At 71.5% G+C, this 57671-nt stretch carries 51 protein-coding genes and 1 pseudogene (1 of these 52 cut by a window edge); 27 read left to right on the forward strand and 25 right to left on the reverse strand.

The window, feature by feature from the left end; all coding sequences use genetic code 11:
• Positions 1-2: 2 nt before the first annotated feature.
• The 6 genes from ACH47Z_RS05995 to ACH47Z_RS06020 form a co-directional block, all read right to left on the reverse strand.
• Positions 3-329, reverse strand: coding sequence for a plasmid stabilization protein (locus ACH47Z_RS05995; protein ID WP_399070964.1), 327 nt, complete (start codon positions 327-329; stop codon positions 3-5).
• Between the two features lie 58 nt (positions 330-387).
• Positions 388-2673, reverse strand: coding sequence for an FdhF/YdeP family oxidoreductase (locus ACH47Z_RS06000; RefSeq protein ID WP_399070966.1), 2286 nt, complete (start codon positions 2671-2673; stop codon positions 388-390).
• 78 nt (positions 2674-2751) lie between these two features.
• Positions 2752-3045 carry a hypothetical protein gene (locus ACH47Z_RS06005; RefSeq protein ID WP_399070968.1) on the reverse strand — a complete coding sequence of 98 codons (294 nt, stop codon included), beginning with the start codon at positions 3043-3045 and terminating at the stop codon, positions 2752-2754.
• A 119-nt stretch (positions 3046-3164) separates the two neighbouring features.
• The gene (locus ACH47Z_RS06010) at positions 3165-4256 is read right to left on the reverse strand and encodes an enolase C-terminal domain-like protein (RefSeq protein ID WP_399070970.1); all 1092 of its coding nucleotides are present in this window, start codon (positions 4254-4256) and stop codon (positions 3165-3167) included.
• 23 nt (positions 4257-4279) lie between these two features.
• The gene (locus ACH47Z_RS06015; protein WP_399070972.1) at positions 4280-5095 is read right to left on the reverse strand and encodes an LLM class flavin-dependent oxidoreductase; all 816 of its coding nucleotides are present in this window, start codon (positions 5093-5095) and stop codon (positions 4280-4282) included.
• A gap of 131 nt (positions 5096-5226) precedes the next feature.
• Positions 5227-5394, reverse strand: a complete 168-nt coding sequence (locus tag ACH47Z_RS06020) for a hydrophobic protein (protein WP_399070974.1) — start codon at positions 5392-5394, stop codon at positions 5227-5229.
• 211 nt (positions 5395-5605) lie between these two features.
• Between ACH47Z_RS06020 and ACH47Z_RS06025 the strand changes: the two genes are divergently transcribed.
• Entirely contained in the window at positions 5606-6400 is a 795-nt protein-coding gene (locus ACH47Z_RS06025; RefSeq protein WP_399070976.1) for an RNA polymerase sigma factor SigF, read from the forward strand.
• On the opposite strand, the gene ACH47Z_RS06030 is transcribed toward ACH47Z_RS06025, so the two are convergent.
• From ACH47Z_RS06030 to ACH47Z_RS06090, 13 genes are all read right to left on the reverse strand, one after another.
• Positions 6397-7455 carry an SDR family oxidoreductase gene (locus tag ACH47Z_RS06030; protein WP_399070979.1) on the reverse strand — a complete coding sequence of 353 codons (1059 nt, stop codon included), beginning with the start codon at positions 7453-7455 and terminating at the stop codon, positions 6397-6399. The genes ACH47Z_RS06025 and ACH47Z_RS06030 overlap by 4 nt on opposite strands.
• Before the next feature lie 24 nt (positions 7456-7479).
• Positions 7480-9345: a thiamine pyrophosphate-requiring protein gene (locus tag ACH47Z_RS06035; protein ID WP_399070981.1), complete on the reverse strand. Its 1866-nt coding sequence runs from the start codon at positions 9343-9345 to the stop codon at positions 7480-7482.
• Between the two features lie 120 nt (positions 9346-9465).
• Positions 9466-10398 (reverse strand): non-homologous end-joining DNA ligase, encoded by a 933-nt coding sequence (ligD, locus tag ACH47Z_RS06040; RefSeq protein WP_399070983.1) that lies wholly within the window; start codon positions 10396-10398, stop codon positions 9466-9468.
• On the reverse strand, positions 10395-11435 hold the full coding sequence (ligD, locus tag ACH47Z_RS06045) for a non-homologous end-joining DNA ligase (RefSeq protein WP_399070985.1): 1041 nt from the start codon (positions 11433-11435) through the stop codon (positions 10395-10397). Before ligD (ACH47Z_RS06045) ends, ligD (ACH47Z_RS06040) begins: the two co-directional genes overlap by 4 nt.
• Before the next feature lie 97 nt (positions 11436-11532).
• A complete protein-coding gene (locus ACH47Z_RS06050) occupies positions 11533-13383 on the reverse strand; it encodes a complex I subunit 5 family protein (protein WP_399070987.1) in 1851 nt (616 codons plus the stop codon).
• A gap of 10 nt (positions 13384-13393) precedes the next feature.
• Positions 13394-13738 (reverse strand): sodium:proton antiporter, encoded by a 345-nt coding sequence (locus tag ACH47Z_RS06055; protein WP_399070989.1) that lies wholly within the window; start codon positions 13736-13738, stop codon positions 13394-13396.
• Positions 13735-14490, reverse strand: a complete 756-nt coding sequence (locus tag ACH47Z_RS06060; protein WP_399070991.1) for an MnhB domain-containing protein — start codon at positions 14488-14490, stop codon at positions 13735-13737. The genes ACH47Z_RS06055 and ACH47Z_RS06060 overlap by 4 nt, the downstream gene beginning before the upstream one ends.
• Entirely contained in the window at positions 14480-14785 is a 306-nt protein-coding gene (locus tag ACH47Z_RS06065; RefSeq protein WP_399070993.1) for a Na(+)/H(+) antiporter subunit B, read from the reverse strand. The genes ACH47Z_RS06060 and ACH47Z_RS06065 overlap by 11 nt, the downstream gene beginning before the upstream one ends.
• The gene (locus ACH47Z_RS06070; protein ID WP_399070995.1) at positions 14782-15090 is read right to left on the reverse strand and encodes a cation:proton antiporter; all 309 of its coding nucleotides are present in this window, start codon (positions 15088-15090) and stop codon (positions 14782-14784) included. The genes ACH47Z_RS06065 and ACH47Z_RS06070 overlap by 4 nt, the downstream gene beginning before the upstream one ends.
• 1 nt (position 15091) lies before the next feature.
• Positions 15092-15382 carry an MrpF/PhaF family protein gene (locus tag ACH47Z_RS06075; RefSeq protein WP_399070996.1) on the reverse strand — a complete coding sequence of 97 codons (291 nt, stop codon included), beginning with the start codon at positions 15380-15382 and terminating at the stop codon, positions 15092-15094.
• A complete protein-coding gene (locus tag ACH47Z_RS06080) occupies positions 15379-15873 on the reverse strand; it encodes a hypothetical protein (RefSeq protein ID WP_399070998.1) in 495 nt (164 codons plus the stop codon). Before ACH47Z_RS06080 ends, ACH47Z_RS06075 begins: the two co-directional genes overlap by 4 nt.
• A 173-nt stretch (positions 15874-16046) precedes the next feature.
• Positions 16047-19133 carry an FAD-binding and (Fe-S)-binding domain-containing protein gene (locus tag ACH47Z_RS06085; protein ID WP_399071000.1) on the reverse strand — a complete coding sequence of 1029 codons (3087 nt, stop codon included), beginning with the start codon at positions 19131-19133 and terminating at the stop codon, positions 16047-16049.
• Between the two features lie 42 nt (positions 19134-19175).
• A complete protein-coding gene (locus ACH47Z_RS06090; RefSeq protein WP_399071002.1) occupies positions 19176-19817 on the reverse strand; it encodes a DNA polymerase ligase N-terminal domain-containing protein in 642 nt (213 codons plus the stop codon).
• A gap of 145 nt (positions 19818-19962) precedes the next feature.
• Between ACH47Z_RS06090 and ACH47Z_RS06095 the strand changes: the two genes are divergently transcribed.
• The 7 genes from ACH47Z_RS06095 to ACH47Z_RS06125 all read left to right on the forward strand — a co-directional run bounded on the left by ACH47Z_RS06095 (position 19963) and on the right by ACH47Z_RS06125 (position 27595).
• Positions 19963-20643, forward strand: coding sequence for an endonuclease (locus ACH47Z_RS06095; protein ID WP_399071004.1), 681 nt, complete (start codon positions 19963-19965; stop codon positions 20641-20643).
• A 151-nt stretch (positions 20644-20794) separates the two neighbouring features.
• Complete coding sequence (locus ACH47Z_RS06100; protein WP_399071006.1) at positions 20795-21136, forward strand: DUF3040 domain-containing protein; 342 nt, start codon at positions 20795-20797, stop codon at positions 21134-21136.
• 118 nt (positions 21137-21254) lie between these two features.
• A complete protein-coding gene (locus ACH47Z_RS06105; protein WP_399071008.1) occupies positions 21255-21608 on the forward strand; it encodes an ANTAR domain-containing protein in 354 nt (117 codons plus the stop codon).
• A gap of 62 nt (positions 21609-21670) precedes the next feature.
• Positions 21671-22768 (forward strand): alpha/beta hydrolase, encoded by a 1098-nt coding sequence (locus ACH47Z_RS06110; RefSeq protein ID WP_399071010.1) that lies wholly within the window; start codon positions 21671-21673, stop codon positions 22766-22768.
• The gene (locus ACH47Z_RS06115) at positions 22765-25167 is read left to right on the forward strand and encodes a GMC family oxidoreductase (RefSeq protein ID WP_399071012.1); all 2403 of its coding nucleotides are present in this window, start codon (positions 22765-22767) and stop codon (positions 25165-25167) included. The genes ACH47Z_RS06110 and ACH47Z_RS06115 overlap by 4 nt, the downstream gene beginning before the upstream one ends.
• 439 nt (positions 25168-25606) lie before the next feature.
• Complete coding sequence (locus ACH47Z_RS06120) at positions 25607-25831, forward strand: hypothetical protein (protein ID WP_399071014.1); 225 nt, start codon at positions 25607-25609, stop codon at positions 25829-25831.
• 180 nt (positions 25832-26011) lie between these two features.
• Complete coding sequence (locus tag ACH47Z_RS06125; protein WP_399071015.1) at positions 26012-27595, forward strand: alpha/beta fold hydrolase; 1584 nt, start codon at positions 26012-26014, stop codon at positions 27593-27595.
• A gap of 281 nt (positions 27596-27876) precedes the next feature.
• Here ACH47Z_RS06125 and ACH47Z_RS06130 read toward each other — a convergent pair whose 3' ends face one another.
• Positions 27877-29298 (reverse strand): M1 family metallopeptidase, encoded by a 1422-nt coding sequence (locus tag ACH47Z_RS06130; protein ID WP_399071017.1) that lies wholly within the window; start codon positions 29296-29298, stop codon positions 27877-27879.
• Positions 29295-33254: a Pls/PosA family non-ribosomal peptide synthetase gene (locus tag ACH47Z_RS06135; RefSeq protein ID WP_399071019.1), complete on the reverse strand. Its 3960-nt coding sequence runs from the start codon at positions 33252-33254 to the stop codon at positions 29295-29297. Before ACH47Z_RS06135 ends, ACH47Z_RS06130 begins: the two co-directional genes overlap by 4 nt.
• A gap of 306 nt (positions 33255-33560) precedes the next feature.
• Between ACH47Z_RS06135 and msrA the strand changes: the two genes are divergently transcribed.
• Positions 33561-34067, forward strand: a complete 507-nt coding sequence (gene msrA / locus ACH47Z_RS06140; protein WP_399071021.1) for a peptide-methionine (S)-S-oxide reductase MsrA — start codon at positions 33561-33563, stop codon at positions 34065-34067.
• Between the two features lie 53 nt (positions 34068-34120).
• Here the strand turns inward: msrA and ACH47Z_RS06145 are convergent, their stop codons facing one another.
• Entirely contained in the window at positions 34121-34429 is a 309-nt protein-coding gene (locus ACH47Z_RS06145) for a hypothetical protein (protein WP_399071023.1), read from the reverse strand.
• A 32-nt stretch (positions 34430-34461) separates the two neighbouring features.
• On the opposite strand from ACH47Z_RS06145, the gene ACH47Z_RS06150 reads away from it, so the two are divergent.
• Entirely contained in the window at positions 34462-34689 is a 228-nt protein-coding gene (locus ACH47Z_RS06150) for a hypothetical protein (RefSeq protein ID WP_399071025.1), read from the forward strand.
• Between the two features lie 98 nt (positions 34690-34787).
• Here ACH47Z_RS06150 and ACH47Z_RS06155 read toward each other — a convergent pair.
• Both ACH47Z_RS06155 and ACH47Z_RS06160 read right to left on the reverse strand, forming a co-directional pair.
• Positions 34788-35252, reverse strand: a pseudogene (locus tag ACH47Z_RS06155) (hypothetical protein); the annotation flags it as partial.
• A 376-nt stretch (positions 35253-35628) separates the two neighbouring features.
• Complete coding sequence (locus ACH47Z_RS06160; protein WP_399071027.1) at positions 35629-36216, reverse strand: TetR/AcrR family transcriptional regulator; 588 nt, start codon at positions 36214-36216, stop codon at positions 35629-35631.
• A 74-nt stretch (positions 36217-36290) separates the two neighbouring features.
• On the opposite strand from ACH47Z_RS06160, the gene ACH47Z_RS06165 reads away from it, so the two are divergent.
• The 6 genes from ACH47Z_RS06165 (at position 36291) to ACH47Z_RS06190 (ending at position 41999) form a co-directional block, all read left to right on the forward strand.
• Entirely contained in the window at positions 36291-37112 is an 822-nt protein-coding gene (locus ACH47Z_RS06165) for a class I SAM-dependent methyltransferase (RefSeq protein ID WP_399071029.1), read from the forward strand.
• A gap of 189 nt (positions 37113-37301) precedes the next feature.
• Entirely contained in the window at positions 37302-38387 is a 1086-nt protein-coding gene (locus ACH47Z_RS06170; RefSeq protein ID WP_399071031.1) for an S-(hydroxymethyl)mycothiol dehydrogenase, read from the forward strand.
• Positions 38387-39019, forward strand: coding sequence for an MBL fold metallo-hydrolase (locus ACH47Z_RS06175; RefSeq protein WP_399071033.1), 633 nt, complete (start codon positions 38387-38389; stop codon positions 39017-39019). The genes ACH47Z_RS06170 and ACH47Z_RS06175 overlap by 1 nt, the downstream gene beginning before the upstream one ends.
• A 257-nt stretch (positions 39020-39276) precedes the next feature.
• Positions 39277-39639 (forward strand): bifunctional 3-phenylpropionate/cinnamic acid dioxygenase ferredoxin subunit, encoded by a 363-nt coding sequence (locus tag ACH47Z_RS06180; protein ID WP_399071035.1) that lies wholly within the window; start codon positions 39277-39279, stop codon positions 39637-39639.
• Complete coding sequence (locus tag ACH47Z_RS06185; RefSeq protein ID WP_399071038.1) at positions 39636-40805, forward strand: NAD(P)/FAD-dependent oxidoreductase; 1170 nt, start codon at positions 39636-39638, stop codon at positions 40803-40805. The genes ACH47Z_RS06180 and ACH47Z_RS06185 overlap by 4 nt, the downstream gene beginning before the upstream one ends.
• 60 nt (positions 40806-40865) lie before the next feature.
• The gene (locus ACH47Z_RS06190) at positions 40866-41999 is read left to right on the forward strand and encodes an aromatic ring-hydroxylating dioxygenase subunit alpha (RefSeq protein WP_399071040.1); all 1134 of its coding nucleotides are present in this window, start codon (positions 40866-40868) and stop codon (positions 41997-41999) included.
• 63 nt (positions 42000-42062) lie between these two features.
• Here ACH47Z_RS06190 and ACH47Z_RS06195 read toward each other — a convergent pair whose 3' ends face one another.
• The gene (locus tag ACH47Z_RS06195) at positions 42063-42860 is read right to left on the reverse strand and encodes an IclR family transcriptional regulator (RefSeq protein WP_399071042.1); all 798 of its coding nucleotides are present in this window, start codon (positions 42858-42860) and stop codon (positions 42063-42065) included.
• A 153-nt stretch (positions 42861-43013) separates the two neighbouring features.
• On the opposite strand from ACH47Z_RS06195, the gene betA reads away from it, so the two are divergent.
• From betA to ACH47Z_RS06250, 11 genes are all read left to right on the forward strand, one after another.
• On the forward strand, positions 43014-44684 hold the full coding sequence (betA, locus tag ACH47Z_RS06200) for a choline dehydrogenase (RefSeq protein WP_399071044.1): 1671 nt from the start codon (positions 43014-43016) through the stop codon (positions 44682-44684).
• A gap of 3 nt (positions 44685-44687) precedes the next feature.
• A complete protein-coding gene (locus ACH47Z_RS06205; RefSeq protein ID WP_399071046.1) occupies positions 44688-45524 on the forward strand; it encodes a 5,10-methylenetetrahydrofolate reductase in 837 nt (278 codons plus the stop codon).
• A gap of 108 nt (positions 45525-45632) precedes the next feature.
• Positions 45633-47102 carry an aldehyde dehydrogenase family protein gene (locus tag ACH47Z_RS06210; protein ID WP_399071048.1) on the forward strand — a complete coding sequence of 490 codons (1470 nt, stop codon included), beginning with the start codon at positions 45633-45635 and terminating at the stop codon, positions 47100-47102.
• Between the two features lie 20 nt (positions 47103-47122).
• Positions 47123-48214, forward strand: coding sequence for a glycine betaine/L-proline ABC transporter ATP-binding protein (locus ACH47Z_RS06215; protein ID WP_399071049.1), 1092 nt, complete (start codon positions 47123-47125; stop codon positions 48212-48214).
• A complete protein-coding gene (locus ACH47Z_RS06220; protein WP_399071051.1) occupies positions 48214-50190 on the forward strand; it encodes an ABC transporter permease in 1977 nt (658 codons plus the stop codon). The genes ACH47Z_RS06215 and ACH47Z_RS06220 overlap by 1 nt, the downstream gene beginning before the upstream one ends.
• A gap of 13 nt (positions 50191-50203) precedes the next feature.
• Positions 50204-51169: an ABC transporter substrate-binding protein gene (locus ACH47Z_RS06225; protein WP_399071053.1), complete on the forward strand. Its 966-nt coding sequence runs from the start codon at positions 50204-50206 to the stop codon at positions 51167-51169.
• A gap of 211 nt (positions 51170-51380) precedes the next feature.
• Positions 51381-53819, forward strand: coding sequence for an FAD-dependent oxidoreductase (locus ACH47Z_RS06230; RefSeq protein ID WP_399071055.1), 2439 nt, complete (start codon positions 51381-51383; stop codon positions 53817-53819).
• Positions 53820-53841: 22 nt separating this feature from the next.
• Complete coding sequence (locus ACH47Z_RS06235) at positions 53842-54702, forward strand: bifunctional methylenetetrahydrofolate dehydrogenase/methenyltetrahydrofolate cyclohydrolase (RefSeq protein WP_399071057.1); 861 nt, start codon at positions 53842-53844, stop codon at positions 54700-54702.
• The gene (glyA, locus tag ACH47Z_RS06240) at positions 54699-55982 is read left to right on the forward strand and encodes a serine hydroxymethyltransferase (RefSeq protein ID WP_399071059.1); all 1284 of its coding nucleotides are present in this window, start codon (positions 54699-54701) and stop codon (positions 55980-55982) included. Before ACH47Z_RS06235 ends, glyA begins: the two co-directional genes overlap by 4 nt.
• Positions 55979-57211, forward strand: a complete 1233-nt coding sequence (locus ACH47Z_RS06245; RefSeq protein ID WP_399071061.1) for a sarcosine oxidase subunit beta family protein — start codon at positions 55979-55981, stop codon at positions 57209-57211. Before glyA ends, ACH47Z_RS06245 begins: the two co-directional genes overlap by 4 nt.
• 11 nt (positions 57212-57222) lie before the next feature.
• A protein-coding gene (locus ACH47Z_RS06250; RefSeq protein ID WP_399071063.1) for a sarcosine oxidase subunit delta family protein crosses the window boundary here: on the forward strand, positions 57223-57671 show its 5' end (the start). Its footprint extends 2803 nt past the window's final position; 449 of the gene's 3252 nt are visible here — the first part of the coding sequence; it begins with the start codon at positions 57223-57225; the stop codon falls past the right edge of the window.

Genomic DNA, 57671 nt, shown 5'->3' on the forward strand with positions numbered 1-57671 from the left:
GTTCAGCGGCCGAGCGCGTTCTTCAGCTCCTGCTTGGTCATCGAGGAGCGCCCGTGGATGTCACGCTTCCTGGCCTCCTCGTACAACTCGTCCTTCGTAGGGCCCTCCGCGCCGCTGTGCGAGCGCTGGCCGCCCCGCTCGTACGCCGACTTCGGGTCACGGGTGGATGTCCGGCCGGCCCGCTCGGACTCGCCCGACCTGGCCCGTTCCTTGTTCACGGTGCGTGCCGCGATCTCCTCGGCCCGCTCCGTGGACTCACCGCGCTCCAGCGCGCTCTTCTTGATGTGCTCGAACTGGCGCTCACGCTTCGCGCTCGATCCCGCAGGCATGACAGCCCCTTCCTGTCGGCCGCACGGGTACCCCGGCGGGAGGCGCATCACGCCGGCGTCAGCTCCCGCATGCGGGCTCGACGCGGATGACGATGGACTTCGTGGCGGGGGTGTTGCTGATCTCGGCCGTCGCATCCAGCGCGACCAGCGTGTTCGCCTCCGGGTAGTAAGCGGCGGCGCAGCCGCGGGGCGTGGGATAACGGACGGCGCGGAAGCCGGGCGCCCGGCGCTCGCCGTCGGGGTTGACGCTGACGAGGTCGACCAGGTCGCCGTCGTGGAGGTGGAGTTCGCGCAGGTCTTCCTGGTTGAGGAGGACGACCCGCCGCCCGCCGCTGATGCCGCGGTAGCGGTCGTCGAAGCCGTAGACGGTGGTGTTGAACTGGTCGTGCGAGCGCACCGTCGTCAGCAGCAGGTGTCCCTCGGGGACCTCGGCCGCGGTCGGCGGGTTGACCGTGAAGTGCGCCTTGCCGCTGTCCGTGGGGAAGGTACGGGAGTCGCGCGGGGCGCGGGGGAGCATGAAGCCGCCGGGCTGCCGGACGCGCTCCTCGAAGGCGTGGAATCCGGGGACGACGTGCTCGATGTGGCGGCGGATCACGGCGTAGTCGTCGCGCATGGCGCGCCAGCCGAGGCCGTCGCCGAACAGCGCGCGGCCGAGGCCGGCGACGATCGCGACCTCGCTGCGCAGGTGCGGTGACCCGGGAGGGAGCCGTCCGTGCGAGGCGTGCACCATCGCCATGGTGTCCTCGACGGTGACGAACTGCTCGCCGCATGCCTGCCGGTCGCGCTCCGTACGGCCGAGGCAGGGCAGCAGCAGGGCCTCGGTGCCGTGGCAGAGATGGGACCGGTTCAGTTTGGTCGCGACGTGGACGGTGAGCGCGCAGTTGGCCAGTGCGGCCTCGGTGACCTGTGTGTCGGGGGTGGCCGAGGCGAAGTTGCCGCCGAGGCCGATGAAGATGTCGACCTCGCCGTCACGCATGGCCCGGATCGAGTCGACGGTGTCCAGGCCGTGGGCGCGGGGCGGGTCGAAGCCGAACTCGTCGCGGAGCCGGTCGAGGAACGCGTCCGGCATCCGCTCCCAGATGCCCATGGTGCGGTCGCCCTGGACGTTGCTGTGGCCGCGGATCGGTGCGGGTCCGGTGCCGGGGCGTCCGATGTTTCCGCGCAGCAGCAGGAAGTCGACGATCTCGCGGAGGGTGGCGACCGCGTTGCGGTGCTGGGTGAGGCCCATCGCCCAGCAGACGACCACCCGGTCGGCGGCGATCACCTCGTCGGCGACCGCCTCGATACGGCGCCGGGACAGACCGCTCAGCGTCTCGATCCGCGACCAGGCCAGGGCCCGCCAGGCGGCCACGGCGGCCTCGAAGCCGTCGCAGTACCGGTCGATGAAGTCGTGGTCGAGGACGGAGCCCGGCCGGGCGTCCTCCCGGTCGATCAGAGCCCGGTTCAGGCCCGCGAACAGGGCCAGGTCGCCGTTGACGCGCACCGGGAGGTGGCGGTCGGCGAGCCGCGTGCCCGGGCCGATCAGTCCGCGTGCGGTCTGTGGGTTGTGGAAGCGGCCGAAACCGGCTTCGGGGAGCGGGTTGGCGGCGATGATCCGGGCGCCGCGCCGTTTCGCCCGTTCCAGCGCGGTGAGCATACGGGGGTGGCTGGTGCCGGGGTTCTGGCCCACGATGATGATCAGGTCGGCGTGCTCGGTGATGTCGTCGTACGAGATCAGGCCCTTTCCGGCGCCGAGGGTCTCGGTCAGGGCCGCGCCGCTCGACTCGTGGCACATGTTCGAGCAGTCCGGCAGGTTGTTGGTGCCGAAGCGGCGCGCGAGCAACTGGTAGAGGAAGGCCGCCTCGTTGCTCGTGCGGCCGCTGGTGTAGAAGGCGGCGCGGTTCGGATCGTTCAGGTCACGCAGTCGGGCGGCGGTGAGTTCGAACGCGTCGTCCCAGGTGATGGGCGTGTAGTGGGCGGCACCGGGGGCGAGGTGCATCGGCTGGGCGAGCCGGCCCTGGGACTCCAGCCAGTGACCGTCCCGTTCCCGCAGCTCGGCCACGGAGTGCTCGGCGAAGAAGGTGGCGTCGACCCGTTTGCGGGTGGCCTCCCAGGCGATGGCCTTCGCGCCGTTCTCGCAGAACTCCGCGGCCTTGCGGTGCTCCGGACCGGGCTCGCCCCACGCGCAGCTCGGGCAGTCGAATCCGTCGACGTGGTTCACCGACAGCAGCGTCAGCAGACTCCGTCTCGGCCCCATCTCCGCGAGGGAGTAGCGCACGGATTCGGCGATGCCGTGCACGCCGACGCTGGACCTCCGCGGGCCCGAGGCGCGTGTGCCGCTCGGATCGGTCGGTTGCTCAGCCATGGCTGCCTCCGTCGCCCATGCTGCCACGTCTGCCCGCGTGGGCCAGTGGAGCCGGAGGGGCCGCACGGCCGGGGTGCGTCAGGCCCGGGTGCCGGATCCGAGGGTCGGGCCGGCGGTGGTCCTGCCGTGCCTGCCGTGCGGACGGGCGTTCCTGCGGTGGTGTGCCGCTCCGCCGACCATCATGGCCATGCCCAGGCAGAAGATGAGCGCCAGGGCGAGGCCCGAGCAGAAGAGGGCGAGCGGGCTGAGGGTGGCGATGTCGTGGCCGAGCACCGACACGGTGTGGACCGGGCCGCCGGCCAGGTTGTCGCTGATCGCCAGGGCCGTGAAGGCGCCCGTCGCGACGATGAGGAGCAGTCCGAGGAACAGCATCCGATTCATCTCCTCAAGGAGTCGTCCTTGAGTACCGGGTACCTGATACACCGCGCCTTACACGGCGGTTACGGCGGTACGCCACGGCTGAGGGAGCCGTCGTGCCCGTGCCGCCGCCGCTAGGCGACCCGGAACTGTTCCGCCTCGGCCCTCCGCAGGGTCAGTCCGTGCCCGGGGCCCTGCTCCGGCTGGACCGTCCCGCCGGTGGGGTCCAACGCGCCGTCGAAGAACAGCGACTCGATCCGCACGTGGTCGTGGAACCACTCGATGTGCCGGAGGTTGGGCACGGCGGCGGCCGCGGCGGCATGGGCGTTCGGGGCACAGTGGGCGGACACCTCCAGACCGTGGGCGTGGGCGAGGGCGGCGATCCGGAGGAAGTCGGTGATGCCGCCGCAGCGCGTCGCGTCGATCTGGAGACAGTCCACGGCACCCGCCGTGATCATGCGCGCGAAGTAGGGAGGGTCGTAACCGTATTCACCGGCGGTCACCTCGCACGGCAGGGTGTCGCGGAGCAGCCGCAGACCGATGAGGTCGTCCGAGGACACGGGCTCCTCGAACCAGCTGACGCCGTACTCGGTGAGACCGTCCCCGACGCGCAGCGCCTGCTTGCGGGAGTAGGCGCCGTTGGCGTCGACGTACAGCTCGGCCTCGGGACCGATGGCCCGGCGGGCCGTACGGACCCGGGAGAGGTCCCAGAGGGCCTCGTGACCCCAGTCCCCGCCGATCTTGATCTTGACGCGGGGGATGTGCTGCCCGTGCACCCAGTCGCTCAGCTGCTCGGCGAGACGGCGGTCGTGATAGGTCGTGAACCCGCCGCTGCCGTACACCGAGACGTGGGTGCGGGCCGCGCCCAGGAGGCTGACGAGGGGGAGCCCGAGCAGGCGTGCCTTGAGGTCCCACAGGGCGATGTCCAGCGCCGAGATCGCGCACGCGGTGATCCCGGGGCGGCCCGCGTTCCGCACCGACCTGCACATCGCGTCGTGCAGGGCCGGTATGTCCAGGGCGTCATGGCCCTCGACCAGCGGCGCGAGGTGCTCCCCGAGCATCAGTCCGACGGCGGCCGGACCGTACGTCCAGCCCGTGCCGGTGGCATCACCGGCCGCGACCTCGGCGATCACCATGGTCGTCGAGTCCCAGGCCAGTGTGCCGTCGGCCTCGGGGCCGTCGGTCGGCACCGTGTACACGGACACGGAGGGTCGGCGAAGTTTCATCGCGCACCTGCACGGAGTTGACATCAGTCGAGGGGAAGCTGCGGCAGCACCTTCGTACGGTAGAAGTCGAAGAACCCACGTTGATCGGGGCCGATCTGGGTGACGTAGGTCCGGTCGAATCCGGCCTCGGCGAAGGCGTTCAGCGCGGCCAGATGGGCGTCCACGTCGTCCCCGCACACCACGTTGTCGCGGACCATCCGCTCCGTGACGAGCGGCTCCAACTGTTCGAAGTGGCGGGGGGAGGGCAGTGTCTGCGCCGTCTCGCCGGGCAGCAGTTCGTTGAACCACAACCGGCGGGCCGTGCGCACCGCCTCATCGCGATCGGTGCCGTAGCAGACCTTGGTGCCGCCGCTGATCGTCTTGCCGGCGCCACCGGCCTTCAGGAACGGGGACACCAGCGACTCGTCGGGGACCGTGTGGAGGCGGGCGTTCTCCACCCTGTAGTGGGGGCCGTCGTGGCTGACCTCTTCACCGGAGAACAGCCGGCGCATCACCTGGATCGCCTCCTCCAGCATCTCCAGCCGCACGCTCGTGGGCGGCCACGGCCCGCCGAGAATGTGCTCGTTGAGCGCCTCGCCCGAGCCGACACCCAGGCGGAAGCGGCCGCCCGTCATTGTCGCGCAGGTCACGGCCGTCTCCACGGGCAGCGACACCGCTTCGGAGAGCGTGCCGATCACCGACCGGACGAAGGGACTCTGGCCCTGGGCGTCGTTCCACGGGTGATAGTGGTCGGAGATCCACAGTGACCGGAAGCCGGCCTGTTCGGCGGTCCGCGCCTGCTCGATCAGATCGTCCGGTGCGAATTCCTCGCACGAGAGGAAGTATCCGTACTCGGGCACGGGCGATCACCTCCACCACCGAGAGCGAACCCGGGACCCCTTTCGAGTAACCGGCATAGCGGGCCGGAAACAAATAAGACGTGCTCCGGAGGCGATTCCTTCCCCGGAGCACGCCTTTCTTCCGACCGGTGTCACCACCGATACCAGCGAGCCCTGCCGCCACCCGCCGCTCCCCGTACCAGGAATCCCAGCAGCCACACCACAAGGACGGCCAGGGCGATCCACCAGAGCATCTTCACCGCGAATCCGACGCCGAACAGAATCAATGCCAGGAGAAGTACGAGAAGGATGGGAATCATGAGATGAACCTCCTGACGTCCGGGTATCCCCGAATACGACGATCAGGCATGTTTAGTGTCCGGACTCGAGGGCAAATGGACAAATAGAGTGTTTCGGACAGGAGGCACATCCGTGGGAGCGACGTATCCGTCGCCCGGATGCGGCCGTCCGAAACGCGGTCGCAGTCCACGGTGATCGTTCATCCCTCGCGCCAGAGAGGTGCGATGCACCATGCCAACCCATACGAGCGCCCAGCATCATCCACATGACGACGCCCCCGATACGGAGCAGGCGTTCCGCCGACTCGTCGCGTTGCCTACGGGTTCCCAGCGGGACGCCCTCCGTGAAGAGCTGGTCGAGGCCTGGCTGCCGATGGCCGAGCGTATCGCGGGCCGGTTCCGCAGCCGCGGCGAGAGCTTCGAGGACCTGCGCCAGGTCGCGGCCCTCGGGCTGGTCAAGGCGATCGACCGCTACGACCCCGGGCGCGGCAACGCCTTCGAGAGTTTCGCCGTTCCGACGGTGACGGGAGAGATCAAGCGGCACTTCCGTGACCACATGTGGACCGTGCATGTGCCGCGCCGGGTCCAGGACCTGCGCAACCGGGTGCGCGCCGCCTGCCAGGACCTGTCCCGCAGCGCTTCGGACCGCTTGCCCAGCGTCAGCGAGATCGCCGAGCGGGCCGAGCTGAGCGAGGAGGACGTCCAGGTGGGGCTCGAGGCGCTGGAGAGCTTCAGCGCGCTGTCCCTCGACGCCGAGGTCCCCGGCAGTGACGGCGGGTACTCGCTCGGCGACGCGCTGGGCGCGTGTGACCCGGCCCTCGACATCGTCGTGGACCGCGAGTCCGTCAAGCCCCGTCTGGAAGCCCTGCCCGAGCGCGAACGGGCCATCCTGTACATGAGGTTCTTCAAGGACATGACCCAGAGCCGCATCGCCGAGCAGCTCGGCATCTCCCAGATGCACGTCTCACGCCTGATCAACCGCTGCTGCCACCAACTGCGCGACGAGGTCCTGCAGGACGTCGCCTAGCGCCGCGGGATCCGGTGCCGGGGCAGGAACCGGTGCCGGGCCGCCGCCACAGCGGCTGCCGTCGCCGCGAGCCCGGTGAGGGCGAGCGCGTCGTGATGCCGTGAGGCCCACGCCTGCGGCGCGCGCGGTGCGGCTCGCTCGCCGAAACGGCCGTGCGCGCCGAAGTCCCGCCCGCCGCCGCCGTCCAGCGGCCGCCACAGGTTGCCCGGAGCGCCGGGCGGCTCGGGCTCGTCGGTCATCTGGGAGGCGTAGCCGGTGCGGGCGAGATACCGGTCGAGGAGCCCGGGAGCCACGGCGTTGGCGAGCAGTGTGCCCACGGTGCTCGCGCCCACCCAGTACTCACGACGGCGCGGATGATCGGCCGCGTGCACGACCGCACGGGCGGCCACCTCGGGCTGGTAGATCGGCGGAACGGGCTGCGGCCGGCGCGGCATCCGGTTCGACGACCACTCGAACTGCGGTGTGTTGAGGGCGGGCAGCTGGACCATGGTCACCGACACCCCGCTGCGGCGGTGCAGCAGCTCGCAGCGCAGCGCCTCGTTCCAGCCCTGGATCGCGTGCTTGGCGCCGCAGTACGCGGACTGCAGGGGGATACCCCGGTAGGCGAGCGCCGAGCCGACCTGGACGACGGCACCGTGGCCGCGCGGCAGCATCCGGCGCAGCGCGGCCTGTGTGCCGTACACGTAACCGAGGTAGCAGACCTCGGTGACCCGGCGGAACTCGTCCGGCTCGATGTCGGTGAACTCGGCGAACACCGTGGTGAAGGCGTCGTTGACCCAGATGTCGATCGGGCCCAGTTCGCGTTCGGCCCGCGCCGCCGCCTCCTCCACCGCGCGCGGGTCGGCCACGTCTGCCTCCAGCGGCAGCGCCGTACCTCCGGCGTGGCGTACCTCGGCGGCCACCGCGGCCAGCCCGGTGCGGCCGCGGGCCACGAGCGCCACGCGGTCTCCGCGCGCGGCGAACGCCCGGGCGGTGGCCCGGCCGACGCCTCCACTGGCGCCGGTGACCACGACGACCCGCGGGCTGTGCGAGGTACGCCCCGGCCGCAGGAACATGAGCGCTGCCTTTCCTGTCCGCCGTCAGCCGAGCGACGACCGGTGCGAGGACCGGCGCGATTCCTCGCCGTGGCGCGGATGTCCGCGGTGGGTGTGTGCGCGCTTGCGCGCGCCGGGCAGGAACTCCTGGACCTTGGCCTTGAAGCCCTGCCGGACCACGGCCTCGCGCTCGACGTCGCCCTTGAAGACGGCCTTCGCGGTGGACTCCATCTGGTCCCATGTCGCGTGCGGCGGGATCGGCGGCACGGAGGGGTCGGTGAGGAACTCGACCAGCGCGGGGCGATCCGCCGCCAGCGCCGCCTGCCAGGCGTCGAGGACGCCGTCCGGCTTCTCCACCCGGATGCCCAGCAGGCCGAGCGACCTGGCGAACTCCGCATAGGACACGTCAGGGATCGACTGGGACGGCACGAACTGCGGGGAGCCGCCCATCGCCCGCAGCTCCCAGGTGACCTGGTTCAGGTCGTGGTTGTTCCACACCGCGACCACCAGACGCGGATCGCTCCAGGCGCCCCGGTACTTCTCCGCGGTGATCAGCTCCGCCATCCCGTTCATCTGCATCGCGCCGTCGCCGACCAGCGCGATCGCCGGACGGTCCGGGTGCGCGAACTTCGCGCCGATCGCGTACGGCACACCGCAGCCCATGGTGGCCAGCGTCCCCGACAGCGACGCTCGCATCGACCCACGCAGACGCAGGTGGCGGGCGTACCAGTTGGCCACGGAGCCCGAGTCCGAGGTGATGATCGCGTCGTCGGGCAGCAGCGGGTCGAGCGACCACGCCACGAACTCCGGATTGATCGGGTCGGCGGACTGCTCGGCGCGCCGCGTCATCACCCCGCGCCAGCGTTCGTTGCCGGCGATGATCCGCTCCTGCCACGCGCGGTCCTTCTTGTGGCGCAGCAGGGGCAGCAGCCGCGACAAGGTGGCATGGGCGTCACCGATCAGATTGACCTCGTACGGATAGCGCATGCCGACCATGTGCGGGTCGATGTCGATCTGCACCGCCCTGGCCTGGCCGAACTCGGGCATGAACTGGGTGTACGGGAAGCTCGAACCGATCGTCAGCAGCGTGTCGCAGTCCCGCATCAGCTCGTACGACGGGCGCGTCCCCAGCAGCCCGATCGCCCCGGTGACATACGGCAGTTCGTCGCTGAGGACGTCCTTGCCGAGCAACGCCTTCGCCACGCCGGCACCCAGCGTCTCCGCGACACGCTCGACCTCGTCGGCGGCGTTCGCCGCGCCCTGGCCGACGAGCATCGCGACCTTCTCGCCGGCGTTGAGGACCTCGGCGGCGTGGCGCAGCGCGTCCTCGTCCGGCTGGGGAGCGAACCGCTCGCAGCCGAGGCTGGAGGGGACCATCTTGAAGGCATGGGTGGGCGGCGAGTAGTCCAGCTCCTGGACGTCGGCCGGGACGATCACGGCCGTCGGGCAGTGGCGGGTCCAGGCGGTACGGATCGCCCGGTCGAGCACGTTCGGCAGCTGCTCGGGCACGTTGACGGTCTCGACGTACTCCGACGCCACGTCCTTGAACAGCGTGTGGAGGTCGACCTCCTGCTGGTAGGAACCGCCCATGGCGCTGCGGTTGGTCTGCCCCACGACCGCCACGACCGGCACATGGTCGAGCTTGGCGTCGTACAGCCCGTTGAGCAGGTGGATGGCGCCCGGGCCCGACGTCGCCGCGCACACGCCCACGCGCCCGCTGAACTTCGCGTAGCCGACGGCCTCGAACGCGGACATCTCCTCGTGCCGGGACTGGATGAAGCGCGGCTGGTTCTCGGCGCGGCCCCACGCGGCCAGCAGCCCGTTGATGCCGTCGCCGGGATATCCGAAGACGCAGTCCACGCCCCACTCGCGCAGGCGCTCCAGGATGTGGTCGGACACCTTGGTGCTCATGGCCTCCTCCTCGTCAGTGCCGGTCGCCGCCGGACAGCCGGCGGCGAGCACGACCGGGATGCATGTGCGGAGTAACCCTCGGGCGCGCCGGGAAACCTCCCGCGGCACCCGGTGTCACCGTCACTCCAGGTCGGCGAGACTCCGTTGTGCCCTGCCGAGGGAGCGGCGGCAGCGGCTCAGGTCCTTCCACGGGTTGCCGTGCCGGTTCAGGCGCTCGGGGAGGGTACGCAGGGTCCACCGCCGCGGGCTCAGCTCCGGGTCGTCGAGCTCCTCCCAGTCCAGCGGGGTGGCGACCGGGGCGTGCGGGCGGGCGCGTACGGCGTAGGGGGCGACCGAGGTCTGGGCGTAGGCGTTGCGCTGGGTGTCCAGGTAGAGGCGGCCCCGGCGCTTGTTCTTGCGGGCCTCGGTCGTCAGCCGGTCGCTGTGCCGTGCGGCGAGCACGTCCGCGACACCGCGGGCGAAGTGCCGCGCGGTGTCGAAGTCCGTGTGCCGGTCGAGCGGGACCAGCAGATGCAGGCCGCGCGAGCCCGTCGTCATCAGCGCGGGCCGCAGCCCCAGTTCGGTGAGCAGATCGCCCAGCTTGTGCGCGCCCCACCGGACGTTGTCGAAGCCGTCGTTCGCGCCCTCGGGCGGGTCGAGGTCGAAGACCAGCCGGTCGGGGCAGTCCAGACAGTCCGCCGGGCTCAGCCAGGGATGCGGGGTGATGCACGCCTGGTTGGCGAGGTAGACGAGGGTGGCCGTGTCGTCGCAGACCGCCATGGTGAGGCTGCCGCCCTCCTTGGGCACCCGCACGGTACGGATCCAGTCGGGGAAGTAGTCGGGAACGTCCTTGTGGTAGAAGGACTTTCCGCCGTATCCGTCCGGATACCGCTCCATGACCAGCGGCCGGTCCTTGAGATGGGTGAGCATCGGGCGGGCGACGGCGCGGTAGTAGTCGATCAGCTCGGCCTTGGTGATGCCGTCGTCCGGGAACAGCTCCTTGTCGGGGTTGGACAGCGGCACCCGGCGGTCGCCGACCCGTATCTCGTCCTCGGTCCTCGCCCTGGTACTCATGACGTCTTCCTCTTGCCGTCCCCGGGCCGCTCGCGCACCACGTCCTTCGCGGACTTGTCGGTGCGCAGCCCGACGAACCGCGGATGGCGCAGCTTTCCGTCACCGGTCCACTCCGTGAACCCGATCTCGGCGACCAGCCGCGGCCGTGTCCAGTGGGAGCCGCGCTCACGGGGCCGGTCCGCGAACGGGCATTGCTCACTCTTCACGCGGTCCAGGCGGGCGCGCAGCTCGTCCAGGGGCGTGCGGTCGTAGCCGGTGCCGACCTTGCCCGCGTAGACGAGCCGCTGTTTCTCGTAGTAACCGACCAGCAGCGCACCGAAGTCGGTCCGGCTGCCCCGGGGGTCGGTGAAGCCGCCGATCACCAGCTCCTGGCGTCGGTCGCACGTGAACTTCAGCCACCGTGTCGAACGGCGCTGCTCGTAACGGCTGTCCGCGCGTTTGGCGATGAGCCCCTCCCAGCCCCGCTCGCAGGCCTGGCGCAGACAGGCCTCGCCGTCGGCGTTGCGGTGCGGGGTGAGACGCAGCGGGGCGGACACGTTCAGGGCGCGGCGCAGCAGGGCCTTGCGGGTGCGCAGCGGCAGTCCGGTCAGGTCGTGGCCCGCCAGGTACAGCACGTCGAAGACGTAGTACGTCACCGCCACCCGGCTGGCGAGGGCCGTGCGCCGGTCGCGGATCCCGATGCGCTGCTGCAGCCGCGCGAAACTGGTACGTGAGCCCTCGAAGGCCACGATCTCGCCGTCCACCAGGAAGTCGTCGCACTCCTGGCGGGCCAGCGCGTCGGTGATCTCGGGGTAGGTGTCGGAGAGCGACTGACCGCTGCGGGAGAGCAGCCCCGCGCGGGCGCCGTCGCGCAAACCCGGACAGCGTTCGCCGTCGAGCTTGCGCTCGAAGATCCACTGCGGGTCGGAGAAGTACCGCTCGGTCAGCGTGGCGAGCATCGGTCTCGGGTCGTCGGGCCGGGCCGCCCGTCGCAGTGCCGCCCGCTCCTCGGTCGGCACGGCGTCGAACAGGTCCGTCACCGGCGCGGAGACGGTCATCCGGATCCACTCCTTCCACCGGGAGAACAGTCGGCCGCCCCCTGCGAGTGCCCACAGGACCGGGCCGCATGCCGGGGCACCGCACGCTGCCGGAGACCTACACGGTCATGGCCACGAGCAGCACCGCCACCCCCACGGCGAGCCAGGCGACGTAGTCACCGAGGTGCCCCGAGTGCAGCTGGCGCAGCGGCACGACGACGCGCCGCCCCACGGCCTCGCAGACCGCCCCGACCCGGGCCGCGAGGGGCGAGCGCAGCGCGGGTCCCCAGACGGCGGCCGCCGCGAGGAGTGCCGCCAGCACGGTCGAGGCGAGCGCGAGGAGCACGCCCTCGGCGCTCCAACCGACGTCGGGCACCGGGGAGGACGGCGCGACGGGGCGGCCGTAGACCGCCGCGGTGTAGGCGGTGCGGTCGGTGAACTGCCGTGCGGCGCGGGCGAGAGCGGCACCGAGACCGGGCAGCAGCCCGACGGCGAGCGCGCCGGCCAGCAGGACGGCCGGCACGGCGAGCATGGGCACGGGGATACGGCGCTGCGGAGCGCGGATCTCCGGTTCCTCACCGCCGCCGGTGGTCTCCGGCCCGGCGTACCGCTCCCGCGGCCGGGGACCGGCACCGGCGAAGATCCGGGCACCGGCGCGCAGGACGGCCGCGCCCGTGAGGGCCGACACGCACACGAACACCGCGGGCAGCCAGGGGAACCGCTCCTCGGCGGCGTGCTCGGTGACGGCCTTGCCGAGGGCCGTGCCGAACGGCGGCAGACCGGCCAGCGCCAGACCGCCGACGGCGAACAGCGCACCGGCGAACGGCAGATCACGGCCGCGCCGGTACAGCCCGTGCTCGTCGACGGAGCCGTGCCGGTCGAGCAGCACGCCGGTGGTGGCGAACAGGGCCGCCTTCACTCCCGCGTGGGCGGCGACGTACAGGGCCACACCGGCCGTCCCGGCGGGGGTGAGCAGCGCCACGCCGATGAGGAAGAGGCCGACATGGGCGACCGTGGAGAAGGCGAGCAGGCGCTTGAGGTGCCGCTGCTGCCAGCACATCACGGCACCCACCAGCGCCGTCAGCACCCCGGCCGCCACGAACGTGGCCCGCAGGTGCGGCTGCACGATGCCGTGGGGGCCGGAGAACACGACCCAGTACACGCGTACGGTGCCGTAGACGGCGAGTTCCACCATGACGCCGGAGAGCAGCATGCACACCGGGGTCGGTGCGACGGAGTGCGCGTCGGGCAGCCAGAAGTGCAGGGGCACCACCGCCGCCTTGACCAGCAGCCCGGTGACGATCAGCACGAAGGCGACCGACAGCAGGGCGTCGGAGCGGTGCCCGGCCAGCTTCACCCCGATCTGCGCGAAACCGAGTTCACCGGTGCGCGCGTACACCAGCCCGATCCCGAGCAACGAGCAGTACGCGCCGAGCGAGTTGACGACCCCGAAGACCAGGGCGCCCTGCACCGGCCGCGGATCCTCGATGCGATAACCGGTGAGCGCGTAGGCGACCGCCCCCATCAGCTCGAAGAAGACGAACGCGTCGAACAGGTCGCCGGTCAGCGCGAATCCGCACATGCCCGCCTCGAAGAGGAGGATGAGGGCGGGGAAGGTGCCCGCGTGCTCCACGGGCGGCTCGTCGAAGTAACGCCAGGAGTAGACGACGACCGCGAGGACGAGCGCGCTGGTCAGCAGCGCGAGACCGATGCCGATCCGGTCGCCGGCCAGCACGATGCCGACGCTCTCGCCGTGCACCGGGGACCAGCCGCCCAGCCACGAGACGCTGTGCCCGTCGCCGGTGCGCAGCCACAGCCAGGAGAGGCCGACGACCTCCAGCAGCGCCCAGACGGTGACCAGCGTGTCGATGGCGACACGCGGCAGCCATCTCCCGCCGACCACGAGGACGACGGCGCCCAGCAGCGGCACGGCGACGGCGAGCGGCAGCAGATCAGCGGTACGCACCATGCCCGGCCCGTCAGCCCTTCAGCCCGGTGAGGGCGTCCGGGTCGACCGTGCCGTGCCGCTTGCGGATCTGCATGGCGAGCGCGAGCAGCAGCGCCGTGACGGAGGCGCCCACCACGACGTCGGTGAGCGCGAGGGCCTGGACGACCGGGTCGACGGTACGTGTGCGCAGGGGAGTGTCGGTGAAGTACGGCGCGATGCCGCCGCGCCGGTATCCGACGGTGAGCAGCAGGACGTACGTCGACGACTGCGCCACGGCGAGACAGCCGATGGCATGGATGATGTTGCGGCTGGTGACCATGCCGTACACACCGGCGAGGAAGATCCAGCCGGCCGTGAGGAAGGGCAGGATCGTCATGTGCCGCCTCCCGGGCCCGGGTTGCGCGCCGATCTGACCTCGACGGCCTGGTCGAGGAAGGAGGCGAGCAGGACGATGACACCGGAGCCGACCTCGACGCCGACCGCCGTGTTCAGCAGCGGCACCAGGCCGCCGGAGGAGAGCTGCCCGAAGGTGCCGAGCGGCAGCACGTTCTGCAGGTAGGCGGCGCCGGTGAGCAGCCCGGCGAACCCCAGGGCCGTGAAGGCGCCCGCACCGAGGGCGTCGGCCACGTCGAGCGCGGCCAGCGGGCGGATCCGTTTCAGCACGCGGTAGTCCGCTGCCACGTACGCCATGTGCAGCCCGGTGGCGAGAATGACGCCGCCCTGGAAGCCGCCGCCCGGCGACAACTGGCCGTGCGCCACGATGTAGACGCCGGTCAGCAGCGTGACCGGCAGCATCACCAGGCCCAGCAGCCGGGTGCTGGGCAGGACCCGCCCCGCCCGCGGCCGGCCGACCCGCTCGTCACGGGTGTGGCGCAGCAGCACGATGGTCCCGAGCACCGAGGCGAACAGGATCGACTCCTCCCCGAGGGTGTCCAGCGCGCGCTGGTCGAAGTTGACCGAGGAGACCGCGTTGGCGGTGCGCTGACGGAGAGACGCCGCCACGGCGCGGGTGGCGTAGGGGTGCACCGTGGTGCCGAAGTGCGGCAGCCCGGTGCAGGCGAGCGTGTACACCACGGCGAAGACGGCGGCCGCGGTCCAGAACAGCAGGATGCGCGCGTTACGACTCATCGGCGCCCTTGTGCCTGCGGCCGTCCCGGTCGTGGTGGGGAGCCGTCGTGCGGCGCACCTTCCGTACCGTCAGCAGGATCAGCAGCGGGGTGACCGCCGTGCCGACGGCCAGCTGGGAGAGGGCCACGTCGGGCGCCTGGAGGAGGGTGAACAACACGGTGAGACACAGGCCGAGGACGGCCAGCAGCACGGCCTGGCGCACCGGATCACGGGCGAGTGCCGCGGCGGTGGCGCTCGCCGCCACCAGCACCAGCGCGACGGCGATCAGATACTCCTGGACGGCGACGGCGTTCACTCCGGGGAGTCCTTTCGCAGCAGACGTTCGTGCTGGGCCGTCGCCCTGCCGATCGCCATGGCGGTGACCGCCCCCCCGATCGCCACGATCACGGCGACGAGGAGCAGCTTGACCGCGGCACGCCCGGGGCCCGTCTCGACGGCCAGGGCGAGTGCGACGAGCGGCAGACCCACGGTGGTCGCGGGGGAGAGCGCGTGCAGACGCTGGTACGGCCGGGGGAGGGCCACCAGACCGACGGCGGACAGCAGCAGTACTCCGGTGCCGGCGACGAGCAGGACGAGCGCGCACACATGACGGGCTGTCATCTCACGCCTTCCCATGGGCCTGGGCGTCGGGGACGTCGATCGACCGTCCGCCGAGGAAACGGGCGAAGACCAGGGTTCCGGCGGGCCCGAGGACGGCGAGGACCAGACCGAGGTCGGCGAAGGAACTGCGGCCGAAGCCCTGCGCCGTCAGCAGCAGGACGGCGGTCACGACGGTGGTCGCCAGGTTGAGCCCCGCGAGCCGCTCGATCGCCGTTCCCCGGCCGGCGGCCCACAGGCACGCGGGCAGCCCCAGCGTCAGCAGGACCGCGGTCGCGAGCAGCCACGCGTTCATCGCCGCCGCCCCTCGGTGAGCACACCCTCCAGGCGCGTACGGCCCTCGGTCAGGAAGTGCGCCACGGCGGTCCGCGGGCCTCCCCCCTTCCGCTGCCGCCCGGGGACGTCGACGACGTACGCGCCGGGAGTCGACGACAGCAGGGCGCAGGCCCACGCGGCGCCCGTACCGGATCCCAGTGTCACCGTCTCCAGGCTCCCCTCGGCCGAACGGCCGCCGAGAGCACGCGCGATGACCCCGCACAGCCGGGCCAGGTCGCCGAGGACCGCGCCGGGCCACGCGAGAGCCGCCGCACCCCCTCTGCGGGTGCCGCCCGCCCCGGCCCCCGACGCCGTGTGCACCGCGCGGGCGGCGACCGCGGCGATCACCGCACCTCCCGCGGCCACGACGAGTTCGAGGGCCGAGACGGAACTGATGAACATCAGGTCGACGACGACCAGCACCGCCCACCAGGCCAGTACCTCGCCCACGGCCGTCACCGTGTGCCGCATCGCCCCTCCTCACCACCGTGCGCCGTCGCGGACCAGCAACGTGTACCGCGCACGGCGACCGCCGTGCCCCACGCACGCCGGGAAGGACGACCCGCCGGGCCGACCATCACCGTGATGGAGCATCACGACCGTGCCGCGGGTACCCACGCCCGCGGGCCTGTATCACCCGGACATCAGGTGTGCCGGCCGTGATTCCGGCGGTGGACGGCGGTCGCGGTGACGGTGCCCGCGGCGGCGAAGGCGGCACCGGCGGCGGTCAGCGCGGCGGCCCGGCGGGCATCGGCCGGCCGTGGATCCTGGCGGGGTGCGCCGAGTTTCTCCGGGCGGTCGGCGGGTGCCGTCCCGTCGAGCCCCAGGGCGAGTGCCTCGCCCAGATGCATGGCGCGCCGGCCGGTGTCGCCCTGCTCGATCTGGGTACGGCAGCTGTAGCCGTCGGCGATGACCAGCGCGGACGGAGCGGCCGCCCGGACCGCCGGGAGCAGCCCCAGCTCGCCGATCCGCATCGACAGCTCGTAGTGGCCGCGTTCGAACCCGAAGTTCCCGGCGAGACCGCAGCACCCCACGTCCAGCACCTCGGCGACGATCCCGGCCCGGCGCATCAGCTCGGTGTCCGCGTCCATGCCCAGGACCGCGTGCTGGTGGCAGTGCGGCTGCACGGAGGCGAGCCGGGCGAGGTGCGGGGGCCGCCAGTCGGGGGCCCGGTTCAGCAGCACCTCGGCCAGTGTCATCGCCTGCGCGGCCAGGCGCCGTACGTCACGGTCCTCGGGCATCAGCTCGGGGGCGTCGGCGCGGAACACGGCGGCGCAGGAAGGCTCCAGCACCACGACCGGGGTGCCGGTGTCGAGCCACGGGCGCAGGGCGCGCAGGGTACGGCGCAGCACGCGGCGCGCGGTCTTCAGCTGGCCGGTGGAGACACAGGTCAGGCCGCAGCACAGCGGTTCGGCCGGCACGGCGACGCGCAGGCCGGCGTCCCGCAGCACGCGTACCGCGGCCTGGGCGACATGGGGGTGGAAGGCGTTGCTGAACGTGTCGGGCCACAGGACGACGGCGTCCGGATCGCCCGGCCGCGGCTCCGGCGCGCCCCGCTCGCGCCACCACTGGACGAAGGACTGCTCGGCGAAGAGCGGCGCCTCGCGTTCCGCGGCCACGCCGGCGAGCCGTTTGCCGGCGTCGGACAGCACCGGCGCGTGCAGCAGCGCGTTGACGGTGCGCGGCCCCACCCGGGACAGCAGGGCCCACAGCGGCAGCCAGCCGAGGGCGTAGTGGGCGGCGGGCCGCGGCCGTCCGGCGTAGTGGTGGGCGAGGAACTCGGCCTTGTAGGTGGCCATGTCGACGCCGACCGGGCAGTCGGACTTGCACCCCTTGCAGGCCAGACAGAGGTCGAGCGCGTCCCGTACCTCGGGCGAGCGCCAGCCACCGTGGACCGGCGAGTCGGGGTGGCCGCCCAGCATCTCGAACAGCAGCCGGGCCCGGCCACGCGTCGAGTGCTCCTCTTCGAGCGTGCCACGGTAGGAGGGGCACATCACTCCGCCCGCGCGGCTGCGGCACTGTCCGATGCCGACGCACCGCAGCACGGCCCGGCCGAAGCTGCCGTCGTCGTCGGGGTAGCGGAAGTACGTGGTGGGGTCGGCCGGATGCCACCGCGCCCCCAGCCGCAGATCCGCGTCGAGCGGACGCGGCCGGACGACCTTGCCGGGGTTCATCCTGTCGCCAGGATCGAAGAGCGCCTTGAACTCGCCGAACGCGCCCACCAGTCGCTCGCCGAACATGCGCGTCAGCAGCTCGCCGCGGGCCTGCCCGTCGCCGTGCTCGCCCGACAGCGAGCCGCCGTAGGAGCCGACCAGATCGGCGGCGCGTTCCAGGAAGCGCCGGAAGTCCGCGACGCCGTCGGCGGAGCGCAGGTCGAAGGGGATGCGGGTGTGGACACAGCCCTGCCCGAAGTGCCCGTACAGGGACGACAGTCCGTAGCCGAACTCGGTGAACAGGGCCTCCAGGTCCCGCAGATAGGCGCCCAGCCGTTCCGGCGCGACCGCGGAGTCCTCCCAGCCCTCCCAGGTCTCGCGGTCGTCCGACGGCCGCGCGGTGACACCGAGCCCGGCCTCGCGCGCCTTGAGCATCTGCTCCTCGCGGGCGGGATCGTCGCTGAGGGCGACGGAGGTGTCGTGCGTGTCCCGGCCGATCGCGCGCAGCAACGCGTGGGCCTGGTCGTCGGCCTGCTCGGTGGAGTCGCCGGAGAACTGCAGCAGGAGCCAGCTGTCACCGCCCGGGAAGCGGTCGAGGGAGTCCAGGTAGGCGCGTTCCTTCCGCATCAGCTGGGCCATCCGGCCGTCGATCGCCTCGAGCATCGTGGGGGAGCAATGCTCCAGCAGTCGGGGGACGTCGTCGGCGGCCGTGAAGATGTCGGGGTAGCCGAGCACGAGGGTCGCCTCGGCGGCCGGGACCGGGACCAGGTCGAGTTCGGCGCGCAGTACGGCGACGAGCGTGCCCTCGCTGCCGGTCAGCGCGCGGGCGACGTCGAAGCCGTGCTCGGGCAGCAGCGCGTCCAGGTTGTAGCCCGAGACCCGGCGCGGGATGCGCGGGAAGCCGTGGCGGATGTCGGCCAGACTCCGGTCGGTGATCTCCCGCATGCCCCGGTACAGCTCGGCCCGCCGGCCACCGGCGGCGAGGATCTCCTCGTACTCCTCGCGCGGGGTGGGGCCGGTCCAGCAGCGCAGACCGTCGTAGGTGAGGACCTCCAGCCGGCGTACGTTGTCGGCGGTCTTGCCGTACGCCTGCGCGGTGGCGCCGCACGCGTTGTTGCCGATCATGCCGCCGAGCGCGCACTGGCCATGGGTGGACGGCTTGGGGCCGAACTTCAGGCCGTGCGGCGACAGTTGTCGGTTGAGCTCGTCCAGGACGATCCCGGGTTCGACGACACAGGTGCGCCGGCCCGCGTCCACGGAGAGGAGGCGGTGGCAGTACTTGGTCCAGTCGACGATCACGGCGTGGTTGGTGCACTGCCCGCCGAGCGAGGTCCCACCGCCCCGGGAGAGCACCGGCAGGCCGTACTTGGCGCAGACTCCGATCGCCTCCGCCCCCGCCTCCACGGTGCGTGGCACCACGACACCGACCGGCGGCCGGCGGTAGTTGGAGGCGTCCGTCGCGTACGCGCCACGGCTTCCGGCGTCGAAGCGGACCTCGCCGTCGACCCGGCGACGCAGGTCCGCCGCGGCGGCCCGCAGCCGCTCGGGAGGGACACTGTCGGGGTGTTCGGCGGTCATGGCGGTCTCGTCCTTCCCGCGTGAACTCCGGTACGACGGCGATCAGGACCGCTTCCCGTGCCCGTCGTCCTCGGCGAGCTCTTCCAGGGTGCGGCCACTGCGGACGGAGGCGGGCTCGGTGCTCACCGGGTTCCGGCGGGCGTCGGCGCCCTCGTCGGACAGCTTGATCATGATCCACCGCTCGCGCTCGCCGTCCTGTCCGGTGCGGGTCATCGCGTAGCCGCCGCGCAGCTTCTCGCCCTCGAGCCACACCTTGACATGGCCTTCGCCCACGCCCTTGGCGACGGGCACCTTCCTGCCCTTGTCCTCGGCCAGATTCCGGTACGTTCCGGTGTCCCAGACGATGACCTCGCCGGCGCCGTACTCGCCGGGCGGGATGACGCCCTCGAAGCCCAGGTAGTCCACCGGGTGGTCCTCGGTGCGCATGGCCAGCCGCCTGTCCCTGGGATCGGTGGAGGGGCCCTTGGGAACGGCCCACGACTTCAGCACACCGCCCGCCTCCAGACGGAAGTCGTAGTGCAGCGCGGTGGCGGAGTGTTTCTGGATCACGAACCGGCGCCTGCCGCCCTTGGAGGAGGCACCGCCCATGGGTTCCGGCGTCCGGCCGGCCCGGCGCTTGCCGCGGTACTTCTCCAGCGGGCGACTCGATGCCGGCTTCCGGCTCTTGCCGCTGTTACCAGCCATGCCGCCCGTGTTCCCGGGGCCGCCGGTGGCAAACGGCCGCATGGAGCGGAGCCCGGCGGGTACTCGCAGACACCGGAAGACGCACCGCGGACCACGGTGGAACGCCGGACCGGTGACCCGGCGATGACGGCAGGTGACGGGACGTATGGCTGTGAAGACCGACGGGAAGTCCGGCCGGAAGACGGCCGGCGCCACGGACCGGGCGGTGGTGCGCGCCCTGCTCGACCGGCAGGAGCGGACGTATGCGGCCGAGGCCGGCATCCGGCTGCGCAACACCCCGGCCCCGCTCTACCAGACGCTGGTGCTGGCGACCCTCCTCAGCGCCCGGATCAGGGCCGACACCGCGGTGGCCGCGGCCCGCGCGCTGTTCGACGCCGGGATGCGCGACCCGCGGTCCATGGCGCAGGCGACCTGGCAGCAACGCGTCGACGCCCTCGGCAAGGGCGGATACCGCCGTTACGACGAACGCACCGCCACCCTGCTCGGCAAGGGAGCCGAGCTGCTGCTCGAGCGCTGGGGCGGTGATCTGCGCCGGCTGCGCGAGGAGCCCGACCCGAAGAAGGCGCTGCTGGACCTGCCCGGGATCGGGCCCACCGGGGCCGACATCTTCCTGCGCGACGTGCAGGGCGTCTGGCCGGAGTTCGCCCCGTACATCGACCGCAAGGCCCTGGACGGCGCCCGGCGGCTCGGGCTGCCGGCCTCGCCCGAGAAGCTGGGCGGCCTGGTCACCGGCCGTGACATGCCCCGCCTGGCGGACGGCCTGGTCCACGCCGCGCTCGACAGACCGCTCGCCGACGAGGTGCTCGCCACCGCGGAGGCGACCTGACCTCCCGCACGACCCACGAATGCACCGCCATGTGCCTGAGACTCCTGATCCTTGATCATCCCCGGGTCCGCCTGCTCTTCTGGCACCCCCTCGCCGCCTGCTCCTGCGCACGTCGACGTGTCGGGCTGCTGCTGCCCGGGAGGTGCCGGTGATGGACGGACGCAGGCTGACGGAGGCCGAACGCCGGGCGCTGCTCGAGATCGAGACCCGGCTACGGCAGGAGTCCCGCGCGCTCGACCATGAGCTGAGCACGATGACCCGCAGCCACCGGGACCGGGTGACGGACGCCCTGGACACGGTCCGGGGGCGTGTCGTCCTGGTGCTCGGCCTGGTGTCCCTGGTCCTTCTGATCGGCGCCGCCCGGACCGCGTCGGCCGCGCTGATCTGGGCTTTCGCGGTCTGCTGGGCGCTGACGCTGATCGGCGCGGCCGTCCTGCTGTTCAGGACGCGCGACGGAACGTCCGGCGGCCCGTCCGCACGCGGGAGGCGGTGACCGCCTCCGGACGATCGACAGCGCGCCAGGGTGGCACTGGTCCTCCGTGAAGGGGCACGATGGATGAGCCGGACCAGTACCTGAGGGGCGCATGGCGCGTCGGACTCCGGAGGGGTCGATGACCACGGGAGAGGGCTCGGCCAGGGCTCACGCCTCGGCCAGGGCCGACGGTGAGCGCATCCACGAGCTGGAGGAAGAGGTCGACCAGCTGAGGCGGGCCGTCAGCTCCCACGCGGTCGTGGACCAGGCCATCGGAATGATGGTCGTGCTGGGCCGTGTCACACCGGACCAGGGGTGGGCCGTACTGAAGGACGTGTCCCAGCACACGAACATCAAACTGCGCAACGTCGCGGAGATGATCCTGATCTGGGGACGGCACGGCGAGATATCCCCCGAGATCCGGGTCGCCCTCGAAGACGCCCTCGACCGGCACGGCCCCGCCCAGATCCCCGGCGCGCCGCTGACCGACTGACCGGGTCAGCGCCCGTCGAAGAGGGAATGCACAGGGGGAGCAGAGTGCGGCGAGGGGGGAGCATGGCGCAGCGCATTCCGCGGTTCTCGCCCGAGGGCGTGCCGGACGCCGACGTGTCGCAGCAGCCGTTCACCACCGAGGACGGCCTGAGTCTGAGCCTGACACGGTTCCGCCGGGGCGAGGGCGCGGATCCCGTGCTGCTGGTGCACGGACTGACCTCCGGAAGCGACATCTTCACCATGCCGGAGCACCGCAATCTGACGGGTTGTCTGCTCGACCACGGATTCACCGACGTCTGGGCCCTCGACTCCCGGATGAGCAACCGCTTCCCCTACAACACGGAACCGGGCCGCCGTACGCTCGACGACCTCGCCCGGTTCGACTACCCGGCCGCGCTCGCCGAACTGCGCCGGCATACCGGCCCGCGGCCCGTGCACGTCATCGCGCACTGCCTCGGGTCGGTGGCCTTCGCCATGAGCCTGGCCGCACGCTCCGTGGACGGCGTCGCGAGCTTCGTGGCGAACAGCGTGGCGCTGACCCCGCGGCTGACGTCATGGTCGCGCCGGAAGCTGGAGTACGGGCCCGAGCTGCTCGAACACGCCCTGGGCCTGTCGGTCCTGGATCCACGCGCGCGGACGGCACGCCGGCTCACGCCCGGCTGGGCGCTGTCCCGGCTGGTCTCGCTGGCCCACCAGGAATGCGACAACCCCGCCTGCCACATGATCAGCTTCATGTGGGGCTGTGGCTGGCCCGCCCTCTACAGCCACGAGAACCTCCACCCCGTCACCCACGACCGCATCGCCGACCTGCTCGGCCCCAGCGGACTGAGCTATCTGCGGCACGTACGGAAAATGGTCCGGGCGGGACACGCGGTCAAGTACGACCCCCACGACCCGCGCCACGCCACGCTGCCCGACGACTACCTCACGGACGCCGCCGCGATCGACACACCGATCCTCTTCCTGACCGGCGACCGGAACCACGTCTTCGGCGACTCGAACGTGATCTGTCATCGTGAGCTGTCCCGGCACGCCCCCGACCGGCACGAGCTGGCCGTCCTGCCCGGCTACGGACACCTCGACCCGATCATCGGCAAGGACGCCGACCGCGACGTCTTCCCGCGGATCGTCGACTTCCTGCGGCGCCGGGCGGTGGCATGACCGTGCGGACGACGTCCGGCACGCCGGCCCGCCCGGCGCAGTCGGGCACCGAGCATGTGGACGTGGTGGTGGTCGGCTCCGGATTCGGCGGTTCCGTCGCGGCCTGCCGACTGGCCGAGGCCGGGCTGTCGGTGGTCGTACTGGAGCGCGGCCGCCGCTATCCGCCGGGCGGTTTCGCCCGGACGCCCACCGAGATCAACCGCGCCTTCTGGGACCCCGGCGCCGGCCTGTACGGACTGTTCGACGTCTGGTCGTTCCGGGGCTGCGACGCGGTGGTGGCCAGCGGCCTCGGCGGCGGCTCGCTGATCTTCGCCAACGTACTGCTGCGCAAGGACGAGCACTGGTTCGTCCAGGAGCAGCCGCTGCCCGGCGGGGGCCATGAGACGTGGCCGGTCGGCCGCGCCGACCTGGAACCGCACTACGACGCGGTCGAACGGATGATGGGCGCGACCCCGTACCCGCTGCACCACCCCGGGTACGCGGACACCCCCAAGACCCACGCCATGCGCGAAGCCGCCGCCGCGCTGGGCCTGGAGTTCCGACTGCCGCCGCTCGCCGTCACCTTCGCTCCGGCGCCCGACGCCATGCCGCGACCCGGTCTGCCCCTCACCGGCCCGGAGCACGGCAACCTGCACGGTGCCGTCCGCCGTACCTGCCGGCTGTGCGGCGAGTGCAACATCGGCTGCAACGAAGGGGCGAAGAACAGCCTCGACCTCACCTATCTGTCCACCGCCCGGGCCTACGGCGCCGACCTGCGCACCGGGCACGACGTACGGGCCGTCCGCTCCGGCCCGCGCGGCGGCTACCGGGTGGACTACGTCCGGTACGACCACACCGAGCCGGAGCCCGGCGAGCCGGGGCGCCCTCCGCCGCCAGGGACCATCACCTGCGACCGGCTGATCCTGGCCGCCGGGACACTGGGCACGACACGGCTGTTGCTCCGCTCACGCAACCGGCTGCCCGGACTCGGCCCGGCCCTCGGCACGCGCTTCTCCAGCAACGGCGACACCCTCTCCTTCCTGCTCAGGGCCAAGGACGGACGCACCGGCAGGAGCCGGCCACTGAACCCCAGCCAGGGACCGGTGATCACCGGCGCCATCCGGCTCCCCGACGAACTCGACGGCATACCCGGAGCCGGGCGCGGCGGCTACATCGAGGACGGCGGCTACCCCGAGTTCGTCCAGTGGCTCGCGGAGGGAGCCCGGGCGCCGCAGCACCTCTCCCGCGCGGCCCGGTTCCTGGCCCGTCGGCTCGCCCGCCAGGCCGGCCTCAGTCCGGAGCGCCACCTCTCCAAGGACCTGTCGGACCTGCTCGGCGACGGCCTGCTCACCCACACCTCCCTCCCCCTGCTCGGCATGGGCCGGGACATCCCGGACGGCGAACTGCGCCTGCGCGGCGGCCGGCTCCAGGTCAGCTGGACGACGAGGAACAGCGCGGACACCCTCCGGCGGATCCACTCGACGATGCGTCAGATCGCGGACACGCTCGACGCCGGTTACGCCGACAACCCGCTGTGGCACCTCGGCCGGACCGTCACCGTCCACCCGCTGGGCGGCGCCCCGATGGGCCGGCGGCCGGAGACGGGCGTGTGCGACGCGTTCGGCGAGGTGTACGGCCACCGGGGCCTGTACATCGCGGACGGCTCGGCACTCCCGGGCCCGGTCGGCACCAATCCGGCCCTGACCATCGCCGCCCTGTCCGACCGTATGTGCACCCGGTTGCTGGAGACCCGCGCCGGCGGGGGACCGGCCGCCGCACCCCGCCCCGCCTACGTCCGGCGCACCTCCCTGGTCTTCACCGAGACGATGCGAGGCTCCTACGTCCCCGGGGCGGCCGACCCTTCGGCCGCCGAGCGGCCCGGCGGGCAGCGCGAGCCCTTCGCGTTCCGGCTCACCGTCACGGCCGACGACGTGGACGCCTTCCTGGACGACCCGGAGCACGAGGCCCGTGTCGACGGCTGGGTGGACTCCCCTGGCTGCGGCGGCCGACGCCCGGTCCTGTACGGCCGCTTCAACCTCTTCGCGAGCGGCGAGGAGGGAGAGCCCCGGCGGGTGCTGCGCTACCGGCTCCACTTCACCGACGCACAGGGGCGCCCCCGCACCTTCGCCGGACAGAAACAGATCACCCACGGGACCCCGCTGCGGCTGTGGCCGGACACCACCGCGTTGCCCTTCCGCCTGCTCGCCGGCCACACCACCGCCGACTCATCGGACCCCGAGCCCGTCGTCCTCGGCGCCGGGCGACTCCACCTCCGCCTGCGCGACCTCGCCCAGCTGCTCAGCACCTTCCGCACCACAGGCCCGGGCGGCCCGGCCGCACTGGCCCGCTTCGGCGAGTTCTTCCTCGGCCGGCTCTGGGAGAGCTATGTGCCGTACGTGCGATGGTGGGGCGGTGGCTGATCAGTTGCGGGACGACGTCAGGTGGTTCTTCGACCCCGAGGCGATGGGGGCGTTGTGAGCGACTGGCAGTCGGTCCTCGATCTCGTCGGCGAGCGGGGTTGGGCGTTCCAGTACTCCGAGGGCGGTGACGGGAGTTGTCCGGTCCTCCACAGGGGAGTTGACCCCGCCGAACGTGACGCAGTCCTTGACCGCAAGCCTGCGGCCAGGTTCCTGCTCATCCCTGCGCGCTCCAAGTGAACGAATCCGGGCCTGCCGGCGTCGGTCTACCGTGAAGAGTCATGCATGTGAGGGGCGCGTTGCCGTGTCGGTGGCCGTTGCCGGCCTGGTCGTTCTGACGGGGTGTTCGGTATCAGGAGTGGGCGGTTCGAAGACGGTCACGAGGAGTGAGGCGATCACTCGGCCGGTCACGGTGAGCGGTGACGACCGTACGCTCACCGTCATGGCGGAGTCGGGCGGATGCGACGGCCTTCCTCGGCTCCGGGTGTCCGAGAACCCCAAGTCCGTTGCGCTTACCGTGCGGGTCGACACCCGGACGGGACCGGACGTCGTCTGCCCGGCTGACGCCCGTGTCGGCCCGGTCCGCGTGACCCTGCGCGCCGTCCTCGGACGGAGGGCGCTGACCGACGGTACGACCGGGCGGCGGCTGTCGGTCCGGAGGGAGTAGGCGAGTCGGGTCGGTGCGGATGGTGATCAGCCCGCTCGGGTTCTCCTCCGCACGTCTCTTTCTGCACATTCCGTGTCCATCAGGAGTCGTAGCAAGACCGCCCCGCAGATGGATTCCCCCGCCTCCGTGGACACGAAAGGGTCGTTCCGTCCTGGAAGTTGACGGAAAGGAACAGCCATCGTGCGGATAGGACGCGTGGCGCCCTTGCTCACCGTGGGGGTCACGGCGGCCCTGGTCGCCACCCTCGCCCCGGCGCAGGCATCCGCGGCGGAACAACCGCTGAAGAGATTCGGGGACCAGAAGCCGACGTGGCACCGTTGCGACACGTCGCAGCCCGCCGCCTTACAGTGCGCGACGATCAAGGTCCCGCTCGACTACGCCCGCCCCGGCGGCAAGACGATCGACCTGACCGTCTCCCGTATGAAGACCAGCGTCCCGGGAAAGCGGCACGGCGTGATCCTCTTCAACCCCGGCGGTCCGGGCGGTGAGGGCCTGGACATGCCGGTCATGATGAAGGACGCGATGCCCAAGAAGGTTCTGGAGCAGTACGACCTCATCGGGTTCGACCCGCGCGGCGTCGGCCGCAGCAGCCCCGTCACCTGCGGTCTGACGGACACGGAGCAGAACTTCCAACACGCCTACAAGCCGGAGACGTTCAGCCGCGACGTCAAGTGGGCCCGGACCGTCGCCGAGAAGTGCCGTGCCAGGAACGGCGACAGGCTGCCGTACATCACCACCCGCAACACCGCCCGCGACATGGACGTCATCCGCACCGTCCTGGGCGAGAAGAAGATCTCCTACCTGGGCTACTCCTACGGCACCTACCTGGGCGCCGTCTACGCGCAGATGTTCCCCCGGCGGACCGACCGCTGGGTGCTGGACAGCGCGGTCGACCCCGCACGGGTGTGGCGCGGCATGATCCAGGTCTGGGCGGAGGGCACCGAGCCGGCGTTCACCCGCTGGACGAAGTGGACCGCGCAGCACGACCGCACCTACCAACTCGGCGACACCCCGGCCAAGGTGAAGAAGACGTTCTGGGACCTGATCGCCCGGGCCGACCGCTCGCCCATCGACGACGGCGGCCAGAAAGTCACCGGCGACGACATCAGGGCCGGCCTGCGCGCCCAGTTCTTCAGGCCCGAGTACGCGGCCGAGTCGGTCATGAACCTCAAGAAGGCCGCCGACGGCCACCCCGGCTCGGGCCGCGCCCTGGTGCCGGACGCGCCGCAGGCACCGCTGCGGTCCGCCGCCTCCGCCGCGCAGACGCCGGCCGACAACGGTACGGCCGCCTTCTGGTCCGTGGTCTGCGGCGACACCGCGGCCTGGCCGCGTGACCCCGAGCAGTACCGGCGTGACGCGATCCGGGACAAGGCCACGTACCCGATCTACGGCGACATCGCGTCCAACGTCCTGCCGTGCGCGTTCTGGAACAAGCCGGCCGAGCCCGTCACCGCCGTGAACAACAAGGTCGGCGTGCTCACCGTCCAGAACCAGTGGGACTCCCAGACGCCACTCGTCAGCGGCCTGGGCATGCACCGCGCCCTGAAGGGCTCGCGCATGGTCTACGTCCAGGGCGGCGAGGGCCACGGCGTCTACTCCGACGACCAGCGCGCCTGCGCCACCATCGCCGTCAACGCGTATCTGAGCACCGGAAGGCTTCCGGCGAAGGACATCACCTGCAAGGTGTCCGGCCGCCAGAGCCCCGGCGTGAACCAGCGCATCGCCCCGGCACCGCAGCACACACCGGCACTGCCCCGCTTCTGACGGCCACCGATCGCCGGGCCCGTCGACCGCCGAGGTCGGCGGGCCCGCCGATGGTTTCCACCGATAGGGTCGGTGACCGGGCAAGAGGCCCTCATGAGATCGGGGGAGGCCATGGCCAGTCACAACGGCGGCCGGAGGCCTACGCCGTTGAGCGGGATCTTTGCCGCCGGTGTACAGGTGTTCCGGTTCTACCCGGACGGAACCGTCCTCGACACGATCGTCCGTCCGCGCTCACACTGAGCCTTGCGGGCCGTGGCTGGGAGACCGGCCCCCAGCGCTCCTCACGTCTGAGCGTTCCCCGAGGGCTGCGGCAAGGGCGGTAGCCGCTTGTCGTAGAGCCAGGCGCGGAGCAACGGCTCTGTCTCCGTGGGGCGGGAGCGACCCGCGTGGGCGATGAAGGCGGCGGTTTCGGCGCTCGCGCCACGGTGTGCGTGGTGCCAGCCGCGCAGCATCGCGAAGAAGCGCTCGTCGCCCAGCGTCAGCCGCAGTGCGTGCAGTGCGCACGCGCCGCGGTTGTAGACGCGGTCGTCGAAGATACGGTGCGGTCCGGGGTCCGCGATCCGCAGGTTCTGCGCCTCCTTCGCCAGCGTCCGCCAGGCCTCGCGGGCAATGGTGTCCGCGGAGTCCTCGCCGATGTGCTCCGACCACAGCCACTCGCCGTAGGTGGCGAAGCCCTCGTTGAGCCAGATGTCGCGCCAGTCCCGCAGGCTGACGCTGTTGCCGTACCACTGGTGGACGAGTTCATGGGCGACGAGCGTCTCCCAGGTCCGCCGGCCGTCGACGTGGTTGCGTCCGAAGACGGACACGGTCTGGTTCTCCACGGGCTGGTCCAGGTCGGCGTCCACGACGACCGCACCGTACGTCTCGAAGGGGTACGGCCCGAACAGGCCGGTGAACGCGCTGAGCATGGCGGGCTGGCGGGCCAGGTCGTGGCGCGCCTGGCCGGACAGCCGGGCGGGAAAGGCGTTGCGGCCGGCGATACGGCGGCCGGTCGCCGTGTCCTCGGCCTCCCAGGTGTCGTAGGCGAAGCGCCCGGTGTACAGCGAGGCGAGATACGGCGCCATGGGGCCCGGGTGGTGGTACGTCCAGCACTCGGTCGACTCCGCCGCACTGTGTCCCAGCAACGTTCCGTTGGCGAGGACCTGGTGACCGCGTGGCACGGTCACCCGGATCGTGAACTCGGCCTTGTCGTCCGGGCGGTCGTTGCACGGGAACCACGTCGGGGCGCCGAGCGGCTGGGAGGCGACCAGTGTTCCGCCGTGCGGGTCGCCGGTCCGGTCCCAGCCGATCTGCCCGAACGCCGTGCGCAGCGGACCCGGCCGGCCGCCGTAACCGATCTCCACGCTGAAGGGGGTGCCCGCGCCGATCGGGCGCGGTGCGGGCAGGACCACCTTGTTCCGCCTCCTGCGGGGGCGTACGGCGGTCCCGTCGATGCGGGCGTCGTACACGGCCAGCCGGGCGAGGTCGAGTTCGACCTGCGGCAGCGTCCGGTCCGCCGTCGCCCGGATGTGCGCCCGCCCGTCGAGCGTGCCGACGACCGGGTCGTACGCCAGGTGCAGATCGTAGGAGAGGGTGCGGTGGCCGTAGGTTCCGTGGTTCGCGAAATAGCGTTCGGCCTGCGACGGCACCTCGTCCGTGGCCGCCGCCGCGAGCGGGGCGAGCGCCGCGCCGCGCAGCAGCGCGCGCCGGCTGCACCAGGTCATGCCGCCTCCCCGTCGGCGAGCGCAGCGACGCCGGCGGTCGCGTCGGCACCGGCGATGGGGTTGCCGGCCCAGCGGGTGCCCTCCGGCACCGTCTCGCCGCGCATGACGAGCGAGGCGGCGGCGATGGAGGCTCCGGCTCCGATGGTGGTGCCGGGAAGGGCGATGCTGTGCGGGCCGAGGGAGGAGCCGGCCGCCAGTTCCACGGTGTCCATCCGCATGATGCGGTCGTGGAAGAGGTGGGTCTGGAGCACACAGCCGCGGTTGACGCTGACGCCGTCGCCGAGGGTGACCAGGTCGGTCTCCGGCAGCCAGTACGTGTCGCACCACACGCCCCGTCCGATGCGTGCGCCGAGGCTGCGCAGCCACCAGTTCAGTACGGGAGTCCCCACGTGCGCCCCCGCTCCCCACGGCACGGCCAGCACCTCCACGAACGTGTCGAACAGCTCGTTGCGCCAGACGAACGGCGACCACAGCGGGCGCTCGCCGGACCGGAAGCGGCCCACGAGCAGCCACTTGGCGCCGGTCGTGATGAGGCACGCCACCAGGGACGCGGCCATCAGCAGCGGGGCGGCGGCGAGCGCGACCAGCGGCAGCCCGCCGAGGTCCAGGAACTCCTGCTCGCCGAGCAGCACTCCCTCCGCCAGCAGGGTGCCGATGACCAGGGGCAGCACGCGGCACAGTTCCACGGCCGCGCGGGCCACGACCAGCCGACGCGGCGGGGCGAACGTGCGGGCCGGGTCGCCGGTCTCCGGCAGCCGGGGCAACGGCATCGCGGGCCGCCCGATCCAGGACATCCCGGGTTCGCTCCTCGCCGGTGCGTCGGACAGGACACCGACCAGGGCGTGATCGGGTACGTCGCGGCCGGGGCCTACGACGCCCGAGTTGCCGACGAACGCACGCGTGCCGATGCGCACGGCCCCCAACCGCATCCATCCACCGCGCAGTTCGTACGGCGCGACGAGCGTGTCGTCGGCGAGGAACGCCCCGTCGTCCACCCGCAGCAGGGACGGCAGCGGCAGCACCGTGGAGATCTCGGTGCCACGACCGACGCGGGCGCCGAGCAGCCGCAGCCAGTACGGCGTCGCCAGGCTCGCGTACAGGGGGAAGTAGCCCGCCCGGGCGCCGTCGAGCAGCCGGGTCACCAGCCACGCCCGCCAGGCCACGCCGCCGTCCGCGCGGTGCATGCCGGGCTTGATCCCCCGGTTCAGCAGGCGCACGGTGAGTGCCGTGACCAGCAACCCGAACACCGTGGTCATGAGGGCGAACAGCGGTGCGGCGGCGAGCAGCTGTCCGGCCGCGCCGGACAGCGTCGGCGTGGAGCGGACCAGCAGCCAGGTGATGAACAGCGCCGGGGCCGCCGACAGCAGGGACAGCAGGGGCAGGCCGGTCAGGGACAGCGCGTAGGCGAGGTGCCAGCGCCGGTGGCGGCCTTGCGGCGACGCCGGCCAGCCGGCCCCGGCGAAACGTTCGGCGGGCTCGGCAGGCCGGGCCGGCGAACCGGTCCACACGGTGCCGTCCGGGATCCGGCCGTCCAGACAACTGCCGGCGGTCAGTTCCGCGCCCCGCCCCACGACGGCGCCGGGCAGGAGCGTGCTGCGGTGGCCCACCCGCGCACCCGCACCGACCGAGACCCGGCCGACGTGCAGCGTGTCACCGTCGAGCCACCAGCCCGCGATGTCCGCCTCGGGTTCGACGCTGCACCCGTCGCCCAGCTCGGCCAGGCCCGTCACCGGGGGCATCGTGTGCAGGCGTACGTCGCGCCCGGTCCGGCAGCCGAGCATGCGGGCGTACACCGGGGCCCAGGGGGTGCCGAGCAGGGAGGGTACGCCGAACGCCGCGACCGCCCGTTCCGCGGTCCACAGCCGCAGATGCGCGCTGCCCCCGCGCGGATGGGCGCCCGGCGTGATCGAGCCGGCCAGCGTGCGCGCGAGGACCGCGCCGATCAGGCAGCGCGGCGGCGCGCTGAACAGCACCGCCCAGCCGAGCAGGACCAGCCACCAGGCCGTGTGCGGAGCCCAGTTGTGCGGCGCGATCCAGCCGAGCACATTGTCCGCGGCCGCCAGCCCGACCAGTCCGCGCAGCCCCGTGATCCCGTAGCCGGCCAGCTGGACGAAGAACTGCACGACGGCGGTTCGCCGGGGGATCGGCCTGGCGGGGCGCACCTCCCGCGTGGTATCGGCGAGGGAGTCGAGATGGCCGGCCATGCGGTGCAGCACCGAGTGCCGGTAGAGGTCGGCGACGGACAGGCCCGGATGGTCCTCGCGCAATATCGAGGCCATACGGGCGGCGGTCAGACTGGTGCCGCCGAGCGCGACGAAGTCGCTGTCCGGGCCGGGCCGCAGACCCAGCAACTCCTCCCAGACGTCCGCGAGCCGGGCCGCCGTCCCGTCCAGCCGGTGCGCACCGCCGCCGCCCTCGCCGCCGGCCAGGGGCACCGGCCAGGGCAGGGCCTTGCGGTCGACCTTCCCGGAGGCGCGCGTGGGCAGCGCCGTCACCTCGGCCAGCAGCGGCACCAGGGGCGCGGGCAGCCGCTCGGACAGCAGCTCCCTGGCCTTGCCGGCCTCGAACGCGGATCCTCCGTCGGGGGCTGCCTCGGCGATGACGTACCCCACCAGGACGGAGGCGCCGGCGGCCGTCGACCGCACGGCCGCGGCCGCCCCGCGCACCCCCGGCAGCGCGAGCAGGGCCGCGTCGATCTCGCCCAGCTCGACGCGCCGGCCGCCGAGCTTGACCTGGTCGTCGACGCGGCCCAGGAACACCAGTCCCTCGGCGTCGGCCCGCACGAGATCGCCCGAGCGGTAGGCGCGCGGCGAGCCGAGCGCGGGGCACGGGCGGTAGCGCTCCGCGTCCTTCGCACGGTCGAGATAGCGCGCGGTACCGGCCCCGGCGATGACCAGCTCGCCCTGTTCCCCGTACGCCACCGGGTCCCCGGCCTCGTCGACCACGGCCAGTTCCCAGCCCGCCAGCGGCAGGCCGATGCGCACGGTACGGCCGCGCTCCAGCAGGGCGGCACAGGCCACGACCGTGGTCTCCGTGGGGCCGTAGGTGTTCCACATCTCCCGCCCGGGACCGGCGAACCGCTCGACCAGACCCGGAGGGCACGCCTCGCCGCCCAGGATCAGCAACCGCACCCGGCGCAGCGCCTGTTCGGGCCACATCGCCAGCAGCGTCGGCACGGTCGACACGACGGTGATGCCGCGCTCGTCCAGCCAGGACCCCAGTTCATGACCGGCCCGGACCAGCGCGCGTTCGGCCGGCACCAGGCAGGCACCCGAGCGCCACGCCAGCCACATCTCCTCGCAGGAGGCGTCGAAGGCGACGGACAGTCCCGCGAGGACCCGGTCGCCGGGGCCGAGCGGCCGCTCGCGCAGGAACAGCCGCGCCTCGGCGTCCACGAAGGCGGCCGCGGACCGGTGGGTGACGGCGACGCCCTTGGGCGCGCCGGTGGAGCCGGAGGTGAAGATGATCCACGCGTCGTCCTCCGGGACGGGCGCGCGGCGGTCGGCCCCCGCTCCCGAGGGTGCCGTCAGGCCCGCGGGCTGCGGATGAGGTCCGAGGACGTGGCACACCGCGGCCTCGCGGAAGACGGTGGCGGCACGCTCCTCGGGGTCGTCCGCGTCGACCGGCACGTAGGCCGCTCCGCAGTGCAGTACGGCGAGGATCGACAGATACAGATCGGCGGTACCCGAGGGGATGCGGATCCCCACCCGGTCACCGGGACCGATGCCCTGGCCGGTGAGCCGCTGGGCGCGACGGAGCACCTCGGCCGTCAGCTCACGGTAGGTCAGCACCTCGGTGCCCGTGTCCAGGGCTGGGGCGTCCGGGTGCCGGGTGGCCGTGGTGTGCAGGACGTCGATCAGGGTACGCGGCGGCGAAACCGCCGCGGAGCGGAAGAGAGCCCGGTCGCCGGGCGAGGCGAGGGGTGGGCGTGGCGCATCGAATGCGGGCGAAGACAAAATGGTGCCTCTGGTGTGCGGTGCCGAGGGATGCGAAGTCCATTACGGCGTGTCAGAGGCCTTTGCCGGCCGAGGCGTTCACCAACTCAGTGCAATTGATTCACGACCGATCCATGGGAGTAAATTGATGAATTCCAGACCGTGATCGGACCATGAGAATTGACGTACGTTTATTCCTTTCGATTCCCTTCCGATTTCGGAAAGAATGCGGCGTGAGAACGGTTTGATTTCTGCGTGGACGCCGTGTGATGATCGTACGGTCGGCGCGTCGACTGCCGCGCCGGACTCGAGCGTCAGGAGTGACCGATGTCTGTGGGAACCGAGCGGGCCGTGCTGGCGGGCGGTTGTTTCTGGGGGATGCAGGACCTGGTCCGCAAGCAGCCGGGCGTGGTCTCCACGCGCGTCGGCTACAGCGGCGGTGACACGCCGAACGCCACGTACCGCAACCACGGCGACCACGCCGAGTCCATCGAGATCCTCTTCGACCCCACGGTCACGAGCTACCGCGACATCCTGGAGTTCTTCTTCCAGGTCCACGACCCGACCACGAAGGACCGCCAGGGCAACGACCTCGGGCGCAGCTACCGCTCCGCCATCTTCTACGGCGACGAGGAGCAGCACCGCGTCGCCCTGGACACGATCGCGGACGTCGAGGCGAGCGGGCTCTGGCCGGGCAAGGTGGTCACGGAGGTGGAACCCGTGGGCGACTTCTGGGAGGCCGAACCCGAGCACCAGGACTACCTGGAGCGCTACCCCGACGGCTACACCTGCCACTTCCCGCGGCCCAACTGGAAACTCCCGCGGCGAGGATGAGAGTGGGCGCTGCGGCGCGATGAGCGCCGCAGCGCTGACGACGCACGGGCTCGTCAGCGACGGGCGCCCTTCTTGCGGGCCTTGGACCTGGCCGGCCTGGGCACGGCGGTGACGTACGGCGTCGAGAACTGCCGGTTGGCGATGACCTGTTGGCGGATGCTGTGGGGCAGGTCCGGCAGGGCGAGCAGGGCGTGGACGGTACGGTACCGGCCCCGCACCCGCAGCCGGGACGCCAACTCGTAGCAGACTTCGAGCTGTTGGGGCCGTACCTCCCAGGCCCTGCTGAGCGCGTCGGGGGCGCCGGGCCAGTCGTCGGTGCGCTCGGCCCGCAGGACTCCGGACTCCAGCAGCGAGCAGTACACCTCCTCGGGCCAGCCGCCCTGGCCTCTTCCGCGTGCCCGAGGTCGCGTTCGGTGTTGGCCAGGTGGAAGACGGTGCGCGTGTTGCCCGGGTCGTGGGCGAGTTCGCGGCGCAGCAGACGGGCGTCGCGCTCGAACTTCTCGGCGCGGCAGCCGCCGTCGGCGTGGTCCTCGATGACCAGCGCGTCGAGGTTCTCCTGCGTGTCGGGCGCGTCGGTGCAGGGGTACTCGTGAAACGGTGCTGGGTGCCGGGGGTGTCGTAGCGCAGCATGTACGACGTCGCGGTGAGCGTCGGCAGTGGTGCGTCCTGGCGCAGGACGTGGTCGGCGTCGAGGGTGAGCAGGTAGTCGGCCCGGCCCCGGGCCCGGCGGATGTTGCCGGTGCGGTTGTGCCCGAAGTCGACCCACTCCTCCTCGACCAGTTCACCGGGGATGCCGTCCATGACCTCGCGGATCAGGTCCTGGGTGCCGTCCGCCGACCCGGTGTCGGAGATCACCCAGGTGTCGACGAGCGGCCGTACGGACTCCAGGCAGCGCTCATGCACAGGCACAGGCACAGGGTCTGCGGCTTCACGGCGGCCAATGTGGCACGGGCGGGCCGTGTGACGGCGCGCCCACACTGAACGCGACCGACGGTGGCCCCGTTCGGCCGCGCGCCGATCGGGGGCGGAGGGGGCTCGGAGGGGCCGATCGGGGGTGACGAGGCTGGTCGGGGCCGCGATGGGGGCCGGTCGATGTGAGCTGGACGGGGCGATGTGAGCCGGGCGGGGTCGACGCGAGCCAGGCGGAGGCGAATCGAGCCGGGCAGAAGCCGTCGGCCGGCTCATCCTCTAGTCCGATCCAACGACAGGCGCGTTCCCCTCGTGCCCGACGCTCGTTCCCCGCCGCTCAGGTCACTCTCGCACTGGAGTCCGGGGAGCGCCCGGACCGGCCTTTTTGTGGACCGACCTCAACGCCCACTCCCAGGGCAACCAGCCCATCAGGATCGACGTCATTACCACCACGGGACAGATCTGGGAAACGTCCTGCAACCGCCGTCACCAGCACCCATCCCGCCACGATCCGCCCCTCCGTGCCACGGACAAGCCCCCTCCAGCTGCCGGGAGGGTGCTTGCTTCACGCAGCCCGGCCGGGGTCGACCAGCGGAAACGGCAGCAGGAAGCCGGCGACCGCGACCGCCCGCCGCCTCGTCCCGGCGCCGAGCTAGGCCACGGCGTCGGTGAGGACCGTGGCCACGACCTTCTCGACGTCCCCGGTCTGCGGCGTCGGGCCTTCCCGGTCGGCGAACAGCAGGTGGGCCGCCCCGATCAGGGTGGGGGCGAGCGTGTCGAGGTCGGCGTCGGCGGTGACCCGGCCCAGGTCACGTTCGGCGGCGAGATAGGCGCGGACCATGTCGGTGGCTTCCCTCAGCACCGGAACACCACTGCCCCTTGCCTCACGCAGCCGGGCCCGCATGGCGTCGCGGGAGATGACCAGGCCGACGATGCCCAGGGCGATCGACTCGAAGAGGTCGCTCAGCGCGCCGGTGAGGTTCGTGACGACGGTTCCGGTGCCGGCGGACTCGCGCAGCTCGGCGGCCCGGGTCTCGATCCGGTCGATGCGGTCCAGCACGAACTGGGTGAGGAAATCGTCGAAGTCCGTGAAGTGCCGGTGCAGCAGGCCCTTGGCCACTCCTGCCTCGGTGGTGACTGCCCGGCTGGTCAGCGCGTTCGCCCCCGCTCGGAGCAGGACGCGCTCCGCGGCGGCGAACAGTTGCTCACGCGCGTCGCGCACAGCGATCCCTGTCGGCACTGCACCCCTCATCTCATCTCGCGGATCGTGTGTGCCCATTGCCGAGTGGGCACGTGCCCACTTAGAGTGGGCGCATGCCCACTTTACCTCCGGGACGCCCTGGGCGCCTTGCCGGGAACGAGCCGCATACGCAGCGGAACGTAGCGCAGTCCTATGGCGCCGACGTCGAACGCTACGACCGCACCCGGCCCCGCTACCCCGACGCCCTGGTGCGGCGCGTCGTCGCCGCCGGCCCCGGCCGTGACGTCCTCGACGTCGGCGCGGGCACCGGCATCGCCGGACTGGCGTTCCAGGCCGCGGGGTGCACGGTGCTCGGGGTCGAGCCCGACCCGCGGATGGCCGCCTTCGCCCGCCGCAAGGGACTTGAGGTCGAGGTCGCCACGTTCGAGGACTGGGACCCGGCCGGCCGCACCTTCGACGTGCTGATCGCCGGAACGGCCTGGCACTGGGTCGACCCGGTGGCCGGCGCCGCCGCGGCGGCCCGAACACTCCGGCCCGGCGGTCGGCCGGCGCTGTTCTGGAACGCGTTCGATCCCGTCCCCGAGGTGGCCGACGCGTTCGGCGCGGTCTATGCCCGGGTGCTGCCCGACTCGCCGGTCTACCAGCGTGCGATGGCCGGCCCCGCGAGCCACGCGAGCGTGCTCGACAGGGCGTCCGACGGGCTGCGACGCTCCGGCGCCTTCGGCGGGTTCGAGCAGTGGCACATCGGCTGGGACCGGCACTACACCCGCGAGGAGTGGCTCGACCAGGTGCCCACCTTCGGCGGACACGGCCAACTCCCGCCGGGCCGACTGGAGGCCCTCCTCGACGGGATCGGCGACGCCGTCGACTCCCTGGGCGGCGCTTTCACCATGCACTACACCACGCTGGTGCTCACCTGCGTACGCGCCTCCTGAGCCTCACGAGTGCCGCGACGCGGACACGGTGATCATCCGCGAGCTGCTCCGCGTCGGTCACGAAAAACGTTGGCACCATGCGTGACGGCTCCTTGACCACCGCTTCGGCCTCAGCGATGCTGTGTTGCGAAAGGTGAGATGCGTGCCGTAATAGGCAACGTCTCGACTTCCGTCAGCCGAGGAGTGGCCATGACTCAGCAGGTCCGTGCTGTCGTCGCGCGGAGCAAGGGCGCCCCTGTCAGTCTGGAGACGATCGTCGTGCCCGACCCCGGCCCGGGGGAGGCACTGGTGAAGATCGAGGCCTGCGGTGTCTGCCACACCGATCTGCACTATCGCGAGGGCGGCATCAGCGACGACTTCCCGTTCCTGCTGGGCCATGAGGCGGCGGGAGTGGTGGAGGCGGTGGGGGAGGGTGTCACCGACGTGGCACCCGGTGACTTCGTCATCCTCAACTGGCGTGCGGTGTGCGGTCAGTGCCGGGCCTGTCTGCGCGGGCGGCCCTGGTACTGCTTCAACACCCACAACGCGAAGCAGAAGATGACCCTCACCGACGGCACCGAGCTGTCCCCGGCCCTCGGTATCGGCGCCTTCGCGGAGAAGACCCTCGTGGCGGCGGGGCAGTGCACGAAGGTCGACCGGGCCGCCTCGGCCGCGGCCGCCGGACTGCTGGGCTGTGGCGTGATGGCCGGCCTCGGCGCGGCCATCAACACCGGCAATGTCGGCCGCGGTGACACCGTCGCCGTGATCGGCTGCGGCGGTGTGGGAGCCGCGGCGATCGCCGGAGCCGGCCTCGCGGGCGCGGCGAAGATCATCGCGGTGGACATCGACGACCGCAAACTCGCCACGGCGACGAAGCTGGGCGCGACCCACACCGTCAACTCCAAGGAGGCCGACGCGGTCGACGCGGTGCGCGAGCTGACCGGCGGGTTCGGCGCCGACGTCGTGATCGAGGCCGTCGGCCGTCCGGAGACGTACAAGCAGGCCTTCTACGCCCGCGACCTCGCCGGCACGGTGGTGCTGGTCGGCGTGCCGACGCCGGAGATGAAGCTGGAGCTGCCCCTGCTCGACGTCTTCGGCCGGGGCGGGGCGCTGAAGTCGTCCTGGTACGGCGACTGCCTGCCCTCCCGCGACTTCCCGATGCTCATCGACCTCTACCTGCAGGGCCGCCTCGACCTGGACGCCTTCGTCACCGAGACCATCGCGCTCGACGACGTGGAGAAGGCTTTCGAGCGGATGCACGGCGGTGACGTGCTGCGTTCGGTGGTGGTCTTCTGATGCCGGGCGCCCGCATCGAGCGTCTCGTCACGTCGGGGACGTTCTCGCTGGACGGCGGCACCTGGGACGTCGACAACAACGTGTGGATCGTGGGCGACGACAACGAGGCGCTCGTCATCGACGCCGCCCATGACGCCGACGCCATCCTCCGGGCCCTCGGCGGACGCGCCCTGCGGGCGATCGTGTGCACCCACGCGCACAACGACCACATCGACGCCGCGCCCGAACTCGCCACCCGGACCGGAGCGCCGATCCTGCTCCACCCCGACGATCTGGAGCTGTGGAAACAGACCCACCCCGACCGCGCGCCCGACGCCGAGCTGACCGACGGGCAGCCCCTCGCGGTCGCCGGGGTGGAGCTGACCGTGCTGCACACCCCGGGCCATGCCCCCGGAGCCGTGTGTCTGTACGCCCCGCGGCTGTCCGCGCTCTTCAGCGGCGACACGCTGTTCGCCGGCGGGCCGGGCGCGACGGGACGGTCGTACAGCGACTTCCCGACCATCATCCGCTCGATCAGCGAACGCCTCCTCGCCCTGCCGGACGACACCGTCGTGCACACCGGTCACGGCGACACCACCACCATCGGCGCCGAGGCGCCGCATCTCCAGGAGTGGATCGCCCGCGGTTTCTGACCCCCCCGGCGAACGAGCGGCCCTGCCCCGGTGACGGACCTGCGTGTACGGCACCGGCGGCAGGGCCGTCGGCGTGCCCTGCGGGGCGCCGGATCCCCCTGCTCGCCTGTGCTTTCACGGTCACTTCGACGTGCCCGGAGAACCGCCGTCGAACCCCGCGCAACCCGGCTTGCCGACGCCTTGACAAGCCTTCGGCGCCGCCAGCAAACTGGCGTTGCGCTAATCGCAATCCGTTTCGCTATACGCACCGAGGTGTCATGATGATTCCCGCGTGCCGTCTCGCGGATCTGCCGCGAGGCGAGGCCCACCGGCTCGACATCGACCCGCCGGTGTCGGTGTTCCACACCGACGACGGCGAGCTCTTCGCCATCGACGACACCTGCACCCACCAGGACGCGTCGCTCGCCGACGGCTGGCTGGAGGGCTGTGAGGTGGAGTGTCCGCTGCACGCCTCGAAGTTCGACCTGAGGACCGGAGCCGTGGACGCACCCCCCGCCAAGCGTCCGGTCCGCACCCACGAGGTCGTCGTCGAGGACGGCATGATCCATGTGCGGCTCTCCACCCAGGCGCCCAACCTGCCGCCGTGCGTCACCGCCCGCCTGGCCGGAGGCCCCGCGTGAGGACCGTGGCCGTCGTAGGAGCCTCGCTGGCCGGACTGTCGGCCGCGCGCTCGCTGCGCAAGCGGGGCTACGACGGCCGCCTGGTCCTCGTCGGCGAGGAACCGCACCGCCCCTACGACAGGCCGCCGCTGTCCAAGGAGTTCCTGGCCGGCACCATCGGCGAGGCCGAACTGGCGCTGGAGCGGGACGACGAGGACCTCCAGGCGGAGTGGGTGCTCGGCACCCGCGCCACCGGACTCGACCGCAGCGAGCGGGCGATCCGGCTCGCCGACGGCCGGGAGATCCGGGCCGACGGCGTGGTCATCGCCACCGGCGCGGCCGCCCGCACCCTGCCCGGCACCGAGGGCCTCGCCGGCGTCCATGTGCTGCGCACCCTGGACGACGCCCGCGCCCTGCGGGACGAACTGGCCCTGGGCGGACGGCTGGTGGTGATCGGCGGCGGATTCATCGGCGCCGAGGTCGCCTCCACGGCGTACACCCTCGGCCTCGACGTCACCGTGGTCGAGGCGGCACCCACCCCGCTGGCCGGACCCCTCGGCCCGGCCATGGGCGGCATCGTCTCCGCCCTCCACGCGGACCACGGCGTACGACTGCTGTGCGGCGTGGGAGTCAAGGGGCTCGGTGGGGAGCGGCGCGTGGACGCCGTACTGCTCGAGGACGGCCGCACCCTTCCCGCCGACATCGTCGTCGTCGGCGTGGGCGCGCGGCCCTGTGTCGACTGGCTCCAGGGGTCCGGCGTCGCACTCGACAACGGCGTGAAGTGCGGCGCCGACGGCCGTACGACTCTGGCCGGGGTGGTCGCCGTGGGCGACTGCGCCAACTGGTACGACCCGCACACCGGCCTCCACCGCAGGGTCGAGCACTGGACCGGCGCGCTGGAACGGCCGGACGCCGCCGTCGCCACGCTCCTCGCGGGCGGTGCCACGGAGCCGGGGGTGCCCCGGCCGCCGTACTTCTGGTCGGACCAGTACGGCGTGCGGATCCAGTTCGTCGGCCATGCCGCCGGGGCCGACGACGTGACGATCGAGGAGGGATCCGCGGACGCCCGCAGCTTCCTCGCCGTCTACCGGCGCGCGGGCCGGCCGGTCGCCGCGCTCGGGATGAACCAGCCGAGGCTGTTCACCCGCTGGCGCAAACAGCTCACCTCCGCGGCGACCGTGTCCTGACATGGCCACGGATCGACGTACCCACGTACTGACGCCACGACGTTTCCCGAGGAGTGCACCGTGACCTCGACCAGCCTGCCGGACAGCCTGATCGCCACCCTCCCCGGCTCCGCCTACACGGACCCCGGCATCTTCGCCCAGGAACAGGAGCGCATCTTCGAGGCGATGTGGTTCTGCGTCGCGCGCTCGTCCGACCTGGCCAAACCCGGTGCCTTCCGCACCGTCGACGTGGGCCGCGAGAGCATCCTCGTCACCCGCGCCCGGGACCACTCGATCCGGGCCTACTTCAACGTCTGCCGGCATCGCGGAGCCAAGCTCTGCACCGAGGACACGGGCGAGGTCAAGCGCGCCTTCCAGTGCCCGTACCACGCCTGGACGTACGACCTCGACGGCAAGCTCGTCGCGGCCCCCAACCTCACCAAGATGCCCGACGTCGGCCGCACCGAGTACGGCCTGGTCGGCGTGGCCGTCCGGGAATGGCTCGGCTATGTGTGGGTGTGCCTCGCGGAGAACCCGCCCTCCTTCGAGGAGGACGTCATGGGGGCCGTCGTCGAGCGGCTCGGCGACACCGAGTCGATCGACCACTACGACATCGCGAGACTCTCGGTGGGCAAGCGGATCGTCTACGACGTCAGGGCGAACTGGAAGCTCATCGTCGAGAACTTCATGGAGTGCTATCACTGCGCCACGATCCACCCCGAACTCACCGAGGTGCTCCCGGAGTTCGCCGACGGCTACGCCGCCCAGTACTACGTCGGCCACGGCGCCGAGTTCGGCGCGGACATCGAGGGCTTCACCGTGGACGGCTCCGAGGGGCTCGACCGCATCCCGGGGGTGTCCGAGGACCAGGACCGCCGGTACTACGCGATCACCGTCAAACCGCAGGTGTTCATCAACCTGGTGCCCGACCACGTGATCTTCCACCGGATGTACCCCGTCGCCGTCGACCGCACGGTGGTGGAGTGCGACTGGCTCTATCTGCCGGATGTCGTGGCGAGCGGCAAGGACGTCAGCCGGTCCGTGGAGCTGTTCGACCGGGTCAACCGGCAGGACTTCGACGCCTGCGAGCGCACCCAGCCGGGGATGAGTTCGCGGCTGTACGCCAAGGGCGGTGTGCTCGTGCCCAGTGAGCACCACATCGGTGCCTTCCACGACTGGGTGAACGAGCGTCTCGGCGCACCCAGGCCGGAGTGACGGGCCGCCCGTGGCCCGCGCGGGGGGCGAGCGCGGGCCGTACGGCGGTCGTACGGTGTGCGCTCAGCCCAGGTATCCCATGCGGTGGCTGACTTCCTCCGCGCCCTTGACCAGCACCGGAGCCAGCTCGTGCATACGCTCCTCGGTGAACCGGTACGCCGGCCCGGACGCGCTGATCGACGCGATGACCTGGCCCTCCCGGTCCCGGATCGGCGCGGCCATGGCGTGCAGCCCGATCTCCAGCTCCTCCAGGGTCCAGGCGTAACCGCGCTCCCGGGCCTCGGCGAGGTTCTTCTCCAGCTTCGCCTTCGAGGAGATCGTGTGCGGGGTCAGCTTCTTCAGGCCGGCCTCCGTCAGCAGTGCGGCGCGCTCCTTGGCGGGCAGGTGGGCCAGCATGATCTTGCCGCTGGAGGTGGCGTGCAGCGGGGTCAGCTGGCCGACCCAGTTGTGCGCGGTGACGGCGGCCTGGCCGCGCACCTGGTAGAGGTTGATCGCGTAGTGCTCCTGCATCACGGCGATGTTGACCGTCTCGCCGATCTCCTCGGCCAGCCGCTCGCACACCGGCCGGCCCTGCTGGGTGATGTCGATACGGCCGGTGACGGCGCCCGCCAGGCGTACGATGCCGAAGCCGAGGGAGTATTTGCCCCGTTCGCCCGACTGTTCCACCAGGCCGCGCGCCTCCAGGGCGCCGAGCAGGCGGAACGCGGTCGACTTGTGCACATCGATCTCGGCGGCCACCTCGCTCACGCCCGCCTCGCCGCGCTGGGCCAGGATCTCGAGGACGCTGATGGCCCGGTCGACGGACTGCACTCCGCCGGACGGTGACCCGTTGGTTTCGGTATCCGGACTGTAGTTGCTCATAACGGAACTATACGCGCAGTAAACAACGCGCCAGCAAGTAACGCGGTGTGAACAAAAATCTTACAAGTTGCGTTGTTCGCAACCTGGTGCACATTGCGATACCCGTACTAGCATGCCGCGCATATCGACGGCGCGAGCGAGACGAGGCGACCTATGGCTCCTCTGCACTACGACTTCGTCATCGTCGGAGGTGGTTCGGCCGGCAGCGCACTGGCGAACCGGCTCTCGGCCGACCCCGGCAACCGGGTGCTCGTCCTGGAGGCGGGCCGCTCCGACTACCCCTGGGACGTCTTCATCCACATGCCCGCGGCCCTCACCTACCCCATAGGCAGCCGCTTCTACGACTGGAAGTACGAGTCCGAGCCCGAGCCCCACATGGGCGGCCGCCGGATCTACCACGCCCGCGGCAAGGTGCTCGGCGGTTCCAGCAGCATCAACGGCATGATCTTCCAGCGCGGCAACCCCATGGACTACGAGCGCTGGGCCGCCGATCCCGGCATGGAGACCTGGGACTACGCCCACTGTCTGCCGTACTTCCGGCGCATGGAGAACTGTCTGGCGGCCGACCCGGACGACGAGTTCCGCGGCCATGACGGGCCCCTCGTCCTCGAACGCGGTCCGGCGACGAATCCGCTGTTCACCGCCTTCCTCAAGGCCACCCAGGAGGCGGGCTACGCCCCCACGGACGACGTGAACGGCTACCGGCAGGAAGGGTTCGCCAAGTTCGACCGCAACGTCCACCGCGGACGCCGGCTGTCGGCCTCGAAGGCGTACCTCAAGCCCGCGACGAAGCGGCCGAACCTCACCGTGACGACACGTGCCCTCGTCACCCGGGTGCTCTTCGAGGGCAAACGGGCGGTCGGCGTCGAGTACCGGCGCGGCAAGGGCGCACCCCGGCAGGTGCGCGCCGGCGAGGTCATCCTGTGCGGCGGCGCGATCAACTCGCCGCAGCTGCTCCAGCTCTCCGGCGTCGGCAACGCCGCCGAGCTGGCCGCCCTCGGCATCGACGTCGTCCACGACCTGCCCGGCGTCGGCGAGAACATGCAGGACCACCTGGAGGTGTACGTCCAGTACGCCTGCAGGCAGCCCGTCTCCATGCAGCCGTACATGGCGAAGTGGCGCGCCCCCTTCATCGGCCTGCAGTGGCTGTTCCGGAAGGGGCCCGCGGCCACCAACCACTTCGAGGCGGGCGGCTTCGCCCGCAGCAACGAGGACGTGGACTACCCCAACCTGATGTTCCACTTCCTGCCGGTCGCCGTCCGCTACGACGGCTCCTCGCCGGCCGGCGGCCACGGCTACCAGGTGCACGTCGGGCCCATGTACTCGGACGCCATCGGCTCGGTGAAGATCAGGAGCAAGGACCCGCGGGAGAAGCCCGCCCTGCGCTTCAACTACCTCTCCACCGAGCAGGACCGCCGTGAGTGGGTCGAGGCGATCCGGGTGGCCCGCAGGCTCCTCAACCAGCCCGCGCTCGCCGCCTACAACGGCGGTGAGGTCTCGCCCGGACCCTCCGTCGAGACCGACGAGGAGATCCTCGCCTGGGTCGCCAAGGAGGGCGAGACCGCCCTGCACCCGTCCTGCACCTGCAAGATGGGCACCGACGAGATGGCCGTGGTCGACCCGCTGACCCTGCGGGTGCACGGACTGGACGGGCTGCGCGTGGTGGACGCGTCGGTGATGCCGTACGTCACCAACGGCAACATCTACGCGCCGGTGATGATGATCGCCGAGAAGGCGGCCGACCTCATCCTCGGCAGGGAGCCGCTGGAGCCCTCCAAGGCCGCGTACTACCGGCACCGCGACGCCCATGAACAGGCCGGGTAGCCGGTGGGCGCCGAGACGCTGCGGGCGCTGCTCGCCCGCGTCCGCTACGAGGTGCTCCCGGCGAGGGCGACGGAGGAGAAGGTCCTGGCCCATGTGCCCCGCGACGTCGTGGTCACGGTCACGGCGTCGCCGGTCAAGGGGCTGGAGCCGACCCTCACCCTGACCGAGCGGCTCGCGGCACACGGCTACCGTGTCGTCCCGCATGTGCCCGCCCGACTGCTGCGGGACGACACACATCTGAAGGACGTGACCGAGCGCCTGCGTGCGGCGGGGGTGGACGACCTCTTCGTGCCGGCGGGCGACGCCGACCCGCCGGCCGGGCCGTACCACGGAGCCCTGCCCGTGCTGCGCCGGCTGAGCGAGCTGGGCAGGCCCTTCGCGGAGCTGGGGATCACCGGCTATCCGGAGAGCCATCCGCTCATCCACGACGACATCACCATCCAGTCGATGTGGGACAAGCGGACGCACGCCACGTACATCGTCAGCAACCTGTGCTTCGACCCGCGCGTGCTCGGCGACTGGATCAACCGGATCCGGCGCCGTGACGTCACCCTGCCCGTGTACGTCGGCGTCGCCGGGCCCGTGCAGCGGACCAAGCTGCTGGCCATGGCGACGAAGATCGGGGTGGGGGAGTCGACGCGCTTTCTCGCCAAGCACGCGTCCTGGTTCCTGCGGTTCGCGGCACCCGGTGGATACGTCCCGGAACGACTGCTCGACCGCGGCGCGGAGGTGTTCACCAGGCCGTCGGCGGGAGTGGCCGGTCTGCACCTGTTCACCTTCAACCAGATCGCCGAGACGGAGCGCTGGCGGCGAGCGGTGCTGGACCGGCTGGGCGCCTGAAACCGGCAGCCGCCGACCCCTTGACGGCGTCGGCTCAGTCGGTCAGGGTGTTCCACCACAAGCAATGAATTGCACAATGCGCAACGACTTCGTGCGAAGGGCGCGGCTGTGGCAGATCTGTATGTGGCCGGAGAATGGCGTGATCCGGTGGCCGGCGGTCACCGGGAGATCCGCTGTCCGGCGGACGGCACGCTCGTCGCGACGGTCTCGGAGGGCACCCGCCCCGACACCGAGGCGGCGATCGCCGCGGCCCGGCGGGCCTTCGACGAGGGCCCCTGGCCGCGCACCCCCGAGCGTGAGCGCGGCGCACTGCTGCTGCGCACCGCCGACATCATCGAGCGCGACGCCAAGGAGTTCGCCCGCGCCGAGTCCCTCGACACCGGCAAGCGCCTGGTCGAGAGCGAGTACGACATCGCCGACGTCGTCTCCTGCTTCCGCTACTACGGCGGCATCGCCGGCACCAGCGCCGGCCGGGTGGTCGACACCGGCCGCGACGACGCCCTCAGCCGGGTCACCTACGAGCCCGTCGGCGTTTGCGGACTGATCACCCCGTGGAACTACCCGCTGTTGCAGGCCAGTTGGAAGGTCGCCCCGGCCCTCCTGGCGGGCAACACGGTCGTCCTGAAGCCCAGCGAGCTGACGCCCTCCACCTCGGTCCTGCTGATGAAGGCGCTGGAGGAGGCCGGGCTGCCGGCCGGCGCCGCCAACCTCGTCCTCGGCACCGGACCCGAGGTCGGCGCACCGCTGTCCGAGGACCCGGCCGTGGACATGGTCTCCTTCACCGGCGGTCTGGAGACGGGCAAGCGGATCATGGCCACCGCCGCCGCGACGGTGAAGAAGGTCGCGCTGGAACTCGGCGGCAAGAACCCCAACGTCGTCTTCGCCGACGCCGACTTCGAGACCGCCGTCGACTTCGCTCTCACCGCCGTCTTCCTGCACTCCGGGCAGGTCTGCTCGGCCGGCGCCCGCCTGATCGTCGAGGACTCGCTGCACGACGCCCTCGTGGACGAGGTCGTACGCCGCGCCCGGCTGATCCGGCTGGGCGGGCCCTTCGACCCCGAGGCCGAGGCCGGGTCGCTGATCTCCGCGCAGCACCGGGAGAAGGTCGAGGCGTACGTCGCGGCGGGCCTCGCCGAGGGCGCCGTACTGCGCTGCGGCGGCGCACGCCCCGCCGACCCCGCGCTCGCAGGAGGCTTCTACTACCCGCCCACCGTCCTGGACGAGTGCCGGCAGGACATGCGTGTGGTGCACGAGGAGTCCTTCGGCCCCGTGCTCACCGTCGAGCGCTTCCACGACGAGGGCGACGCCGTCCGCATCGCGAACGACACGGAGTACGGCCTCGCCGGGGCCGTGTGGACGCAGGACGCGGGCAAGGCCCAGCGGGTCGCCCGCCGGCTGCGCCACGGCACCGTGTGGATCAACGACTACCACCCCTATGTGCCGCAGGCCGAGTGGGGTGGTTTTGGGCACTCCGGCGTGGGCCGTGAGCTGGGGCCGACCGGCCTCGACGAATACCGGGAGCCCAAGCACGTCTGGCAGAACATCCAACCCCGGCCGCAGCACTGGTTCCGCGGCTGAACGCCGAAGAGAGGTCGACCATGGCCCCAGCTCAGACCGAGGTGTCGCAGCGGCGCGACACGTCGCAGAACCCCCAGGACCGCACGCCGGTCATCTCCGTGCGCCGGCTGTGGAAGGTGTTCGGGCCGAAGGCCGACCAGGTGCCGGGCTCCGAGGAACTGTGCGGACTCACCCGCCGCGAGCTCATGGACCGCACCGGGTGCACCGCCGCCGTACGGGATGTGAACTTCGAGGTCTCGCCCGGCGAGGTCTTCGTCGTCATGGGCCTGTCCGGCTCCGGCAAGTCCACCCTGGTGCGATGTCTCACCCGGCTGATCGAACCCACCGCCGGCGAGATCGTCTTCGAGGGCGAGGACATCCGCGGCGCCGACGCCGGACGGCTGCGCGAACTGCGGCGCAGCAAGTTCTCGATGGTCTTCCAGCACTTCGGGCTGCTGCCGCACCGCAAGGTCGTCGACAACGTGGCGTTCGGCCTGGAGATCCGGGGCATGGGCAAGGCCGAGCGCACCAGGAAGGCCCTGGAGACCGTCGAACTGGTGGGTCTCGCCGGATACGAGAACTCCTACCCCGACCAGCTCTCCGGCGGTATGCAGCAGCGCGTCGGACTCGCCCGCGCCCTCGCCGGCGACCCCGACGTCCTCTTCTTCGACGAGCCGTTCTCGGCGCTCGACCCGCTGATCCGCCGCGACATGCAGAGCGAGGTCATCCGGCTGCACCACGAGGTCGGCAAGACCATGGTGTTCATCACCCACGACCTCTCCGAGGCCCTCAAGCTGGGCGACCGCATCCTGATCATGCGGGACGGCAAGATGGTCCAGTGCGGCACCGGCGACGAACTGGTCGGCGCCCCCGCCGACGACTACGTACGCGACTTCGTCAAGGACGTGCCGCGCGGCGACGTGCTCACCCTGCGCTGGATCATGCGCCCGGCACAGCCCGAAGACGCCCTCGACGGGCCCGAGTTGGGCCCTGACGTGGTGGTGCGCGAGGCCACCCGGGCGGTGCTGGCCGCCGAGAAGCCGGTCAAGGTGGTCGAGGGCGGCAAGCTGCTCGGCATCGTCGGCGACGAGGAGATCCTCGCCGTCGTCGCCGGACAGGAAGGCGGTGCGTGATGGCCGTCGCCGCCGACGCGACCGCGCCGGTCGCGACGATACGTAAGAGGGTCAGCCGCCCCATGGTGGTGGCGGGGATCCTGCTCGCCTGGCTGGTGCTCTTCGCCGTCCTGCGTGGCCGGCAGACGCTGACCCTCGCGGCAGCCGACCTCACCGGACTGCACCGCTGGCTGAACGACCTCAACGACAGCATCGGGGCCAACCGCAACTCCAACCCGCTCTTCCTGTACTTCTTCAACGAAATCCGGCTGGCCATCGACAACCTGGTGACCTTCGTCCAGTCCCTGATCTCCCAGCCCACCGGCACCCGGCCCGTCCCGCAGATCGGCTGGCTCGGCGTCGTCGGCATCACCGGCTATGTCTCCTGGGCCGTGGGCAACTGGCGGGTCGCCCTGCTGGCCGTGGCCGGCTTCACCTTCTTCGGGCTGCAGGGGCTGTGGCAGGAGAGCATGGACACCCTGGCGCTGACCCTGTCGGCCGTCATCGTGGCGCTGCTCATCGGCATCCCGCTCGGCGTGTGGGCGGGCTTGTCCGACCGGTTCAACCGGGTCATGACGCCCTTCCTGGACTTCATGCAGACGATGCCGACCTTCGTCTACCTCGCCCCGCTCACCCTGATCTTCCTCATCGGCGGGGCCTCCGCCGTGATCACCACGGTGATCTACGCGGCACCGCCCGCCATCCGCATCACCGCCCACGCCATCCGCTCGGTGCCCGAGACCACCGTCGAGGCGGCGGACTCGCTCGGTACGACACGCACGCAGCAACTGGTGAAGGTGCTGCTGCCGATGTCCAAGCGGACCGTGGTCATGGGCGTCAACCAGACCATCATGGCCGCCCTGGCCATGGTGACCATCGCCGCCCTGATCGATGCACCCGGCCTCGGCAAGACCGTCGTCCAGGCCCTGCAGTCCCTCGACGTCGGCACCGCCTTCAACGCCGGCCTCGCCATCGTCGTCATGGCGATCGTGCTCGACCGGGTCACCACGGCCGCGGCCGCGCGCACCGAGGCGGCCCGGCGCACCGGCGGCGGCCTGCTGAAGTGGCGCCGGCCGCTGCTGGCGGCAGGCGGGATCGCGGTCGCCGTCCTGGTCTATCTGTCCCACACCTACGTCTGGGCGGCCGAGTTCCCCGGCAGCGGCAGCACCGGCAGTCACATCGCGAGCGCGGCCGACACCACGACCACCTGGCTCCAGGACCACCTCTCGGGCCTGACCAACGCCCTGCGGGACGCCATCACCAATGGTCTGCTCAACCCGTTCCAGACCCTGCTCACCGACTCCCCATGGTGGCTCGTCGGCATCACCCTGGTCGCGCTCGGCGCGGTGCTCGGCGGCCGCTGGGCCGCGGCGACGGCCGCCGTGTGCGTCGGTCTGCTCGTCGGCACCGGCCTGTGGTCGGACAGCATGACCACCCTCGCCTCGACCGCCGTGGCCACCGTGCTGGTCATGCTGCTCGGCGCCGTCTTCGGCGTGTGGATGGGGCGCAGCCGGCTGGTGGACCGGCTGGTGCGGCCCACCCTGGACGCCGCACAGGTCATGCCGCCGTTCGTCTACCTCGTGCCGTTCCTGGCCCTCTTCGGCGCCACCCGGTTCACCGCGATCGTCGCGGCCGTCGTCTACGCGGCGCCCGTCGCCATCAAGATCATCGCGGACGGTGTGCGGAACGTGCCCGAGTCCACCGTGGAGGCGGCCACCTCGGCCGGGTGCAACACCTGGCAGATCATCACCAAGGTCCAGCTGCCGATGGCACGCAGCGCCCTGACACTCGCGACCAACCAGGGCCTGATCTATGTGCTGTCGATGGTTGTGGTCGGCGGCCTGGTAGGGGCCGGCGCCCTCGGCTACGACGTCGTGGCCGGGTTCTCGCAGGGACAGCTGTACGGCAAGGGGCTGGCGGCGGGGCTCGCCATCGTACTGCTGGGAGTCATGTTCGACCGGATCACTCAGGCTGCGGCCCGACGCACCAGGGCATAAGGAGCACGACACCATGGCAAGACACTGGCGAGCCGGCGCGGCCGGCCTGGCCGTCCTCGGCCTCACCCTCACGGCCTGCTCGGGGGCGAAGGTCGGCGACAGCACCTCCGCGGGCGCGAAGTCCTCGAACGGCAAGTGCGGCACCTTCAACCTGGCCGTCAACCCCTGGGTGGGCTACGAGGCGGACGCGGCGGTCGTCGCGTACGTCGCGCAGCACGACCTCGGCTGTACGGTCAACAAGAAGGACCTGAAGGAGGAGATCGCCTGGCAGGGCTTCGGGACCGGTGAGGTCGACGCCGTCCTGGAGAACTGGGGCCACGACGACCTGAAGAAGAAGTACATCACCGGCCAGAAGACGGCCGTCGAAGCCGGCTCGACGGGCAACAAGGGCGTCATCGGCTGGTTCGTGCCGCCGTGGCTGGCCAAGGCCCACCCGGACATCACCGACTGGAAGAACCTCGACAAGTACGCCGACAAGTTCAAGACCTCCGAGTCGGGCGGCAAGGGCCAGCTCCTCGACGGGGACCCCTCCTATGTCACCAACGACGCGGCACTGGTCAAGAACCTGAAGCTGAACTTCAAGGTGGTGTACGCGGGCAGCGAGACCGCGCTCATCCAGGCGTACCGGACGGCCGAGAAGAACAAACAGTGGTTGATCGGCTACTTCTACGAACCGCAGTGGTTCCTGTCCGAGGTGCCCCTGGTGAAGGTCAACCTGCCTGCCTACACGACCGGTTGCGACGCCGACGCGGCGAAGGTGGCCTGTGACTACCCCGTCTACGACCTGGACAAGATCGTCAGTGCGAGCTTCGCCAAGTCGGGCAGCCAGGCGTACAACCTGGTGAAGAACTTCCACTGGACCAACGACGACCAGAACACCGTCGCCAAGTACATCGCGGTGGACAAGATGTCGGACGACGCGGCGGCCAAGAAATGGGTCGACGCGAACCGCGACAAGGTCGACGCCTGGCTGAAGTAGCACCGGGGTCGAACAAGGGCCTCCGAACACGCCCGGCAGGCGGTGTGCGCACATGTGCACCGCCTGCCGGGCATTGCCGTGTTCAGGGCCGTTTTCCTCGCGTCACCGCCCCCTTGACACCCCTCCTCGACGACAGGACCATTGAGTTGCGCAACCTGAATCACGTTGCGTAAAGAGCAACTAGGCCGGTCTCAAGTTCGGAGGTTGGGCGATGGCGGGACCCCGAGTGGTGATCATCGGAGCGGGCGTCGTAGGAGCGGCCCTGGCGGACGAGATCTCCGCGCGCGGCTGGACCGAAGTGACCGTGGTCGACCAGGGCCCCCTCCCGGCGACGGGCGGCTCGTCCTCGCACGCGCCGGGCCTGGTCTTTCAGACGAACCCCTCGAAGACCATGACGGAGCTGGCCCGCTACACCGTCGAGAAGTTCTGCTCCCTCGAGGTCGACGGCAAGCCGTGCTTCCTCCAGGTCGGCGGCCTCGAAGTGGCCACCACCCCCGAGCGCCTCACCGAGCTGCACCGCCGGCACGGCTGGATCACCGCCTGGGGCATCGAGGCACGCCTGCTGACCCCCGACGAGTGCGTGGAGCGGCACCCGCTGGTCAACCGCGACCGGGTCCTCGGCGGCCTCCTCGTGCCCACCGACGGCCTCGCCAAGGCCGTCCTCGCCGTCGAGGCCCAGATCCGCCGGGCCACCGAACGCGGCGTGCGCTTCCTCGCCCGCCACGAAGTCCTCGACGTGCGGCAGGCCGACGGCCGCGTCACCGGCGTGCTGACCGACCAGGGCGAGATCCCCGCCGACATCGTGGTGTGCTGCGCCGGCATCTGGGGCCCGAAGATCGCCCGCATGGTCGGGATGAACCTACCGCTCACCCCGCTCGCCCACCAGCTCGCCTGGACCGGCCCGGTCCCCGCCCTCGCCGGCCAGACCGAGGAGGCCGTCCGCCCGATCCTGCGCCACCAGGACGCCGACCTCTACTACCGCGACCGCTACGACGGCCTCGGCATCGGCTACTACGGCCACCGCCCCATGCCCATCTCCGCCGACGCCATCCTCTCCGTCGACGAGGCCGAGGAGATGCCGTCGGTCCTCAAGTTCACCGAGGAGGACTTCGAGGACGCCTGGACCGAGACCCAGTCGCTGCTCCCCGCGACCCGTGAGGCCAAGGTCGAGGAGGGCATCAACGGCCTCTTCTCCTTCACCACCGACGGCTACCCGCTGCTCGGCGAGTCCCCGGACGTCAAGGGCTTCTGGGTCGCCGAGGCCGTGTGGGTCACCCACTCCGCCGGCGTCGGCCGGGCCGTCGCCGAGTGGCTGGTCGACGGCCACTGCTCCTCGTTCGACCTGCACGAGTGCGACGTCAACCGCTTCGAGCCGCACCAGCTGTCCCCGGAGTACGTCCTGGCCCGCGACTGCCAGAACTTCGTCGAGGTCTACGACATCCTCCACCCCCTCCAGCCGTCCGGCGCGCCGCGCCCGATCCGCACCAGCCCCTTCCACACCCGTCAGCGGGAACACGGCGCGTTCTTCCTGGAGGCGAACGGCTGGGAACGCCCGCAGTGGTACGAGGCCAACGCGGGCCTGGCCGACGGCCGTTCGATCCCCACCCCCAACGACTGGGCCGCCCGCTACTGGTCGCCCATCGTCGGCGCCGAGGCCCAGGTCACCCGCGAGACCGTCGCGCTGTACGACATGACCGCCCTCAAGCGCCTGGAGGTTAGCGGCCCCGGTGCCGCCGACTTCCTGGAGCGGCTGGTCACCGGCAAGGTCGCCAAGTCGGTCGGCTCGGTGACGTACACGCTGCTGCTGGACCACGACGGCGGCATCCGCAGCGACGTCACCGTCGCCCGCCTCGCCCGCGACCTCTTCCAGGTCGGCGCCAACGGCAACCTCGACCTCGATTGGTTCATCCGCCACCTGCCCGTCGACGGCACGGTGCAGGTCCGCGACATCACGCCCGGCACCTGCTGCATCGGCCTGTGGGGCCCGCTCGCCCGCGAGGTGCTGCAGCCGCTCACCGACGCGGACTTCTCCAACGAGGGCCTGAAGTACTTTCGCGCCAAGCGCGCCTACATCGGCTCGGTGCCGGTCACCGCGATGCGGCTGTCGTACGTCGGCGAGCTCGGCTGGGAGCTCTACACGACCGCCGACCAGGGCCTGAAGCTCTGGGACACCCTGTGGGCGGCGGCTGAGCCGCTGGGCGGCGTCATCGCCGGCCGTGGCGCCTTCAACAGCCTCCGTCTGGAGAAGGGGTACCGCTCCTTCGGCACCGACATGACCTACGAGCACGACCCCTACGAGGCCGGCGTCGGCTTCGCCGTCAAGCTCGACAAGGGCGACTTCATCGGCAAGGAGGCGCTGGAGCGCCGCAAGGCCGACGTGCGCCGCAGGCTGACCTGCCTCACCATCGACGACCCGCGGGCGGTCGTCCTCGGCAAGGAGCCGGTGTACGACGGCGACCGCGCCGTCGGCTACGTGACCAGCGCCGCCTACGGCTACACCATCGGCAAGGGCATCGCCTACGCCTGGCTCCCGGCGGACCTGGCCACCCCCGGCACCACCGTGCACATCGGCTACTTCGACCGGCGCGTGGAGGCCGTCGTGGCCGAGGAGCCGCTGTTCGACCCGACCATGTCCCGCCTTCGTGGCTAGCCCAGGGGAAGGAACACCACCGGTGACCGCACAACTCCTCGACGGCAAGGCGACCGCTGCCGCGGTCCGTGGTGAACTCACGGAGCGCGTGGCCAAGTTGACCGCCACCACCGGCCGCCCGCCCGGACTCGGCACGGTCCTCGTCGGTGACGACCCGGGCAGCCACGCCTACGTCGCCGGAAAGCACCGCGACTGCGCGCAGGTGGGCATCGCCTCGCTCCGCCGTGAACTGCCCGCCGACGCGACCCAGCGGCAGGTCGAGGACGTCATCGACGACCTCAACGCCGACCCGGCCTGCACCGGCTACATCGTCCAGCTCCCGCTTCCGCGCCACCTGGACACCAACGCCGTGCTCGCCCGCATGGACCCCGCCAAGGACGCCGACGGCCTGCACCCGGTCAACCTCGGCCGGCTCGTCCTCGGCGTGGACGCCCCGCTGCCCTGTACCCCGCGCGGCATCGTGGAACTGCTGCGCCGGTACGACGTCCCGCTGGCCGGAGCGCGCGTGTGCGTGATCGGCCGGGGCATCACCGTGGGACGGCCCATCGGACTGCTGCTCACCCGCCGGTCCGAGAACGCCACCGTCATCCTCTGCCACACCGGAACCAGGGGCCTGGCCTGGCACGTGCGCGAGGCGGACATCGTCGTCGCGGCGGCCGGCTCGCCCGGACTGATCACCAAGGACATGCTGCGCCCCGGCGCGGCCGTCCTGGACGTCGGCATCACCCGCACCGAGCACGGGCTGGTCGGCGACGTCCACCCGGAGGCCGCCGAGGTCGCCGGATGGCTCGCGCCGATGCCCGGGGGAGTGGGACCCATGACCCGGGCGATGCTGCTCGCCAATGTCGTCGAGGCCGCCGAGAGGAACGCGAACCCCGCATGAACGCGCTGAACACGCCCCTGGCCGAGCTGGACCCCGAGGTCCACGCCGCCCTCCGCGCCGAGCTGAACCGCCAGCAGTCCACCCTGGAGATGATCGCCTCCGAGAACTTCGCGCCCACCGCCGTGATGGAGGCGCAGGGCTCGGTCGCCACCAACAAGTACGCCGAGGGCTACCCCGGCCGCCGCTACTACGGCGGCTGCGAACACGTCGACGTCACCGAGCGCCTGGCCATCGAACGCGTCAAGTCGCTCTTCGGGGCGGGCTTCGCCAACGTCCAGCCGCACTCGGGCGCCCAGGCCAACACCGCCGTCTTCTTCGCCCTGCTCCAGCCCGGCGACACCGTCCTCGGCCTCGACCTCGCGCACGGCGGTCACCTCACCCACGGCATGCGCATCAACTACAGCGGCAAGATGCTCAACGTCGTGCCCTACCACGTCTCCGAGACGGACAACCTCGTGGACATGGACGAGGTGGAGCGGCTCGCCAAGGAGCACCGGCCCAAGATGATCATCGCGGGCTGGTCGGCGTACCCCAGGCAGCTGGACTTCGCCGCCTTCCGCCGGATCGCCGACGAGGTCGGTGCCCTCCTCATGGTCGACATGGCGCACTTCGCGGGCCTGGTCGCCGCCGGACTGCACCCCAGCCCCGTGCCGCACGCGCACGTGGTCACCACCACGACCCACAAGACGCTCGGCGGTCCGCGCGGCGGAGTCATCCTCACCAACGACGCCGACCTCGCCAAGAAGCTCAACTCGGCGGTGTTCCCGGGCATGCAGGGCGGCCCGCTGGAGCACGTCATCGCGGCGAAGGCGGTCTCCTTCAAGGTCGCGGCATCGCCCGAGTTCGCGGAACGGCAGGCCCGTACCCTCGCCGGCGCCCGCATCCTCGCCGAGCGCCTCACCCGGCCCGACGCGGCCGGGGCCGGAGTGAAGGTGCTGACCGGCGGCACGGACGTCCACCTGGTCCTGGTGGACCTGCGGGACTCGCAACTGGACGGCCGGCAGGCCGAAGATCTCCTTCACCGGATCGGCATCACCGTCAACCGCAACGCCGTCCCCTTCGACCCGCGCCCGCCCATGGTCACCTCCGGCCTGCGCATCGGCACCCCGGCGCTGGCCACCCGGGGCTTCACCGAGGAGGACTTCGCCGAGGTCGCCGACGTGATCGCGCTGGCCCTCCAGCCCGAGCCGGACGTACCCGCCCTGCGCGCCCGCACCGAGGCCCTGGCGGCCAAGCACCCGCTCTACCCGCACCTCTCGCACGACGGAGCCGCCCGATGAGCCCCCGCACCCCCGGCGCCGACCTGCCCGACCACCCCGACTGGCTCTGGCGCACCCCCGAGCCCAAGCGGTCGTACGACGTGGTGATCGTGGGCGGTGGCGGCCACGGCCTGGCCACCGCGCACTACCTGGCCAAGAACCACGGCATCACCAACGTCGCGGTCCTGGAGAAGGGCTGGCTCGCGGGCGGCAACATGGCCCGCAACACCACGATCATCCGCTCCAACTACCTGTGGGACGAGAGCGCGGGCATCTACGAGCACGCGCTCAAGCTGTGGGAGGGGCTGGAGGAGGAGCTCGACTACCCCATCCTCTTCTCCCAGCGCGGCGTGCTGAACCTCGCCCACAGCCTGCAGGACGTCCGCGACAGCGTGCGCCGGGTCGAGGCGAACCGGCTCAACGGCGTCGACGCCGAATGGCTCGACGCCGAGCAGGTCAAAGAGGTCTGCCCGATCGTCAACATCTCACCCGACGTGCGCTACCCGGTCCTCGGCGGCACCTACCAGCCGCGCGCCGGCATCGCCAAGCACGACTACGTCGCCTGGGGCTTCGCCCGCTCGGCGGACGCCGCCGGCATCGACATCATCCAGAACTGTGAGGTCACCGGCCTGGACGTGGTCGACGGCCGAGTGGTCGGCGTCCAGACCACCCTCGGCCCGATCGCCGCGGGCAAGGTGGCCCTGTGCTCGGCCGGCCACACCTCGGTCCTCGCCGCCATGGCGGGCATCCAACTCCCGCTCCAGAGCCACCCGTTGCAGGCGCTGGTGTCGGAGCTGCTGGAGCCGGTGCACCCGACCGTGGTGATGTCCAACGCCGTCCACGTGTACGTCAGCCAGGCGCACAAGGGCGAGCTGGTCATGGGCGCGGGCATCGACGCGTACAACTCGTACACCCAGCGCGGCGCGTTCCACATCATCGAGGAGCAGATGTCCGCCGCCCTGGAACTCTTCCCGGTCTTCGCCCGCGCCCACGTACTGCGCACCTGGGGCGGCATCGTCGACGTCAGCCCCGACGCCTCGCCCATCGTCGGCCTCACCCCGGTCGACAACCTCTACCTCAACTGCGGCTGGGGAACCGGCGGCTTCAAGGCCACCCCCGGCGTCGGCTGGGTCTACGCCCACACCATCGCCCACGACACCCCGCACGCCCTCAACGCCCCCTTCTCGCTCGACCGTTTCACCACCGGCGCGCTCGTCGACGAGCACGGCGCGGCCGCGGTGGCCCACTAGGGAGCCCAACCATGCTGCTGATCCCCTGCCCGTGGTGCGGGCCCCGCGACGAGGCCGAGTTCCACTACGGCGGCCAGGCCCATGTGCCGTATCCGGAGGACCCGTCGGCCCTGACCGACGAGGAGTGGGCCACGTACCTCTTCTTCCGCGACAACCCGAAGGGCCCCTTCGCCGAGCGCTGGACCCATGCGGCGGGCTGCCGCAGGTGGTTCAACGCGGTGCGGAACACCGCGACGAACGAGATCCTCGCCGTGTACCGGACGGGCGAGCCGCGCCCGGTCACCTCTCAGCTGAGTCCGGCACAACCAGCCCGTCTGGGGGTACCCCCTCTGGGGGAGCTTGAGGGCGAGGCCGTTCAGGCCGAAGGGGGGTCCGGGGGCGCAGCCCCCAGCGGGGTCGAAGGGGCAGCGCCCCTGGAGGACGGGACGGGCAGGGGCGGCCGGGGCGACCATCCCTTCCG

It is taken from the genome of Streptomyces sp. NPDC020192 (genome assembly GCF_044388685.1).
Lineage (GTDB): Bacteria > Actinomycetota > Actinomycetes > Streptomycetales > Streptomycetaceae > Streptomyces.

Bases quoted from the DNA above. Each gene is read 5' to 3' on its own strand.
- ACH47Z_RS06100 (WP_399071006.1), top strand. From the start codon at position 20,795: ATGGACGGACGCAGGCTGACGGAGGCCGAACGCCGGGCGCTGCTCGAG.
- ACH47Z_RS06030 (WP_399070979.1), bottom strand. From the start codon at position 7,455: ATGTTCCTGCGGCCGGGGCGTACCTCGCACAGCCCGCGGGTCGTCGTG.
- ACH47Z_RS06220 (WP_399071051.1), top strand. From the start codon at position 48,214: ATGGCCGTCGCCGCCGACGCGACCGCGCCGGTCGCGACGATACGTAAG.
- glyA (WP_399071059.1), top strand. From the start codon at position 54,699: ATGAACGCGCTGAACACGCCCCTGGCCGAGCTGGACCCCGAGGTCCAC.
- ACH47Z_RS06090 (WP_399071002.1), bottom strand. From the start codon at position 19,817: ATGGCTGGTAACAGCGGCAAGAGCCGGAAGCCGGCATCGAGTCGCCCG.
- ACH47Z_RS06035 (WP_399070981.1), bottom strand. From the start codon at position 9,345: ATGAGCACCAAGGTGTCCGACCACATCCTGGAGCGCCTGCGCGAGTGG.
- ACH47Z_RS06080 (WP_399070998.1), bottom strand. From the start codon at position 15,873: ATGCGGCACACGGTGACGGCCGTGGGCGAGGTACTGGCCTGGTGGGCG.
- ACH47Z_RS06195 (WP_399071042.1), bottom strand. From the start codon at position 42,860: ATGAGCAACTACAGTCCGGATACCGAAACCAACGGGTCACCGTCCGGC.
- ACH47Z_RS06230 (WP_399071055.1), top strand. From the start codon at position 51,381: ATGGCGGGACCCCGAGTGGTGATCATCGGAGCGGGCGTCGTAGGAGCG.
- ACH47Z_RS06095 (WP_399071004.1), top strand. From the start codon at position 19,963: ATGGCTGTGAAGACCGACGGGAAGTCCGGCCGGAAGACGGCCGGCGCC.
- betA (WP_399071044.1), top strand. From the start codon at position 43,014: ATGGCTCCTCTGCACTACGACTTCGTCATCGTCGGAGGTGGTTCGGCC.
- ACH47Z_RS06110 (WP_399071010.1), top strand. From the start codon at position 21,671: ATGGCGCAGCGCATTCCGCGGTTCTCGCCCGAGGGCGTGCCGGACGCC.
- ACH47Z_RS06020 (WP_399070974.1), bottom strand. From the start codon at position 5,394: ATGATTCCCATCCTTCTCGTACTTCTCCTGGCATTGATTCTGTTCGGC.
- ACH47Z_RS06175 (WP_399071033.1), top strand. From the start codon at position 38,387: ATGCCGGGCGCCCGCATCGAGCGTCTCGTCACGTCGGGGACGTTCTCG.
- ACH47Z_RS06105 (WP_399071008.1), top strand. From the start codon at position 21,255: ATGACCACGGGAGAGGGCTCGGCCAGGGCTCACGCCTCGGCCAGGGCC.
- ACH47Z_RS06170 (WP_399071031.1), top strand. From the start codon at position 37,302: ATGACTCAGCAGGTCCGTGCTGTCGTCGCGCGGAGCAAGGGCGCCCCT.
- ACH47Z_RS06050 (WP_399070987.1), bottom strand. From the start codon at position 13,383: ATGGTGCGTACCGCTGATCTGCTGCCGCTCGCCGTCGCCGTGCCGCTG.
- ligD (WP_399070985.1), bottom strand. From the start codon at position 11,435: ATGACCGTCTCCGCGCCGGTGACGGACCTGTTCGACGCCGTGCCGACC.
- ACH47Z_RS06070 (WP_399070995.1), bottom strand. From the start codon at position 15,090: ATGACAGCCCGTCATGTGTGCGCGCTCGTCCTGCTCGTCGCCGGCACC.
- ACH47Z_RS06165 (WP_399071029.1), top strand. From the start codon at position 36,291: ATGCCCACTTTACCTCCGGGACGCCCTGGGCGCCTTGCCGGGAACGAG.
- ACH47Z_RS06115 (WP_399071012.1), top strand. From the start codon at position 22,765: ATGACCGTGCGGACGACGTCCGGCACGCCGGCCCGCCCGGCGCAGTCG.
- ACH47Z_RS06055 (WP_399070989.1), bottom strand. From the start codon at position 13,738: ATGACGATCCTGCCCTTCCTCACGGCCGGCTGGATCTTCCTCGCCGGT.
- ACH47Z_RS05995 (WP_399070964.1), bottom strand. From the start codon at position 329: ATGCCTGCGGGATCGAGCGCGAAGCGTGAGCGCCAGTTCGAGCACATC.
- ACH47Z_RS06085 (WP_399071000.1), bottom strand. From the start codon at position 19,133: ATGACCGCCGAACACCCCGACAGTGTCCCTCCCGAGCGGCTGCGGGCC.
- ligD (WP_399070983.1), bottom strand. From the start codon at position 10,398: ATGAGTACCAGGGCGAGGACCGAGGACGAGATACGGGTCGGCGACCGC.
- ACH47Z_RS06005 (WP_399070968.1), bottom strand. From the start codon at position 3,045: ATGCTGTTCCTCGGACTGCTCCTCATCGTCGCGACGGGCGCCTTCACG.
- ACH47Z_RS06225 (WP_399071053.1), top strand. From the start codon at position 50,204: ATGGCAAGACACTGGCGAGCCGGCGCGGCCGGCCTGGCCGTCCTCGGC.
- ACH47Z_RS06120 (WP_399071014.1), top strand. From the start codon at position 25,607: ATGGCGGAGTCGGGCGGATGCGACGGCCTTCCTCGGCTCCGGGTGTCC.
- ACH47Z_RS06180 (WP_399071035.1), top strand. From the start codon at position 39,277: ATGATGATTCCCGCGTGCCGTCTCGCGGATCTGCCGCGAGGCGAGGCC.
- ACH47Z_RS06245 (WP_399071061.1), top strand. From the start codon at position 55,979: ATGAGCCCCCGCACCCCCGGCGCCGACCTGCCCGACCACCCCGACTGG.
- ACH47Z_RS06000 (WP_399070966.1), bottom strand. From the start codon at position 2,673: ATGGCTGAGCAACCGACCGATCCGAGCGGCACACGCGCCTCGGGCCCG.
- ACH47Z_RS06075 (WP_399070996.1), bottom strand. From the start codon at position 15,382: ATGAACGCGTGGCTGCTCGCGACCGCGGTCCTGCTGACGCTGGGGCTG.
- ACH47Z_RS06010 (WP_399070970.1), bottom strand. From the start codon at position 4,256: ATGAAACTTCGCCGACCCTCCGTGTCCGTGTACACGGTGCCGACCGAC.
- ACH47Z_RS06025 (WP_399070976.1), top strand. From the start codon at position 5,606: ATGCCAACCCATACGAGCGCCCAGCATCATCCACATGACGACGCCCCC.
- ACH47Z_RS06130 (WP_399071017.1), bottom strand. From the start codon at position 29,298: ATGACCTGGTGCAGCCGGCGCGCGCTGCTGCGCGGCGCGGCGCTCGCC.
- ACH47Z_RS06060 (WP_399070991.1), bottom strand. From the start codon at position 14,490: ATGAGTCGTAACGCGCGCATCCTGCTGTTCTGGACCGCGGCCGCCGTC.
- ACH47Z_RS06215 (WP_399071049.1), top strand. From the start codon at position 47,123: ATGGCCCCAGCTCAGACCGAGGTGTCGCAGCGGCGCGACACGTCGCAG.
- msrA (WP_399071021.1), top strand. From the start codon at position 33,561: ATGTCTGTGGGAACCGAGCGGGCCGTGCTGGCGGGCGGTTGTTTCTGG.